The 46,047-nt window shown below is 69.1% G+C and carries 50 protein-coding genes and 1 pseudogene; 19 read left to right on the top strand and 32 right to left on the bottom strand.

Features of this window, described 5'->3' with window-relative positions; translation table 11 throughout:
- Nucleotides 1-144: 144 nt before the first annotated feature.
- Genes VGV06_05825 through VGV06_05810 form a run of 4 tightly spaced genes read left to right on the top strand, consistent with a single transcriptional unit; the run spans nucleotide 145 to nucleotide 2,141 of the window.
- Entirely contained in the window at nucleotides 145-333 is a 189-nt protein-coding gene (locus VGV06_05825) for a hypothetical protein (protein HEV2054678.1), read from the top strand.
- A 7-nt stretch (nucleotides 334-340) separates the two neighbouring features.
- The gene (locus VGV06_05820) at nucleotides 341-694 is read left to right on the top strand and encodes a hypothetical protein (GenBank protein ID HEV2054677.1); all 354 of its coding nucleotides are present in this window, start codon (nucleotides 341-343) and stop codon (nucleotides 692-694) included.
- Between the two features lie 59 nt (nucleotides 695-753).
- A complete protein-coding gene (locus tag VGV06_05815; GenBank protein HEV2054676.1) occupies nucleotides 754-963 on the top strand; it encodes a helix-turn-helix transcriptional regulator in 210 nt (69 codons plus the stop codon).
- Nucleotides 960-2,141, top strand: coding sequence for a site-specific integrase (locus tag VGV06_05810; protein HEV2054675.1), 1,182 nt, complete (start codon nucleotides 960-962; stop codon nucleotides 2,139-2,141). The genes VGV06_05815 and VGV06_05810 overlap by 4 nt, the downstream gene beginning before the upstream one ends.
- Here VGV06_05810 and VGV06_05805 read toward each other — a convergent pair.
- The 6 genes from VGV06_05805 to VGV06_05780 all read right to left on the bottom strand — a co-directional run bounded on the left by VGV06_05805 (nucleotide 2,119) and on the right by VGV06_05780 (nucleotide 7,836).
- A complete protein-coding gene (locus VGV06_05805; GenBank protein HEV2054674.1) occupies nucleotides 2,119-3,036 on the bottom strand; it encodes an SDR family NAD(P)-dependent oxidoreductase in 918 nt (305 codons plus the stop codon). The two genes, VGV06_05810 and VGV06_05805, sit on opposite strands and share 23 nt — an antisense overlap.
- Before the next feature lie 82 nt (nucleotides 3,037-3,118).
- On the bottom strand, nucleotides 3,119-4,318 hold the full coding sequence (locus VGV06_05800; protein HEV2054673.1) for a CoA transferase: 1,200 nt from the start codon (nucleotides 4,316-4,318) through the stop codon (nucleotides 3,119-3,121).
- Nucleotides 4,319-4,393: 75 nt separating this feature from the next.
- Nucleotides 4,394-5,197 carry a YihY/virulence factor BrkB family protein gene (locus VGV06_05795; protein ID HEV2054672.1) on the bottom strand — a complete coding sequence of 268 codons (804 nt, stop codon included), beginning with the start codon at nucleotides 5,195-5,197 and terminating at the stop codon, nucleotides 4,394-4,396.
- 8 nt (nucleotides 5,198-5,205) lie between these two features.
- Nucleotides 5,206-6,000, bottom strand: a complete 795-nt coding sequence (locus tag VGV06_05790) for an SDR family oxidoreductase (protein ID HEV2054671.1) — start codon at nucleotides 5,998-6,000, stop codon at nucleotides 5,206-5,208.
- Between the two features lie 12 nt (nucleotides 6,001-6,012).
- Entirely contained in the window at nucleotides 6,013-6,921 is a 909-nt protein-coding gene (locus tag VGV06_05785; protein ID HEV2054670.1) for a S1C family serine protease, read from the bottom strand.
- Between the two features lie 57 nt (nucleotides 6,922-6,978).
- On the bottom strand, nucleotides 6,979-7,836 hold the full coding sequence (locus tag VGV06_05780; GenBank protein HEV2054669.1) for a dienelactone hydrolase family protein: 858 nt from the start codon (nucleotides 7,834-7,836) through the stop codon (nucleotides 6,979-6,981).
- Nucleotides 7,837-7,980: 144 nt separating this feature from the next.
- Here VGV06_05780 and VGV06_05775 point away from each other — a divergent pair.
- The 3 genes and pseudogenes from VGV06_05775 to VGV06_05765 all read left to right on the top strand — a co-directional run bounded on the left by VGV06_05775 (nucleotide 7,981) and on the right by VGV06_05765 (nucleotide 11,308).
- Nucleotides 7,981-8,532, top strand: a pseudogene (locus tag VGV06_05775) (DsbA family protein).
- 10 nt (nucleotides 8,533-8,542) lie between these two features.
- Nucleotides 8,543-9,028 carry a tetratricopeptide repeat protein gene (locus VGV06_05770; GenBank protein ID HEV2054668.1) on the top strand — a complete coding sequence of 162 codons (486 nt, stop codon included), beginning with the start codon at nucleotides 8,543-8,545 and terminating at the stop codon, nucleotides 9,026-9,028.
- 15 nt (nucleotides 9,029-9,043) lie between these two features.
- Complete coding sequence (locus tag VGV06_05765; protein ID HEV2054667.1) at nucleotides 9,044-11,308, top strand: DNA polymerase domain-containing protein; 2,265 nt, start codon at nucleotides 9,044-9,046, stop codon at nucleotides 11,306-11,308.
- On the opposite strand, the gene VGV06_05760 is transcribed toward VGV06_05765, so the two are convergent.
- From VGV06_05760 to VGV06_05735, 6 genes are all read right to left on the bottom strand, one after another.
- Nucleotides 11,294-12,274, bottom strand: a complete 981-nt coding sequence (locus tag VGV06_05760; GenBank protein ID HEV2054666.1) for a radical SAM protein — start codon at nucleotides 12,272-12,274, stop codon at nucleotides 11,294-11,296. The two genes, VGV06_05765 and VGV06_05760, sit on opposite strands and share 15 nt — an antisense overlap.
- Before the next feature lie 73 nt (nucleotides 12,275-12,347).
- Complete coding sequence (locus tag VGV06_05755) at nucleotides 12,348-12,692, bottom strand: RNA-binding protein (protein HEV2054665.1); 345 nt, start codon at nucleotides 12,690-12,692, stop codon at nucleotides 12,348-12,350.
- Nucleotides 12,693-12,949: 257 nt separating this feature from the next.
- Nucleotides 12,950-13,744 carry a short-chain dehydrogenase/reductase gene (locus VGV06_05750; GenBank protein HEV2054664.1) on the bottom strand — a complete coding sequence of 265 codons (795 nt, stop codon included), beginning with the start codon at nucleotides 13,742-13,744 and terminating at the stop codon, nucleotides 12,950-12,952.
- A 27-nt stretch (nucleotides 13,745-13,771) separates the two neighbouring features.
- Nucleotides 13,772-14,317: a hypothetical protein gene (locus VGV06_05745; GenBank protein ID HEV2054663.1), complete on the bottom strand. Its 546-nt coding sequence runs from the start codon at nucleotides 14,315-14,317 to the stop codon at nucleotides 13,772-13,774.
- Between the two features lie 78 nt (nucleotides 14,318-14,395).
- Nucleotides 14,396-15,055: a DUF309 domain-containing protein gene (locus tag VGV06_05740; protein HEV2054662.1), complete on the bottom strand. Its 660-nt coding sequence runs from the start codon at nucleotides 15,053-15,055 to the stop codon at nucleotides 14,396-14,398.
- A gap of 25 nt (nucleotides 15,056-15,080) precedes the next feature.
- Nucleotides 15,081-15,653, bottom strand: coding sequence for an RDD family protein (locus VGV06_05735; GenBank protein ID HEV2054661.1), 573 nt, complete (start codon nucleotides 15,651-15,653; stop codon nucleotides 15,081-15,083).
- Nucleotides 15,654-15,737: 84 nt separating this feature from the next.
- Here VGV06_05735 and glp point away from each other — a divergent pair, with 84 nt between their 5' ends.
- From glp to VGV06_05715, 4 genes are all read left to right on the top strand, one after another.
- Nucleotides 15,738-16,940, top strand: a complete 1,203-nt coding sequence (glp, locus tag VGV06_05730) for a gephyrin-like molybdotransferase Glp (protein HEV2054660.1) — start codon at nucleotides 15,738-15,740, stop codon at nucleotides 16,938-16,940.
- Nucleotides 16,941-16,954: 14 nt separating this feature from the next.
- Nucleotides 16,955-18,526, top strand: a complete 1,572-nt coding sequence (locus tag VGV06_05725; protein HEV2054659.1) for a TldD/PmbA family protein — start codon at nucleotides 16,955-16,957, stop codon at nucleotides 18,524-18,526.
- Nucleotides 18,526-18,798 (top strand): rhodanese-like domain-containing protein, encoded by a 273-nt coding sequence (locus VGV06_05720; protein ID HEV2054658.1) that lies wholly within the window; start codon nucleotides 18,526-18,528, stop codon nucleotides 18,796-18,798. Before VGV06_05725 ends, VGV06_05720 begins: the two co-directional genes overlap by 1 nt.
- 143 nt (nucleotides 18,799-18,941) lie before the next feature.
- A complete protein-coding gene (locus tag VGV06_05715; protein ID HEV2054657.1) occupies nucleotides 18,942-20,501 on the top strand; it encodes a metallopeptidase TldD-related protein in 1,560 nt (519 codons plus the stop codon).
- 138 nt (nucleotides 20,502-20,639) lie between these two features.
- On the opposite strand, the gene VGV06_05710 is transcribed toward VGV06_05715, so the two are convergent.
- Genes VGV06_05710 through VGV06_05695 form a run of 4 tightly spaced genes read right to left on the bottom strand, consistent with a single transcriptional unit; the run spans nucleotide 20,640 to nucleotide 23,770 of the window.
- A complete protein-coding gene (locus VGV06_05710; protein HEV2054656.1) occupies nucleotides 20,640-21,338 on the bottom strand; it encodes a high-affinity nickel-transport family protein in 699 nt (232 codons plus the stop codon).
- A complete protein-coding gene (locus tag VGV06_05705) occupies nucleotides 21,339-22,010 on the bottom strand; it encodes an RraA family protein (protein HEV2054655.1) in 672 nt (223 codons plus the stop codon). It abuts the gene before it with no gap.
- A gap of 4 nt (nucleotides 22,011-22,014) precedes the next feature.
- Nucleotides 22,015-22,851, bottom strand: a complete 837-nt coding sequence (locus tag VGV06_05700) for an ABC transporter permease (GenBank protein HEV2054654.1) — start codon at nucleotides 22,849-22,851, stop codon at nucleotides 22,015-22,017.
- Complete coding sequence (locus tag VGV06_05695) at nucleotides 22,835-23,770, bottom strand: ABC transporter ATP-binding protein (GenBank protein HEV2054653.1); 936 nt, start codon at nucleotides 23,768-23,770, stop codon at nucleotides 22,835-22,837. The genes VGV06_05700 and VGV06_05695 overlap by 17 nt, the downstream gene beginning before the upstream one ends.
- Before the next feature lie 219 nt (nucleotides 23,771-23,989).
- Here VGV06_05695 and VGV06_05690 point away from each other — a divergent pair, with 219 nt between their 5' ends.
- Both VGV06_05690 and VGV06_05685 read left to right on the top strand, forming a co-directional pair.
- The gene (locus VGV06_05690) at nucleotides 23,990-24,349 is read left to right on the top strand and encodes a Rieske 2Fe-2S domain-containing protein (GenBank protein HEV2054652.1); all 360 of its coding nucleotides are present in this window, start codon (nucleotides 23,990-23,992) and stop codon (nucleotides 24,347-24,349) included.
- Entirely contained in the window at nucleotides 24,337-24,762 is a 426-nt protein-coding gene (locus tag VGV06_05685) for a nuclear transport factor 2 family protein (protein ID HEV2054651.1), read from the top strand. The genes VGV06_05690 and VGV06_05685 overlap by 13 nt, the downstream gene beginning before the upstream one ends.
- A 36-nt stretch (nucleotides 24,763-24,798) precedes the next feature.
- On the opposite strand, the gene VGV06_05680 is transcribed toward VGV06_05685, so the two are convergent.
- The 5 genes from VGV06_05680 to VGV06_05660 are packed head-to-tail and all read right to left on the bottom strand — an operon-like array spanning nucleotide 24,799 to nucleotide 29,108.
- The gene (locus tag VGV06_05680; GenBank protein ID HEV2054650.1) at nucleotides 24,799-26,352 is read right to left on the bottom strand and encodes a DUF2079 domain-containing protein; all 1,554 of its coding nucleotides are present in this window, start codon (nucleotides 26,350-26,352) and stop codon (nucleotides 24,799-24,801) included.
- Complete coding sequence (locus tag VGV06_05675) at nucleotides 26,349-27,146, bottom strand: glycosyltransferase family 2 protein (GenBank protein HEV2054649.1); 798 nt, start codon at nucleotides 27,144-27,146, stop codon at nucleotides 26,349-26,351. The genes VGV06_05680 and VGV06_05675 overlap by 4 nt, the downstream gene beginning before the upstream one ends.
- Nucleotides 27,143-27,835 (bottom strand): class I SAM-dependent methyltransferase, encoded by a 693-nt coding sequence (locus VGV06_05670; GenBank protein HEV2054648.1) that lies wholly within the window; start codon nucleotides 27,833-27,835, stop codon nucleotides 27,143-27,145. Before VGV06_05670 ends, VGV06_05675 begins: the two co-directional genes overlap by 4 nt.
- 10 nt (nucleotides 27,836-27,845) lie before the next feature.
- Nucleotides 27,846-28,316 carry a hypothetical protein gene (locus VGV06_05665; protein HEV2054647.1) on the bottom strand — a complete coding sequence of 157 codons (471 nt, stop codon included), beginning with the start codon at nucleotides 28,314-28,316 and terminating at the stop codon, nucleotides 27,846-27,848.
- Nucleotides 28,317-28,376: 60 nt separating this feature from the next.
- Nucleotides 28,377-29,108, bottom strand: a complete 732-nt coding sequence (locus VGV06_05660; protein HEV2054646.1) for a molybdopterin-binding protein — start codon at nucleotides 29,106-29,108, stop codon at nucleotides 28,377-28,379.
- A gap of 88 nt (nucleotides 29,109-29,196) precedes the next feature.
- Here VGV06_05660 and VGV06_05655 point away from each other — a divergent pair, with 88 nt between their 5' ends.
- The 4 genes from VGV06_05655 to VGV06_05640 are packed head-to-tail and all read left to right on the top strand — an operon-like array spanning nucleotide 29,197 to nucleotide 32,991.
- Nucleotides 29,197-30,015, top strand: a complete 819-nt coding sequence (locus VGV06_05655; GenBank protein HEV2054645.1) for an SDR family oxidoreductase — start codon at nucleotides 29,197-29,199, stop codon at nucleotides 30,013-30,015.
- 6 nt (nucleotides 30,016-30,021) lie between these two features.
- Nucleotides 30,022-30,810 carry an undecaprenyl-diphosphate phosphatase gene (locus tag VGV06_05650; protein HEV2054644.1) on the top strand — a complete coding sequence of 263 codons (789 nt, stop codon included), beginning with the start codon at nucleotides 30,022-30,024 and terminating at the stop codon, nucleotides 30,808-30,810.
- Between the two features lie 13 nt (nucleotides 30,811-30,823).
- Nucleotides 30,824-32,311, top strand: coding sequence for an FAD-dependent tricarballylate dehydrogenase TcuA (gene tcuA, locus VGV06_05645; protein ID HEV2054643.1), 1,488 nt, complete (start codon nucleotides 30,824-30,826; stop codon nucleotides 32,309-32,311).
- Nucleotides 32,312-32,313: 2 nt separating this feature from the next.
- On the top strand, nucleotides 32,314-32,991 hold the full coding sequence (locus VGV06_05640; protein HEV2054642.1) for a hypothetical protein: 678 nt from the start codon (nucleotides 32,314-32,316) through the stop codon (nucleotides 32,989-32,991).
- A 7-nt stretch (nucleotides 32,992-32,998) separates the two neighbouring features.
- On the opposite strand, the gene VGV06_05635 is transcribed toward VGV06_05640, so the two are convergent.
- The 8 genes from VGV06_05635 to VGV06_05600 form a co-directional block, all read right to left on the bottom strand.
- Entirely contained in the window at nucleotides 32,999-33,808 is an 810-nt protein-coding gene (locus VGV06_05635; GenBank protein ID HEV2054641.1) for an SDR family oxidoreductase, read from the bottom strand.
- Nucleotides 33,787-34,503, bottom strand: a complete 717-nt coding sequence (locus VGV06_05630; protein HEV2054640.1) for an alpha/beta fold hydrolase — start codon at nucleotides 34,501-34,503, stop codon at nucleotides 33,787-33,789. The genes VGV06_05635 and VGV06_05630 overlap by 22 nt, the downstream gene beginning before the upstream one ends.
- A 62-nt stretch (nucleotides 34,504-34,565) precedes the next feature.
- Nucleotides 34,566-35,714 carry a M20/M25/M40 family metallo-hydrolase gene (locus VGV06_05625; protein HEV2054639.1) on the bottom strand — a complete coding sequence of 383 codons (1,149 nt, stop codon included), beginning with the start codon at nucleotides 35,712-35,714 and terminating at the stop codon, nucleotides 34,566-34,568.
- The gene (locus VGV06_05620) at nucleotides 35,711-36,436 is read right to left on the bottom strand and encodes an alpha/beta fold hydrolase (GenBank protein ID HEV2054638.1); all 726 of its coding nucleotides are present in this window, start codon (nucleotides 36,434-36,436) and stop codon (nucleotides 35,711-35,713) included. The genes VGV06_05625 and VGV06_05620 overlap by 4 nt, the downstream gene beginning before the upstream one ends.
- A complete protein-coding gene (locus VGV06_05615; GenBank protein HEV2054637.1) occupies nucleotides 36,427-37,212 on the bottom strand; it encodes a TatD family hydrolase in 786 nt (261 codons plus the stop codon). The genes VGV06_05620 and VGV06_05615 overlap by 10 nt, the downstream gene beginning before the upstream one ends.
- Nucleotides 37,213-38,547, bottom strand: a complete 1,335-nt coding sequence (locus VGV06_05610; protein HEV2054636.1) for a TldD/PmbA family protein — start codon at nucleotides 38,545-38,547, stop codon at nucleotides 37,213-37,215.
- A 1-nt stretch (nucleotide 38,548) separates the two neighbouring features.
- The gene (gene tldD, locus VGV06_05605) at nucleotides 38,549-40,024 is read right to left on the bottom strand and encodes a metalloprotease TldD (GenBank protein ID HEV2054635.1); all 1,476 of its coding nucleotides are present in this window, start codon (nucleotides 40,022-40,024) and stop codon (nucleotides 38,549-38,551) included.
- A 157-nt stretch (nucleotides 40,025-40,181) separates the two neighbouring features.
- Complete coding sequence (locus tag VGV06_05600) at nucleotides 40,182-40,988, bottom strand: cobalamin-binding protein (GenBank protein HEV2054634.1); 807 nt, start codon at nucleotides 40,986-40,988, stop codon at nucleotides 40,182-40,184.
- Nucleotides 40,989-41,015: 27 nt separating this feature from the next.
- Between VGV06_05600 and VGV06_05595 the strand changes: the two genes are divergently transcribed.
- Both VGV06_05595 and VGV06_05590 read left to right on the top strand, forming a co-directional pair.
- Nucleotides 41,016-42,158: a glycosyl hydrolase gene (locus VGV06_05595; protein HEV2054633.1), complete on the top strand. Its 1,143-nt coding sequence runs from the start codon at nucleotides 41,016-41,018 to the stop codon at nucleotides 42,156-42,158.
- Nucleotides 42,158-42,451 carry a MoaD/ThiS family protein gene (locus tag VGV06_05590; GenBank protein ID HEV2054632.1) on the top strand — a complete coding sequence of 98 codons (294 nt, stop codon included), beginning with the start codon at nucleotides 42,158-42,160 and terminating at the stop codon, nucleotides 42,449-42,451. Before VGV06_05595 ends, VGV06_05590 begins: the two co-directional genes overlap by 1 nt.
- A 584-nt stretch (nucleotides 42,452-43,035) precedes the next feature.
- On the opposite strand, the gene VGV06_05585 is transcribed toward VGV06_05590, so the two are convergent.
- The 3 genes from VGV06_05585 to VGV06_05575 all read right to left on the bottom strand — a co-directional run.
- On the bottom strand, nucleotides 43,036-44,370 hold the full coding sequence (locus tag VGV06_05585; GenBank protein ID HEV2054631.1) for an amidohydrolase: 1,335 nt from the start codon (nucleotides 44,368-44,370) through the stop codon (nucleotides 43,036-43,038).
- Nucleotides 44,354-45,508 carry a glycine oxidase ThiO gene (gene thiO / locus VGV06_05580; GenBank protein HEV2054630.1) on the bottom strand — a complete coding sequence of 385 codons (1,155 nt, stop codon included), beginning with the start codon at nucleotides 45,506-45,508 and terminating at the stop codon, nucleotides 44,354-44,356. Before thiO ends, VGV06_05585 begins: the two co-directional genes overlap by 17 nt.
- A partial coding sequence (locus VGV06_05575; protein HEV2054629.1) for a thiamine phosphate synthase occupies nucleotides 45,508-46,047 on the bottom strand: 540 nt, incomplete at its 5' end. The genes VGV06_05575 and thiO, both read right to left, overlap by 1 nt.

Below are 46,047 nucleotides of genomic sequence, written 5' to 3'. Positions count from 1 at the left end.
ACCCCAGATACGCCCCGCTCCGAGCCGAAACAGGGGGACCTTGGGGACGTTGGGGGACCTTTTCCGGGCCCTAGCCGGGCTGGAGATGATGTCCACGGCACCGGCCCCGCGGGTGGCCATCGCCGCTCCGATGCCGAGTCCATCTTGAGCCTACTGACGAAGGCCGGCGTCCGGGTGACCGCCTCTGGGGGCAAGCTGCTGATCGAGGCCGATGGCACGTTTCCCGAAGCTCTCTTGGTGGCGGCGCGCCAGCACGAAGGGGAAATCCTTCGTCTGGTGATGTCTAGCCCCACCACCGACCCCGACGATCCGGCCAATGATCTTGAACCGTGAGCGAGACATGAGTGAGCCCGTGCGGGTCCCGACGCTCGACGATCTGGCCGATCAGCCGGAGATGGCGCGCACGCTCCCACGCGTCGTGCTCACCGACCTCGGGTTCCGGCTGCTCCGCGCCCAGGCGGCGGTCCAGACCGCGATGGCCGCGATGCCGGCGGAGCAGGCCTCGCCGACGGCGCAAGACGAGCCGCTCGAGGTCGAGGAGGCCGCTCGGCGCCTTGGCATCGCGCCAGCAACGCTCTATCGACAGGCGAGGAAGCGCTATCGGGGCCTCGTCGTCGAGACCGGCACCCGCAACCTCCGCTTCAGCGCGGCGGCGATCGAGGCCTACCGTCAGCGGGCGGCGCAACGGGCTTGACATGGCTTCCACTAATACGCTTTCATGCGTATCTACACTACCGAAGGAGGAGGCCATGAATGAAGCCGTTGAGCAAGGTGGATCTCGTGGAGCTGCTACGGCAACGGGCGAAGAGGGCGGGCTCACAGCAGGCCCTCGCCGAGACGCTGGGCGTAACGCCGGCGTATCTCTCGGACGTGCTGGCGGGGCGGAGAGAACCGGGGCCGAAGATCCTCGAGGCGCTCAGGCTCCGGCGCCAAGTCGTGTACGTGCGGCGGGGCGGAGGATGAGGGGCTTCGGCCGCGCGTACCAGCGGGCGAACGGCACCTGGGCGATCGCCTACTACGTCCACGGGCAGGAAGTCAGAGAATCGGTCGCCAAGCTCGTCGGGAAGCCGCCGCGGCAGGTCCTACCACGCGACGCCGAGCGGGCGCTCAGACAGCGGCTCGCCGAGGTCCAGCGCGGCACGTTCATTGAACCGACGGCGGCGAAGGCGACCGTGGACGAGATCCTCGACGCCTACCTCGCGCACTGCCGTCTCAAGGGCAGCAAGGCGGCGGGCGACATTCAGAGCGTGGTGAACCATCTCCGCCGGGCCTTCGGCTCCGACCGCGTGCTCGCGGTCACCGCCGCACGCCTCGAGGCGTGGGCGGCTGAGCAGCTCAGCACGGGGCGGGCACGGGGGACGGTGCAGCTCCGCCTCAGCTATCTCCGAGCCGCCTTGAACCTCGCTCGCCGCCAGGGGCGCCTGACAAGCGTGCCGCCGTTCCCAGCGATCGAGGTCCAGAATGCCCGCCAAGGCTTCCTCGAGCGAGTCGAGATCGAGCGGCTCCTGCGGCATCTGGACGCGGACCACGGGGATGTGGTGACTTTCGCCTACCTCACGGGATGGCGGCGGAGCGAGAGCCTGTCGCTGGCGTGGCCCGCGGTCGACCGGGCGCGGGGAACGTTGCGCCTCGGCGACTCCAAGAACGGCGAGGGGCGCCTGCTCCCGCTCCGGCGCCAGGACGGCGCGCTCAACAACCTCGGCGCGCTCATCGAGCGCCGATGGCGGACGCGCGCACAGAACGATCGCCTCATCCCCTGGGTCTTCCATCGCGCGGGCCGACCGATCAGCCGACACACGCTGTGGGCGGCGTGGACGAAGGCGACGAGAGCGGCGGGGCTGGCCGGCAAGCTCTTCCACGACCTCCGGCGGACCGCGGCGCGGGATCTCATCGCCGCGGGCAACGACTACAAGACGGCGATGGACATCACCGGCCACAAGACGATGGCCGTGTTCCACCGCTACCAGATCGGCGACCTCCAGCTCGCGCAGCGCGGGCTCGACCGCCTGGAGGCCTATCGGCGGGCCCCGGGCGCCGTCGTCGCGCTCAGGGAACACGGACAAAACACGGACAAACACGAACGAGATGCCGCGCAAGTCGCTGGAAACGCGGGCCATATCACACGAGCGGATCGTAGTTGAAGTACTGTCCGGAGGTCTCCAGCGGAACCAGATGGTGCTTGAGCGTGCCCGGGAACATCTCCGCCAGCCGCTCGGGCGTCCAGCCCTGGTCGTGGTGCATGTTCCGGATCGGCCGCATATGGTTGAACAGCATGATCTCCTTGCCGCGCACGCCGAAGACCTGCCCCGAGATCTCCTTGGCGGCATCGCTCGCGAGGAAGACCGCCACCGGGGCGATGTGCTCCGGCCCCATCTTCTTGATCTTCTCGACACGCGCTTTCTGCGCCTCGGTCTCCGTCGGGATGGTCCCGATCATCCGCGTCCACGCGAAGGGCGAGATGCAGTTGGCCGTGACGTTGTAGCGGGCCATGTCGAGGGCCGTCACCTTGGTCAGCCCCACGATGCCGAGCTTGGCTGCGGCGTAGTTGGCCTGCCCGACGTTGCCCACGAGCCCCGAGGTGGAGGTCATGTTGACCAAGCGCCCCCACTTCTTCTCCTTCATGTGCGGGACGGCGGCCCGCGTCACGGCGAACGCGCCCTTGAGGTGCGTGTTGATGACGCCGTCCCACTCCTCCTCCGTCATGTTGAAGATCATGCGGTCCCGGAGGATGCCGGCATTGTTGACGACGATGTCGATGCCCCCGAACCGGTCGAGCGCGGTCTGGATGATGGCCTGGCCGCCCGCCATGGTCGACACCGAGTCGTAGTTGGCCGCGGCCTGGCCGCCCTTGGCCTTGATCTCCTTGACCACCTCGTCGGCCGGACCTTGCTCGCCGCCTTTGCCGTCGGCGCTCCCGCCGTAGTCGTTCACGACCACCTTGGCGCCGTACTGGGCCATGAGGATCGCGATCTCACGCCCGATCCCGCGGGCCGCACCCGTCACCACCGCGACCTTGTCCCTGAGCATCGGAGTCATCGCCATCTGAGCTCTCTCCTCCTTGGGAACGTCTTAGATAATGTCTTGGGGGAACGTGTCAATGATGCCTTGGGGGAACGTGTCAGATGATGCCCTGGGCGGCCAGCGCGTCCAGCTCGGCCGGCGCCAGGCCCGCTTCTCCTAGGATCTCGCGCGAGTGTTCGCCCAGGGCCGGCGCCCCCGTCCGTATCGTGCCCGGGGTCTTCTCGAGCTTGACCGCCGGGGCCATGGTCGTGAAGCGCCCGGCCCGCGGGTGCTCCTGCTCGACGATCATTCGGGTCGCCCGCACCGCCGGGTGCCGCACCAGCTGAGCGTAGTCGTTGATCGGCGCGCAGAGCACGTCGATAGGCTCGAGCGCCGCCATCCACTCCTCGATCGTTCGCTCGGCGATGGCGATCTCGAGCAGCGCCGTCAGCTCCTTGCGGTTCGCGAGCCGGTCCGCGCGTGTCGCGAAGCGCGGGTCGTCGGCGAGCGCGGGCCGGCCGGCCACATCGCAGAAGGGCCGCCACGTGGCGTCCTTCCAGACCGCCAGGAAGATCCACCCGTCGCGCGCGCGGAAGGCCTGGTACGGTACGAGGTTCGGATGTCCGCTGCCGTAGCGGGGAATCGCCACCCCCGTTTCGTGGAAGACCGACAGCCTTGCTAAGTGCGAGAGCAGGACCCCGTCGAGCAGCGAGACGTCCACCCGCTGTCCCTCGCCCGTTCGCCCCCGGGCGATCAACGCCGTGAGGATGCCCTGCACCGCCAGCAGGCCTCCGATCGTGTCCACCACCGGAGCCCCGACGAGCGCCGGGCCGCCGTCCGCCTCGCCCGTCACCGCCATGAGCCCGCCGACCGCCTGGGCCAGCGCGTCGAGACCCGGCTTGCTGCGCCACGGCCCCTCGGGCCCGAAGGCAGACACGGAGCAATAGATGAGCCGCGGGTTCATCGGCCGGAGCGTGGCGTAGTCGATGCCGAGCTTCTCCGCCACCCCGTTGCGGTAGCCCTCGAGGACGACGTCCGCCGTCTTGACTACCCGGTAGAAGGCCTCGCGCCCCAGGGGCGTCCCCAGGTCGAGACAGAGGGCGCGCTTGTTGCGGTTCACCGTGAGATGCAGGATGCCTTCACCCGCCCGCGCGATCCCGTACACTGTCCTGGAGGCATCAGGTGACTCGCGCGACTCGACCTTGATGACGTCAGCGCCCATGTCCGCGAGGTACATGCCGCAGGTCGGGCCGGCGATCAGGTGAGCCAGCTCGAGGACGCGCACGCCCTCGAGCGCTTGGACGGGCGGGTCAGTCATGGCCGCCACAACCTACCACAGGCCCACGGCCCCGGCACGCCAACCGCAACGCAAAAAACCTTCGGCCGCGGCCTCCTACCCGCGGTCCTTCCGCGATCTAAGCGCCTCAGTGAACTCGGCGCCCAGAATGAACACGATGCCTGAGTAGTAGGCAAACATGCCCAGACCCACGAGCGCTCCCAGCGGGCCATAGATTCGGTCGTAGATGCCTACTCGCAGGATGTACCAGCGGAACCCTTGCTTCGCCGCCTCCCACAGGACCGCGGCCAGCAGCGCCCCCGCCAGCGCCGCGCCCGCCGATACCCTCTGGTGAGGGAAGTAGCGGTACATGATGAAGAACAGCATGGTGCTGAAGCCCAGCGCGAGCGCCATGAAGAGCGAGCGGATCCATTCGGACGGCATCTGCGCCGGCGCGATCAGCAGGAGCCGGATCCATCCGAAGAGATCGAAGACGACGATGCTTCCCAGGAACAGCACGCCCATCATGAAGAGGAGCACCAGGTCCTTCCCGATCTCGCGCAGGAGCCCCGGCCCCCGGCTGAAGCCGAAGATGTCGTTGAGCACGAGCCGCAGCGATGCGAAGAGCTGGCTCGCGAAGAGCAGGAGGACGGCCGTGCCCAAGAGACCCGAGAGGCTTCGCCGCCGGATGATCTCCGTAAGGGACGTGTGCAGCTCGTCCCTGTAGACCGGGATCAGCTCGGACAGCTGCTTGAGCACCATCTCCGACGCGGCCTTGCGGCTGAGGACGAAGCCCGCCAGCGAGACGATGAAGAAGAGGATGGGCACGAGACACGTCAGGAAGCTGAACGCGAGCCCCGCGGCGTGGAAGAATCCCCGGTGCGCACGGAAGCTCGCGATGGCGGTGCGCAGCGTCCTCATGACATCGACTACACCACGCTCTTGATCAACCCGCCGTCCACCTGCACGACGCATCCCGTGACGTACGAGGCTCGCTCGGAGCCGAGGAACACGACCATGTTGGCGAACTCCTCGGGAGTGCCGATCCGCCCCATCGGGATGTCCGGCGTCGAGCGCGTGGCGAGCCACTCCTCCAGGCTTTTCCCGGCGCGCGCGGCCAGGTCTTTCTGATGCCCGATGAAGCGGTCCGTCCGTATGCGCCCCGGCAGGACCATGTTGACCGTGATGCCGTCCTTCGCGAGCTCGTTGGCGAGCGTCTTGAACATCCCCGCAATCCCGGGCCGAATGCCGTTCGAGAGGATCAGGCCATCGACCGGCTGCTTGACCGAACTCGACTGGATGGCGAGGATTCGCCCCCACTTCTTTTTCTTCATGTCGGGTAGGACCAGCCGGATGAAGCGGACCGTCGAGAGGTGCACCTGCTCGAATGCGGCCTTCCACTGCTCGTCACTCAGCTGGTCGAACGGCCCGGGCGGCGGCCCGCCCACGTTGGCCACCAGCACGTCCACCCCGCCCCACGTCTCCCGCGCCTTGGCCACGACGCGCTCGATGTCCTCTGGCCGGCTGGCGTCCGCCGGGACCGCGATCACCTCCGCGCCCGTCTGCTTGCGCACGTCCTCGGCTGCCGCCTTGAGGTCGGCCTCGCCGCGCGCGCACATGGCCACGCGCGCGCCTTCAGCCCCGAAACCCATGGCCGAGGCCTTGCCCATACCCTTGCTCGCCGCCACCACGAGCGCCACCTTGCCTTTCAATCCCAGGTCCACTGTTCCCTCCGGTCAGGAGATCTGCTTGTAGAAGTCCGCACGGTCGCCGCCGGTCACGTCGAGCCGCTTGAGCTCGTTATCGCGCATCACCTCGAGCGCGATCCGCTCTCCCGGCCCTCGCCGCCAGAGGGACAGGTACAGGTCCTTCCGCGTCGGCACCTGGTGGGCGTCGAGCGAGAGGATGACGTCGCCCTCGCGAATGCCCGAGCGCGCGCCGGGCCCATTGGGCACCAGCCCCGCCACCACCACGCCCTCGTCGAGCGGATGGGCGAAGACGCCCAGCCACGCCCGCTGCGGTCGGCTGACCGCGCGCCCGTGGCGCAGGTACTCCTCGCGATTCGCCAGGTAGCACTCGCCGGGGATGGCCAGCGACACGCGCATGATCTCGCCCAGGTTGAGCGAGACCACGCCGACCATCCGCCCTGTGATCGTGAACAGCGGGCCGCCGCCAAAGCCGGGATTCGCCGCGCTCGACACCAGGCTCCGATCGAGGAGATATTCCCAGTACGCCTCGAACTCGCCGAGGTAGGTCAAGAGCCCGCCCGACACACGCCGCTCCCTGGGACCCGTGGCACCGAGCGCGAAGACGGGCTCACCGCGGTCCAGGTCATCCGAGGACGCGACAGGCACCGCCGGCAGGTTCGTCCGCTTGACCTTTAACAAGGCAAGCCCGAGCTCGAAGTCCTGGGCCACGATCTCCGCCCGCTGGGAGCGCCCCTTGCCGAAGCTCACCTGGATGGTCTCGCCGCCCATGACCACGTAGTTGACGGTCAGGATGAGCCCCGAGGGGTCCACGATGATGCCGGTACCCATGCGCTCGTCGCCGAGTATCCGCGCGGAGGGATGGGCCGCAGGCACCTCGGCGTGGATGTGCACCACCGAGGCCAGGAGCCGCTTGACGAGCTCGACCGACGCGTCCATGAATCAGTCGCCCACGCTAGCACGCCGCGCCGTGAGAGAGCAACGGCAGACGCGGCGTCAGCGCGGCCGCGCGCCCTTGAGGACCCGCGCCAGGAAGGCCTCGACCTGCCGCTGGGCGTCGGCCGCCGCCTCGGGATCGTACGCGACGGTCACGCCGTAGCTGCCCCGCGTGAACGGCTGCTCGATGTCCTTGAGCACCTCCTTCCGCTGGCCGACCACGTCGAAGTAGTGGTAGGCGCCCTTGTACTCGACGAGCGTCACGTCGGCGCCGCGCGCCCTCACGTTCGCCGCCATCTCGCGGCAGTATTGGGGCGGCGTCCAGTCGTCTGAGCCGCCGATTAGAAGGAGCAGGGGTCTCACGACCAGCTCCTTGGCGTAGTCGCGGCATCCGCCCGGGTACATGGCGATGCCGGCGGCAAATCCCACCGGCGGCAGCGGGACCCCCCGCGCGCGGGCGCGCTCGAGGGTCGGCCCGTTGATGACCGACATGGCGTACTGTCCCCCCTGTGACCAGCCGAACGACGCGACCCGATCCGGAACAACGAACGGCCGGGACTGCAGATACCGCAAGGCGCCGATCGCATCGTCGAAGCGCGCGGTGTTGGGCATGGCGCCGGGGCTCGGGTCGTCCTTGCAGTCCGCCGGCTCCTTGCGCGGCCCAAAGCTGTCTACAACGAAGGCGACGTAGCCCCGGTCGGCAAGCCAGCGCGCCCAGGCGTAGACCTGCGGGGAGACGCCGTGGCAGCCGTGAAGAAGGACGAGCGCGGGAAAAGGCCCGGACCCGCCCGGCTTGACGAGACGCCCCTCGACGCGCTCCGGCGTCTTCGGGGTCGCGTTCTCGAAGGAGATGGACCCGGCGCAGCCGCCGGCGACGGCGGCGCACAAAAGGACTCCGACGAGGGATCCTCGCGTCATGCGCGGGAGTATATCGCAACCGTCACGCGGTCCGCCTCGTGACCGCCCCTTGCGGTACAATCACACCCGGTACAATCACTCCGGGAGGCGACCATGCCTGTGCACATCGTGGAATACGCTGATTACCTCTGACCGTGGTGCTACCCGGCGGCCGTGCGCCTCCGGAGACTTAAAGATGAGATGGGTGACGACCTCGTCATCCAGTGGAAGGCCTTTCCGCTTCGCCCGGAGCCCGACCCGTCGGTCGTGTTCAAGGGCACGTACCGGGAAGAGGGGTGGCGCCGCTGCGGCGCCATGGCGGCGAGCGACGGCATCACGTACACGCCGTGGCCCCGCGATGACTACCCGAACTGGTCCCTGCCGGCGCTGGAGGCGGCCAAGTGCGTGGAGCTCCAGGGTGCTCAGGCGTTCGACCGTCTCCACCTGCTCCTCTACGCGGCCTTCTTCGGCCGGAGCATCAATATCGCCAAGCCGGACGAGCTGGTGGGTGTCGTCAAGGAAGCCGGCGCGGACATGACGCGCTTTCTCCGTGACTTGGAGAGCGGCGCGGCACGCGACGCCGTGACGCGTGACTACGAGGAAGCGGTGACCCGTGACCGGGTGCGCGCGATCCCGACCATCATCGTGGAGGGCGGCAGGCGGCTGACCGGCCTCGTGGACCTGCCCACCTACCGCAAGGCGATCGAAGACGCCTAGCGGGCGCGACATGGCCGAGCGCGAGTGGGCGGGGGAGGCGCGCGAGCACTTCGAGCGCGGCTACGAGGAGCAGATGGCCGGCCGGATCGACGCGGCGATCGAGTGCTACCACCGTTCGATCGCGATACAGCCGACCGCCGAAGCCCACACCTTCCTCGGCTGGGCGCTTTCCCACCAAGGCCGGCACGAGGACGCCATCGCGGAGTGCCGGACCGCCATCGCCGTGGACCCGACGTTCGGCAACCCGTACAACGACATCGGCGCGTACTTGATCGAGCTCGGCCGTGAAGACGAAGCGATGCCGTGGCTCGAGCGCGCCAAGGTCGCGCCGCGCTACGAGCCCCGGCACTTTCCCTACTTCAACCTCGCGCGCATCTATGTGCGCCGGCACAAGGTCCATGAAGCCATTCGCGAGCTCCAGGGCGCCATCGCCATCGAGCCGCGCTACACGGCGGCGCGCAGGGAGCTCCATCGCCTCATTGGTCTCCTGAATTGACGGGGGTCTCCTGAATTGACGCGCCTGCCCCTGCCCTTCTACGACAACCGCCTGCTCTTCGGTCGCGCAGGCACCTCCGGGCAGGTCGCCTTCGAGGCCGGCGAGGAGGCCGTGCGGATCTGGTCGCGCGACGGTGTCGCGCGCGTCACCGAGGAGCCCTTCCGGCCCTTCCTGCTCCTCGCGGACCCAAACTTGCTGACGGGCTTCAAAGGGGATGCGACCATCGTGCCCCTCGACGGCGATGCGGCGTACCGCTGGCTGGCCGAGTTCCCCGCCTGGAGCCACTGCCTCAAGGCGCGCGACCACGCCCAGCGCGTCTCCGGTCGCACCGCGGGAGTCCCGGACGCGCCCTATCTATTCCTCTCGGACCCCGTCCACCAGTTCCTGCTCCGCACGGGCCGGACGTCCTTCCTCGGGATGGCCTTCGAGGACGTGCACCGCATGGCCGTGGACATCGAAGTCACGACGGCGCCCGGCTTCGAGTTCCCCAACGCCGCCCGCGAGTCCGACCGCATCATTGCCATCGCGATCGCCGATTCGGCGGGCTTCACCACGGTGCTCTCCGGCGCCCTGATGAGCGAGGCCGAGCTGCTGGCGGAGTGCGGACGCCTGATCCGGGAGCGCGACCCCGACGTGCTCGAGGGCCACAACATCTTCCGCTTCGACCTCGAGTACATCGAGGCGCGCGCCCGGCGGCACAAGGTGCCGCTCGCCTGGGGGCGCGACGGCTCGGCGCTGACCGGCCGGCCTTCTCGCATGCAGGTGGCCGAGCGCACCATCGCCTACCGTCGCTACGCGGTCGCCGGCCGTCACATCGTGGACACGTGGATCCTCGTCCAGCTCTATGACATCGCCGCCCGCGACCTCGAGTCCTACGGCCTCAAGGACGTCGCGCGCCACTTCGGCATCGCGGCGCCGGAGCGCACGTACCTGCCGCCCGAAGACATCCCCCGCATCTTCCGGGAAGAACCCGAACGGCTCATGGCCTACGCGCGCGACGACGTGGTCGAGACGCTGGCGCTCTCGGGGCTGCTCTCGCCGCCGTACTTCGTCCAGGCCCAGGCGCTGCCGCTGTCCTACGAATCAGTGGTGCTCCGAGGCAACGCGACCAAGATCGACGGGCTCCTGATGCGCGAGTACCTGCACCAGCGTCGCGCCGTGCCCGCGCCGGCGGCGGGCAAGGCCGTGGCCGGAGGCTACACGACGGTGCTTCTCACGGGCGTGGCCCGGCCGGTGCTCCACGCCGACGTCACTTCGCTCTACCCGTCGCTCATGCTGACGCGGAAGATCGCGCCCGCCCGCGACACTCTGGGCGTCTTCCCGAAGCTGCTCGGCGATCTCCGCGAGTTCCGGCTGGCGGCCAAGCGGCTCGCGCGCGAGGCGCCGGCCGAGGCCGACCGAACGCTCCTCGGCGCCCTCCAGCAGACCTTCAAGATCCTGATCAACTCCTTCTACGGCTATCTCGCCTTCTCGCAGGGGCACTGGAACGACTACGACGCCGCCAACCGCGTCACCGGGGAAGGGCGCGCGCTGGTCATGTCGCTCGTGGAGCGTCTCGGCGAATTGGGCGCGTCGGTCATAGAGGTGGACACCGACGGCCTCTACTTCGTCCCGCCTGCCGGGAGGGACGAGGAGACCCTCATCGCCGAGCTCGAGCGCGTGCTGCCGCCCGGCATCCAGCTCGAGCTCGGGGGCCGCTACGAGGCCATGCTCTCCTACAAGATGAAGAACTACGTCCTGCTCGACCACCGCGGCAAGCTCCTGGTCAAGGGCTCGGGGCTGCGCTCACGCGGCATCGAGCTCTTCCAACGCCTGTGGCTGGAGGAGATGTTCCGGCTGCTGCTGACGGGGCGACGCGATGAGATCCCCGCCCTCGTCAAGCGCTGGCAGGAGGACTTTGAGGCCCACCGCGTGCCGGTCAAGCAGTTCATGAAAACGGAGACGCTCCAGGAGTCACCCGCCGGCTACCAGGACAAGCTCCGCGACAGAAAGCGCAACGTCTCGGCCGCCTACGAGCTGGCGCTTCGCTCGGAGCGGCCGTACCAGGCGGGCGACCAGGTTTCCTATTACGTCGCCGGCGAGGGAAAGCGCGTGAAAGTCAACGAGGCGGCCAAGCTCGCCGCCGAATGGAATCCCGCGGCTCCGGACGAGAACACCGCCTACTACCTCGCCAAGCTCGACGATCTCTACGAGAAATTCCGCCCGCTCATCGAGCAGGATGGCCTCGCCCCCGCGGGCGAGGGCCTACCCGAGGGCCCGGCCCAGCTACCACTCGAGTAGCAGCTGACGCGGCCGGGCGGGTCGCTCGGCGGCGATCCGGTCCGCCCGGCTCCGTCCCGGGAAGCCCGCCTCGAGGGCCACGCGCGCCGCCATCCCCTCCACGCGCTCACGGTAGCTGGCCTCCGCCGTGGCCCCGCCCGCGTACAGCGCGCGGTACCGCGGCAGGAGCCGGGGAAACTCGCGAGCGATGAAGTCGAGGAAGAACCCGTGGGTCTCGCCGCGGAGGAAGAGGACGTTCCAAATGGCCTCTCGCGCTCCGGCGGTGCGCGCCGCGGCGAAGAGCGCCCGCAGCGCGACCGCGCGGTCGGTCAGGAACGGCAGCACCGGCATGGCAAAGAGTCGGGCCGGGACGCCTGCCGCCGTCAGCGCCGCCATGGCCCCGAGACGGAGATCGGGACGCGGGGCGCGGGGTTCGATGCGACGGAGGAGGGCCGCGTCGAGCGAGGTGAGCGAGATATTGACCACGAGCTCTCCCGCCGCCGCGATCCGCCGGAGCAGGTCCATGTCGCGCGTGATGGCCGGAGACTTCGTGGTGATGCCGACCCGCAGGCCGGGCACCCGCTCGACGCTTTCGAGCACCCGCCGCGTGACCCCGAAGCGCGATTCGGCCGGCTGGTAGGGGTCCGTTGCCGCTCCTATGGCTACTTCCTCGCCGCTCTCCCGCGCGCGCTTCAAGCGCGAGCGGAGCTTCGCCTCGTCGGCCTGCTTCACGTAGATCCGCGTCTCGAACTCGGCAGGGTCGGTGTGACCCAGATAGCCGTGCGTCGGCCTGGCATAGCAGTATCGACAGCCGAACTCGCAGCCGCGGAAAGGGTTGACTGTCCAACCAAAGGGCAGCCGCGGATTGCTCAAACGGTTTACGAGCTCCGAGCTCTCAAGCGGCCGGAATTCCACGGCGCGCCGCTCGTCGATGACGGGGCCGATCCGCTTGATGAACCCCGGCGCGGGTACTCCGGGCTTGTTCACGACATCACCATATGATTAGCATAAGATCCCTTGAAAAAGGCCCCAGGACTCTCGCCCCGGGGCCTGGTCTTCGTTACCGGCGCCAGTTTCCCCCGCCGCCTCCCGGCCCAGCGCCGCGCGGCCCGCCACCGCCGCCGCCGCGCGGGCCGCCGCCACCAGCCCCACGCTGGGGCTGGGGCCGCGCCTCGTCCACGACGAGGTTGCGATCGCGGAAGAGCCGGCCGTTGAGCATCTCGACCGCCTTGGCGGCTTCCTCCTTGGTCGCCATCTCGACGAACCCGAAGCCTCGCGGACGCCCCGTGAACTGATCGGTGACGATGCGCACCGATTCGACCGTGCCGGCCTGCTGGAAGAGCTCCCGGAGGTCCTCTTCCGTGGCCTGGAAGGAGAGGTTCCCGACAAACAGCTTTGCGGGCATCGCTGGCCTCCTGCCGCGATCAGGACCGAAGGGGCACTCTCCCCGGCTCACCGGCGGCGCATGGGGATCGCTCCCCGTAAAACGCGTCCGCAACCATGGGCCGACGACCCAAGCCCATTTTACGTGGGCATACCCTACTGACGCGCCTACCGGGTGTCAAGAACAAGTTCGCATAGTTGAACAGGTGAATGTTCTTAGTTTCACGAGGCCTTTCCCGGTTGGATCGCGCAAATCCGGCTGGATTGGACGCCTTCGGCCTAGAGGTAGACCCCCCGGCTCATCCCGCCGTCGACCGTGATGGCGATGCCCGTGAGGAAGGACGCGCGGTCCGAGGCCAGGAAGCACACCAGGTCCGCGACCTCTTCGGGCAGCGCGATGCGCCCGAGCGGGAAGTTCCGGTTCTGCTCCTTCACGAAGGTCTCGAGGTCCTTGCCGGCGGCGGCGGCCTGCTGGCGCTGGAGGCTGTCCCAGCGATCCGTTTTGACGGGGCCCGGCGAAACCGCCGTCACGAGGATGTTGGACGGCGCGCCGAGATCGGCAAGGGCCTTGGTGAAGTTGATGAGCGCGGCGTTGGCGGCGCCGCCCATCATGTAGGTCGTCGCGGGGTTGCGCGCCGCCATGCCGACCACGTTGACGATGCGTCCCCCGCCCTGCGTCCGCATCTGCGGAAGGACCGTCCGCGCCATGCGGATATAGCCCAGGAGCTTGAGACTCCATCCCGTGATCCATTCGGCGTCAGGAATGGCGAGGAAATCACCGCCCTTGATCGCGCCCGCATTGTTGACGAGGACGTCGAGCCGTCCGAGACGCTGGATGGCCGCCGCGGCGGCGCTCTCGACGCCTTCGAGCCGGCTCAGATCGGCGGCGACGATTTCGACGGCCTGCCCGGTCTCGCGCCGGATGGCGCCGGCGGCCTCCTCGAGAGCGGGCGCGCTCCGCGAGCAGATCATGACGCGGGCGCCCTCAGCCGCCATCGCGCGCGCCGTCGCGCGGCCTATGCCCTTGCTGCCTCCGGTGACGAGAACGGTCTTGCCCTTGAGGCCGAGTTCCATGGCTATTCGATCGCCTCCGCTGTCTTGCTAGTGATGGGTCGCATAGCGCTCGATCATCTCTTCCCAGGTGGCCGCGGCGAGCCCCTCGGCCCACTGCCGACCCTCAGGATCATTGCCGAAGTACTCGGCCATGTAGACCAGCGCCTCCGCCCTCGACTGGAAGAGACGCCAGACGTGGGCGGCCTTGCCGCCGGGCCGTCTCAGGTAGAACACGGGGTCCACCGGCGACTTGGGCTCGTACTGCGCCCGCTCCCCGAAGCGGTCCATCGTGACCCACGCCACCGCGATGCCGCGTGCGGACAGCGCGCGTGTCTGCAGCGATTCCTCCGCGGGCAGCGACTCGACATCACAGAGCCGCGGGCCGTAATACACGGGTACGGACGCGGGATCGAGCTCGAGCTTCGCCTGCAGCCGCTCGCCCGTCGCGTCCAGGAGCGTCTTTGCGCCCTCTCCCATCCAGAACTCGCCCTTCGTGTGCAGATCGGGCCAGGCCTCGACCAGGCGCCCCGCCGCCACGAGCGGCCGCCGCCTCGCGATCTCCCCACCGTCGGCGACCAAGTAGAGCCTCCCCATGGCTACCTCCGTGACCCTGGGCGACGCCTGCCGGCCCGCTCCTCAGCCACCGCCCGCGTCTCAGCCACTGCCCGCGTCTCAGCCACTGGAGGTCCTGACGGGAAAGCGGGGCACGTCGTTCCAGTCGAAACCACGCGGCGCGTCTTCGCCGAGGGACAGCACGCGGTCGAGGGTGCGCTGGAGCGCCCGCCCGAACGGATCCAGCGGCACGCCGGCAAGCGTCCGCTCGAGGACGCGCCCGCAGCCATCGTGCAGCAGGGCGCGCGCACCGCTGACATTGCCGTTGGCCAAGTGTTGGAAGCCCACGGCCACCTGTATCAGGCCCTGAAGCGCCTCGCGGTCACCGCCCTCGGCGCGCAGCCAGTAGGGCTCGAGGAGCTCGTGGACCTCGAAGTAGAGATGCGCGTGGAAGAGCAGCGCCGCGGCGACCAGCGCGACTCCCAGCGGCGGGTCCTCGGCGTCGAAGGGCCGCAGGTGCAGCAGCCGCCGGGCGCGCTCGGCGCGCTCCGCGAACTCGCTCTCGTGGCCTTTGAAACCGCTCTTGAGCCGCCAGCCGCCGTCCCGGCGCTCGAAAATCTCCCGCGGGAACGGCTCGGGCAGCACGCCCGGTCCCTCGAGCGCTCCCGGGTCGGCGCAAACCGCCGCGACGGCCTCCAGCCCGCGGCGCGCGCCACTGTCATGGAGCGCATCCAGGATCAACCCGGCCAAGCAATTCCTGAGCGGCAGCGGCAGCGGCATGGGCACGATCCTGGAGCGAGAACGGCTAGATGTGTTCGACCCGGGTGCCGGCCAGCAGATCGTGCAGCGCCCGCTTGTCGGCGCGGACGCCGGCCATGATGAAGCCGATCCCGAGGATGAGGGCAGACAGGAAGGTCGCGAAATAACGGCCGACAGACTGGCCGAAAGACAGCGGTCCGCCGTTCATGCTGACCACCCGGATCTGGAGCGCCATCTTGCCGAGCGTCTGGCCCCACGTCCAGTGGAAGACGATGCTGTACCCCGCGCCGATGATCGAGCTGAAGAGGCTTGTCGTGCCCCTGACAAGCATCCCGGCGTTCATGCCACCGCCCAACATCATCCAGCCCGCGCCGAAGAGAATGCCCTGGGCGACGAGAAGGACGACGCCGTCGATCATGACCGCGACGAAGCGGATCCAGAAGCCGGCGGGCCGGGTCGCGGCGGTGACGGGCGCGAAACCCGGCGCGGGCGCTCTCCGAGGCGGCCGCGAAAACGACGCTGGCGGAGCGGCGGAGGGCGCGCCCAAGTCGGCGCCGCATCGCGCGCAGTAACGCGCCTCGTCGCCCTGCCAGCCGCAGCGCCCACACGTCACCGCCATGGCGGCGGTATCCTAGCACAAGTGGCGGGAGCCCCAGTTGTTGCCCCCACGCCAAGGTCGCTCCGCCCACGTTATAATGTCGCCATGATCTCGGTGCGGGACGCCCAGGCTCACATCCTGGATCGCATCCCCGCTGCGGCCCCGCCGGAGCTCCTGCCCCTGGCCGCGGCGCTCGGCCGCGTCCTGGCCGACGATATCCGCGCCGAGATGGACGTGCCGCCCACCGACAACTCGGCCGTCGACGGTTATGCCGTCGCGTCGACCGATATCCCCGGCACGGGCACACGCGGGCTCGAGGTCGTGGCTGAGCTCGCCGCGGGATCGGTTTTCGCCGGCACGCTCCGCACGGGCCAGGCCCTCCGCATCATGACGGGAGCGCCCATGCCCGCCGGCGCGGACACCGTCTATCCGCAGGAAGTCGTCGAGCGTCGCGGCGGCAGCGCGATCGTCGGCCCTCTCGCGGCCGGCGCGAACACCCGCCGTCGCGGCGAGGACGTGCAGGCGGGCACGGTGGTGCTGCCGGCAGGCGGCGTGCTCCGCCCGCAGGAGATCGGCATTGCCGCGTCCCTCGGCCTGGCCCAGCTCCTCGTGCGCAGGAAGCCGCGCGTGGCCATCCTCTCCACGGGAGACGAGGTCGCCGAGCCGGGGAGCGTCCGCAAGCCGGGGCAGATCTACGACTCGAACCGGTTCTCGCTTCGCGGCCTCGTCGAGGGCGCGGGCGCGACCGCGGTGGACGACGGCATCGTGCCCGACCAGTTCGACGAGCTCCACGCCCGCCTGCTCCGTGCGGCCGAGCACGCCGACGTGGTCCTGACCTCGGGGGGTGTCTCCGTCGGCGACTACGATCTCGTCAAGGCCGTGCTCCAGCAGGCGGGGGGGATCGACTTCTGGCAGGTCGCCATGCAGCCGGGGCGGCCGCTCGCCGTCGGCAGCATCGGAAGCGCGCACTTCTTCGGCCTGCCGGGCAATCCAGTCGCCTCCATGCTCACCTTCCACCTCTTCGTCCGCCCCGCGCTGTGGAAGCTCGCCGGGCGACGCGAGCTCTTTGTGCAGCCGTTCCGCGCCACGGCGGTCGAGCCCATGTCGAAGAAGACCGGCCGGCGCGAGTTCAAGCGCGGCATCCTGACGTATGCCCACGACCGCTGGGAGGTGCGCACCACGGGCCCCCAAGGCTCGGGTATCCTGAGCTCGATGACCGCCGCCAACTGCTTCGTCGTCATCGAGGAGGAGCGGGGCGACGTCTCCGCGGGCGAGCCGGTCTGGGTCGAGCCCTTCCAGCCCCTCTGAACCCGATCCCGCCCATGACCGCCTCGATCAGCATCGATCTCATCCAGCAGGTGGCGCCCATGGTGCGCGACATGGTCACCTCTCGCGCCCGGTCGCGCGCACACCTCCGCTACGCCGACATCCGTCTCGAAGCGATCCAGGGCAAATACGCGTCCGCGGAAAACGGCGATGCCAAGGCCGCCGGCGAGGACGCGACCCTGGGCTTCGGTGTCCGTGTGCTGGCGGGCGACGGCATGGCCGCGCCGGGCTACTTCGGGCGCGGACTCGGCGAGGCCGACATCCCGCGCCTCGAGCGAATCCTCGACGAGGGGCTCGACGCCGCCTACCGCCGGGCCATGGCCAATGCCGATTGGAAGACACAGGCGCGCGAAAAGTTCGGCGCGCTCGGCGAGTCCCTCACCGATACGCGCCTGCACCCGGTTCGCGTGTGCCAGGACGTGGTGCCGGCCGTATACCAGACAGATCCAAGGACCGTCGACCTGGGCGAGATGGTCCGGTTCACCCGGGAGATCTCGCGCCAGGTCAAGGCGACGCATGTGGCCCTCGGCTACAACTACATCTCCGCCATGACGCAGCTCGCGCGCGAGCTCTTCGCCTCCTCCGAGGGCGCGCTCATCGATCAGGCGATCGCGCTGACGCAGGGCATGTGCTACGTCATCGCCAACGGAGACGGCAACAGCCAGGCGATCTACGACGTCCTCGGCCACCAGCGCGGCTGGGAAATCCTATTGACCGGCGTGGACGACCCGCTGATGTCATTCCCGCCATTCTCCGACTTCGCCCTCGCCATCGCGCTCGAGGCGGTCGAGCTCTGCCGGGCGCCGGCCCTGCCCTCGCTCGACGCCGAGGTGACCGTGGTCACCGACCCCCACTACAACACCCTCGTGTCCCACGAGATCATCGGCCATCCCGTCGAGCTGGACCGGAGCCTCAAGATGGAAACCGCCTATGCCGGCCGCTCGTGGCTGCTGCGCGGGCTCGACGACACCCAGGTCGGCAAGCGAGTCGCCTCGCCGCTCGTCACCGCGTACTCGGACCCCGCCCTGCCGGGCTACGGCCACTACAAGTACGACGACGAGGGGACGCCGGCCAAGCGTGTGACCCACATCGACGAGGGCATCTTCCGGGGCTTCATGAACAGCCGCCAGACGGCCGCCATCTTCGGCGACGAGCCCAACGGGCACTGGAAGGCGACGGAGGCACCATTGATTCCGCTGATCCGCATGTCGACGACCGTCTTCGGCGGCGGCGACCGCGACCCGGCGGACATCATCAGCGAGGTCGACCACGGCTTCTACCTTGTCGGCCACAAGACGCCGTCGATCGCCGAGAGCCGGGAGAACTTCCGCATCTCGGCGCGCAAGGTCTACGAGATCGAACACGGCCGTCTCGGCCGGCTGTACCGGGACGGCGGCATCATGGCCGACAGCCGCGACTACCTCATGAAGGTGGACGCCGTCGGACGCGACTTCCGCCTCTACCCCATCCCCAATTGCGGCAAAGGACAGCCCATGCAAACCAAGAGGCTCGGCAACGGCGGCCCGACCATGCGGAGCCGCGCCGTCATCACAGGAGGGCAGGCCTGATGAGGCGTCTCGTTACCATTCTCCTTGTCGCATCCGCCATGGCGTGGGCCGCGCCGGCGCCGGCCGGGAACCCGGAAGTCCCCGAGAAGTTCATCTCGGTGGACGAGGCCAAGGCGCTCGTCGATAGGCGTGAGCGCATCACGTTCATCGACGTCCGCGAAAAGGCCCAGTACGACGACCTCCACATCAAGGGCGCGATCAACATCCCACTCGACACGATGCCCGCGCGCCTCGCCGAGATCTCGCGCACGGAGTTCATCGCTCTCTACTGAGCCTGCCCACACGCGCTGGCCCGGGGGGCCAACGAGATCCTGTACACAGCCGGCTACCGGAACATGCTGATCCTCGACGAGGGCCTCCCGGGCTGGCACAAGAAGAGGTACCCGACGGCCGTGACGGCGGTCCGGCAGCAGTAGTGCCCGATTCCACCCTACTCGCCCGCGCGGTACAGGACGCCCTCGCCTTCGTGCAGGCGCAGGCCGGCGTGAGGGAAGCCGAGGTCTTCGCCGCCGACAACCGCACGCTCCTGACGCGCCTCAACTACACCTCCCATATCCCCTGCAACGGCGTCGAGGAGCCCAAGAGCCGGGAGAGCTATGGCATCGGGATCCAGGTCGCCCTCGAGTCCCCCGAGGGAACCCTGCTCGGCTTCGGGTCGGAGCCCAGCGATCTCTCGCAGACCGGGGTCGAGCGCGCCCTCGCCAAGGCGCGCCAGGGGGCGGTGCGCGACCCCGAGTTCCGCTCTTTCCCGAAACCGGGCGCGGCGCGGCGCGAGCTCATGGACTACCACGACCCCGCCCTGCTGGACATCAGCGACGCGCAGCTGGTCGGCGCCGGATGGAAGGTGCTGCAGGGCGGACTGAGCGCCTTTCTCGCCTCATCGAAGCTCGCCGAGCTTGCCGGCAGTGAGGCGGGGCTGCGGGCTCTCGGGCTCATCCTGGGCGGCGACGTCACGATCGTCCAGGAGTCCATCGCCATCGCCTCGACGTCGATGCCCGAGCCGCAGACCGATGTCTCGACGCTGCTCACCAGCTTCGTCACGGGCATGGTCGAAGCGCAGGACGCCAAGGGCTCCGGGTGGTCCACCGCGACGCGCCTGGAGCATCTTACTGAAGAGTCCGGAGCAGACGCGGCGCACCGGGCCATCGACGCTATAGGCGGGGAGCGGGTGGCTTCTGGCGAGTACACGGTCGTCTTCGGCCGGCAACCGGTAGCCGATCTCATGAACAACCTCGTCGTGCCCTCGTGCCACGCGGGCGCGTTCTACTCGTCGAGCACGCCGTTCCTGGGCAAGCTCGGCAAGCCGGTCGCCTCCCCGCGCCTGAGCGTCTACGACCACGGCGCGGCCCCAGGGCTCCTGGGCTCCAAGGGCATCACCTGCGAGGGGCTCCCGACGGGACGCACCGAGCTGATCAAGGACGGCGTCCTCACGGGCGCGCTCACCAGCTGGTACGCGGCCCAGCGCCTGCTCCACGACCCCGCGATCAAGGAGAAGCTCGGCGTGGGGGCAGCCGCCGCCGCGCCGGCGCTCGTGGCCCGCAACGGGTTCCGATTTTCCGGAAGCGGCGGGCGCGCCTTCGCCGCCCAGGCCGAGACCGCCGCCTCCAACATCGTCGTCGAAGGCGCCGAGCCGGTCTCGATCGAAGAACTGATTCGCAGCGTGCGCCACGGCCTCTACGTCGGCCGCATCTGGTACACGTACCCAATCAACGGGCTCCGCGCGGGAGACTTCACGTGCACCGTGGTGGGCGACTCCTTCATCATCCGCGACGGCCGGCTCGCAGCGCCGCTCAAGGCCAACACCGTGCGCATCAACGACAACATCACGCGGCTGCTCGCGAGCGTCGCGGGCGTCACCAAGGATGTGAGAGGCACCGTCGTCTGGGGGGCCGACGAGGTAGTCTACACGCCGGAGATCGGTGTCACCGGCGTCCACGTGGACGCCATCGCCGGCTTCATGGAGGCACTGGGCTGACGGCCGCCGCCCGCAGGCCGCCGATAAGGGCCCATCTGCTTCGTTGGCGCCCTCGGCCGCACGCTCAACGTACAGGAGTACGCCTCGCGTGCGGCCCTTCGGGCGCCGCCTCGCATCTGGACACTTCTCGCCGGCCTGCTAGCGGCCGAGCAGGAGCCCGTCCACGAAGCCGATGTGGACGGCGAGGTAGAGCCCGAATCCGAGCGAGAGCAGGCCCGTCCCCAAGGCGAGCGCGCGGCGGAAGCGAAACAGGATGGGCAGGCGCGCCGTGAACGGCACCGAGAGGAGCGCGGTGATCGCGGTCATGCCGGCGATGGTCCCCAGCCCAAACACGAGCAGGTACACCACGGCCGCATAGGGGCTCCGCACCGTCGAGAGCACCAGCAGCGCGACAGCGGCGCTCCCCGCCAGGCCGTGGACGAGGCCCGTGAGAGTCGAGCGGGCTGCCTGCGCCGGCCCCAAGGTCCGGAGCACCAACCAGAACCCCGGCGCGCCGTGCCCGTGCCCGTCCGCCGACTGCCCCGGCCTCTCATCCCGGTCACGCATCAGCCTCACGATCCGGGCCACGCCCAGCGCCATCAACATGAAGGCCACAGCGAGCTCCATCGACAGCCCGGCCCTCGGGGTCACTGTCACGTTGAAGAGCACGATGGCCATCCCGGCCGCGGCGATGGTGACCGTGTGGCCGAGCCCCCAGAAGGCGCCGACGAGCGCGCCCGAGGCGAAGCGGCCCGTCCGGCTCACGATGCTCGCCACCGCCACGACGTGGTCGGCGTCGGTGGCGTGCTGAAGCCCGAAGACGAAGCCCAGCGCGATCGCGCCCAGGCTCGAGTCCATCTAGCCGAGATACCCCTTGGCCTTGAGCGTGGCGTCCACCTTGGCGCGATGGTTCTTCTCCCAGGCGTCGAGGCTCAGCTTGGAGTCGGCCTCGCCCTTGGCCTGCGCTTTCTTCAGCACCTCCGGCGCCCTGGCGAGCGGCACCACGACGATGCCTTCATCGTCGGCGACGACGATGTCGCCCGGATGGACCACAACCCCGCCGCAGCGAATCGGGTGGTTGATCTCGCCGGGCCCCTCCTTCGCGGCCGGAATGGGCGAGCGCCCACGGGCGAAGAGCGGGAAGCCGTTGGCGCGACTTTCCCCGATGTCGCGGATGACGCCGTCCACGATGAAGCCGGCGACGCCGCGCTTCTGCGCAATGGCGCAGACGTTCCCGCCGGCGACCGCCAGCGAATCGTCCCCCGCCTCCACCACGATCACGTCGCCCGGCTCCGCTCGGTAGATGGCCGCGTGGAGCATGAGGTTGTCATGGTGCGCCGTCCGTACCGTGAAGGCCGGCCCCGCGATGCGCGGCATGTCGGGCCAGAGCGGGTGGATGGCGTAGCGCATCACGCACCCGAGATCGATGATGTCCGAGATCGCCGTGGTCGCGAGCCCCTGGAAGCCCTTCACGATCTCGGAATCGGGGCGCGGGAACTCCAGTCGTATGGCCTGCGCGGGTTCGGTCATGGCGTCACTCCGAGAGTTTGAGGAGAAGCCCGGTGCGCCGCGCGCGGGTGATGGCCGAGGCCAGCGCCCAGTGCGCGAGCACGACGTAGAAGCCGGTCAGCAGAAAGCCCTTGAGCCAGGCATGGGTGAACTGCGCCTCGAAGCCGTAGCCCTGGCGGAAGGCGTCGAGGAAATAGGTCAGCGGTATGCCCGCGGCGACAGCCTGCGCCCAGACGGGCAGCACGGAGACCGGGTAGTAGATGCCCGAGAACATGACCGTGAAGTTCACCGCCGCCCAGGCCGAGGTCTCGGCGCGCGTCCCGAAGAGCAGGACCAGGCTACAGACGAAGAGTCCGATGATCAGCGAGCAGAGACAGCAGCCCAAGAGGAAGAGCGCGAGCGAGCCCGGCCCGGCGCCCACGAAGTCGAAGCCGAAGGCCCAGGAGCCGATCACGGCCATCAGCGCGAAGACCGTCACGCCGCGAGCCACGCCCACCAGCCACGACCCCACCGCCATGTGGCGGATGCCGATGGGCGCGAGGAACTGGTGCTTCATGGACTTGGACCAGATGTCGAAGAGGACCGCGTAGGCGACGTCGAGCTGGCAGACCTGCACGGTCGAGAGCGCCACCGTGCCGACGAGAATGAAGGCCGTCATCTTCGCGTCGAGCGCCAGGAAGCGCGTCAGGAGACCGTGTGAGAGCATGGCCACGCCAGGCCAGAACGTCAGCTCGAAGACGAAGAAGACGTTCCGCCTGGCCATGATGACGTTGCGGTGGGCGAAGGCCCAGGTCCGCACCACCTCGACGAACCAGGTCTCCGGCACGCGCTCCCTCACCACCACGTCAGCGGGCGAGCTCAACGAAGACCTCCTCGAGCTCGGGCTCGTGCACCTGGCAGTCGCGGACCAGCACCCCCTGCTCGTGGAGCCAGCGGAGGATCTCGGGCAGCCGCTTGTCCACGGCGTCCACCGTGCAGTCGATGTGCTCGCCACGCGGATGCACTTGCAGAATGCCCGGCAGGTTGCTCAACCCGCGCGGCGCCGCGGGATCGAGCCGCAGCGAGATGACGTCGCCGATGCGGATCTGGCGCTTGAGCTCGTCCGCCGTACCCTGCGCCAGGATGCGCCCCGCCTTGATGAATGCGATCTCGTCGCAGAGCTCTTCGGCCTCCCGCATGTAGTGGGTCGTCAGGATGATCGTCGTGCCCCGCTCGCGCCGGAGCGCGGCGATCTGGGCGCGCAAGCGGATCGAGACGTCAGGGTCGAGACCTAGCGTCGGCTCGTCGAGGAACAGCACCTCCGGATCGTTGAGCAGCGCCTTGGCCATCGCCAGCCGCTGTTTGAGCCCGGTCGAGAGCGCGTTGTACTCGGTCTTGGCATACGGTCCGAGCTCGCACTGCTCGATGAGCTGGTCGACCTTCATTCGCAGCCGGCGGCCCGAGAGACCGTAGAGGCCGCCGTAGAAGCTCAGGACCTCGGGCGGACGCAGGCTCCATACGAAGGAGGCGTTGCCGCTCGCCATGTTCAGCCGCCGGCGTATGGCGCCCGCCTCCCGGACCACGTCATGGCCGAGTATGGTCGCGGAACCCGAGTCCGGCAGGAGCAGGGTCGCCAGGATCGAGAGCAGCGTCGTCTTGCCCGCGCCGTTCGGCCCGAGCAGGCCAAAGATCGCCCCGCTCGGCACCTGGAGGCTCGCGCCGCGGAGCGCCTCCTTGCGCCGGCGCCCGAACCAGCCGCTCCGGAACGTCTTGGTAAGATCTTTTGCGTCTACGGCGAGCATAGGCCGATAATCGTACCATGCCGGCGGCGACCGGGAACGGGGGTACTGGGCCAATTTGCTTCCCCATACTTCGTTCTCGGTCGCCAGCGACGCTCAACGTACACCCACGTACGTTTCGCGTCACTGGCTCCCTCGGGCCTCGTCTGGCTCGCAACTTGGCCCAGTACCGGAACGGGGCCGCGCGTTGAAGAGCCGCGACTGTTCTGGTAGAACCGACCCGTGGAGTCCGCCGCCGAGGAGCCCAGCGCCTGGAGCTGCGCCGCCGACACTCTCGCCCCCGGGCAGACGGCGAAGTTCCGCCTGTTCCGGTGCGGCAAGCCCGTCGAGGCCTTCATCATTAATACGGGCGGCGTCTACCACGCCTACGTCAACCGCTGTCCCCACGCCGGCACGCCGCTCGACCTCTGGCCCAACGAGTTCCTCACCGAGGACGGTCGCCACCTCATCTGCTCGACACACGGCGCCATCTTCGAGCGCCATACCGGCCTCTGCGTCGAGGGCCCCTGCCCCGGCGCGAAGCTCGAGCGCCTGCCCGTGGAGGCGAACGGGTCCTCGCTGGTGGTGCGATGCCCGAGCTGACGCCTGAAGAAGAAGCGACCGAGATCGAGGAAACGAACGCGCGCTTCTACCGCGCCATCGAAAGCCGGGATCTCGACGCGATGGATGCGGTGTGGCTGCACGCCGACTACGTCCGCTGCGTCCATCCGGGCTGGGGCCTGCTCAGCGGCTGGGACACCGTGCGCCAATCCTGGGCCGCCATCTTCAAGGACAGCCGCGAGCTGCGCTTCACACTCTCCGACGTCCAGATCCAGGTCGAGGGCGGCCTCGCCTGGGTGACGGCCACCGAGAACATCCTCTCCCAGTCGCAGGGCAACATCTCGGTCACCGCCGTGCTGGCGACCAACGTCTACGAGCGGCGGGGCACCCGTTGGCGCATGGTGCTCCACCACGCCTCCCACATCCTCATGAGTGAGCCCGAGGGAGAGGGATGATAGGGAGAGGGACGACAGGGAGAGGGCTAAAGGCGCCTACAGACGCCGAAGGAGCAGGTGCGGGCCCTTCTCGACGGCCACGCTGTAGCGGTACGTGGGTCCTCCCGCGCCGTTCGTGATGGCCACCGTGTCCCCGTCCCGCTTCATCGTCACGCCGGGATTGCTCCGCCAGGGATAGCTCGACGCGTTGAGGAGGAGATGATCGGCCTTGTCCAGCCGCTCCGGGAATACGAAGACGAGAGGCCTCAGCGACAGGTGGGCGACATAGCGGTCCTGGGCCGACACCGCGGCGCTTGCCGGCACCTGCGCGATCACTTCCCACGCGTGACGGTGCTCGGGCTTCGGCCAGAAGCGGTCAACCGACAAGTTGTTCACGGTCCTCGACGACAGCACGAGGCTCGCCATCAGGGCGACGACCAGCACCCCCTTCGGCCACGGCCCCGGCCGTCTCAACGCCACGCGGTCGTAGCCGGCTATGGCCGCCGCGGAGAGAAACGGCAGCACGAAGGACTGGTACTGGGTGCGGTGGTCGAAAAGGATCGCGTCCTGTCCCAGGAGGTTCTCGAAGAGCGAAGGAGCCAGCCCGAGGAGCAGCCCTGGCGCCAGCAGAGGCAGAAAGGCCAGCGGAGCAAAGAGCGCCCCGAGATAGACGAGCCGCTTTCCGGTCACGAGCCCCGCCAGCGCGCGGAAGGGATGCAGCAGCAGCGCCGTCACGATCTCGGGCACGGTGGAGCCGAGATGGCTGTAGCGTCCGAGATGAGGGTACGGCGCCCCGCGGAAGTAGGGCATGAGCCACCGCGTGTCCACCAGCAGGAGCGCGAAGGCGCAGGCGGCGGTGGCGGCGCCCCAGAGCCGGCGGCGCTTCGACAGCGCGAGCCAGATCCCCAGGCCCACCACGGGAATCGCCGCATCCTCGCGGGTCGCCAGCGTGAGCAGCACGGAGGCCGCGAACAGCCACGGCCGCTCGGTCTCGGCGAAGTAGATGGCCGCCAAGAGCAGCGGGATCGCGAGGGCGGCGGTGTGGAAGTCGCGCACGTTGATGCTTTGAAGCGACGGGTTCAAGAGATAGAGAATGGCAAACACCGCCGCCGGTCGCTCGTCACCCAGCCGACGTGCCGCGATCCCGAACACGGCGAGCGCCCCTAACGCCAGCGCCGCCGACTGGAACACCAGGAGCGCGACCGCCCCGGGCGCCACGCGGAAGAGCGGCACCAGGAGGTACAGGATCGGCGAAAAGTGATCGCCCCACGCGTGCATCTCGGGCAGGCTGACGTAGGGGCCGGCGCCGAGCGCAAGGTTCCAGGTCAGCTGGACGTAGTAGCCGAGGTCGAGCGCATGAGTCTGGAGCGTCAGGTGCCGGCTGACGGTAATGAAGGAGAAGAGGGCCGCGTAGAGGACGATGCCGGCGGCGACCACCCGGCGGGGCCGAAGGGACAGCACCGGAACCGGCCCAACGACGAATCTGACGGCAAGCACGCCCAGCAACACGAGGAAGAGCTCCTCGGGGCGCCACCACCAGTAGACGAACGAGGAGAGGACGGCCAGGCCGCAGAGGACGGCGGCCGCGTCGAGAATACGGAGCAGTCTCAACTTCGAGGCGACGTCCCGGCCCCCGGACCGAGCCGGCTGTACCGCCCGCGCAAGGTCTGCAGCCGCCGTGAGCGCTTGAGCCCGAAGCGGTCCAGCAGGTAGCGCGTCACGACCCAGAGGATCTTGAGCCCGTAGCCGCAGGAGGCGAGGAAGCCGGCCGACGAGGCTTCCGGGAAGTAGCGCACGGGCACGACGATCTCCGCGATGCGGAAGCGCGCCGCCACGCACTGGGCGATGATCTCCTGGTCGAAGACAAACCCGTCCGAGTTCATCCGGAAGTTCACGGCCTCGAGCACCTCGCGGCTGAAGGCCCGGTAGCCCGTGTGGTACTCGGACAGCGCCAGTCCGAAAGAGACGTTCTCGACTTCCGTGAGGAAGCGGTTCGAGATGTACTTCCACCAGGGCATCCCCTGCGCGATGGCCGAGCCCCCGCCCTTGAGCCGCGAGCCCAGCACGAGGTCGGCGTCGCCCTTCACGATGGGCTCGATCATCTTGGGCACGAGCGTCGGGTCGTACTGGTAGTCGGGGTGGACCATGACGACGATGTCCGCCCCGGCCTTGAGCGCCTCCGTGTAGCAGGTCTTCTGGTTGGCGCCGTAGCCGTAGTTCCTGTCGTGGACGAAGATCTCGAGCCCGAGCTCGCGCGCGATCTCGAGCGTCTGGTCCTTGGAGCCGTCGTCCACCAGGATGACCAGATTGACCGACTCCTTGGGCAGCTCCTCGTAGGTCAGCTTGAGCGTGCGCCCCGCGTTGTACGCGGGCATGACCACCACGACCTTCGGCTGCATCGTCATCGCGCTTCCGGCGAGGCCCGCCGGCACACGGCGACGAGCTGGTAGGCGAGCCCGCCTTTCCAGGCCCGCGCGGCGCCGGCGGAGAGCGCGTGCACGGCGTCGAGGACCGGGCCGTGGAGCCGAGGCGGGACGACGAGCGGCAGGGGCACGGGCGTGGCGAGCATCTCCTCCACGCTGAGCCCGGCGTCGCGGAGAAACGCTCCGAAGCTCCGCCGGGTGAAGAAGCGCAGGTGCGTGCGGTCGAGGATGCCGCGGTCCGCGTAGTCCCAGCGCCCGAGCAGGAGCGACAGCCTGACCCAGAGGTGCGCCACGTTGGGCACCGACACGATCACCCGCCCGTCGGCCGCAAGCGCCCGGTTCAGCGCCACCAGGACGGGCAGCGGATCGTTCAGATGCTCCAGCACGTCCCCGTAGACGATCGCGTCGAAGGTGCCCTGGAGCCGCGGCGCCGCCTGGTCGAGGTCGGCCACGATCACCTCGTGGCATCTCCCGCGCGCCTTCGCAGCCTGGGCTGGGTCGCGCTCGAGGGCGCTGACTTGCCAGCCCTGACGCGTGAGGAGCTCGGAGAGAAAACCGTCGGCGGCCCCGACGTCGAGCGCCCGGCGTCCCCGCCCCTGACCCAGCCGGCGGAGGATGACGGCATGGCTCGAATACGGGTCCGACTTGAGCTGATAGGGCCATGCGGTCATCGCGCGGGCCTCACGACCCGGACGCGGGCTCCGCGGCCAACTCGCGCCAGCCATCGAGCCTCGGAAAGTAGACGGCCTGCAGCGCCAGCGAGAGCGCCAGGAGCGCGTAGAAATCTCCGCGGAGTCCCGACAGCATGAAGAGCACGAGGCCGAGAATCGCCGGCACCTCGGCCAACGCGGCGGTGACCACGGCGGTGGTGATGAGCCGGCGCGCCTGCGCCGCGGCGCCCTCGGACCGCGACCGGGCCAGGAGAGCCCGTCGCACGAGCCCGATCAGCCCCGCCTCGACCAGCGCCATCGTCCACAGCGCAGTCCGGAGGATCGAGGGCTGGGCGGAGGGGGCAAAGCCCGCGAACGGAGCCCGGGAAACGCTGATCACCGCCACGACCAGGGCGTAGAGCACGGTGCTCGCCGCCATGGCGCCGCAAATGATCGCCGCGATCCGGTATGCGGTCTCGAACCCGACCGAATCCTTGCCCATGACGACAGAATAGCACCGGCGCCGCGACCGCCCGGCATTCGATGTCTGCCTGCTCCGCCCCTACTTTTGGACCTTGACGACCGTGGATGGCGGCAGGCGTCCGAGGAGGTCGTCCAGCGCCCGCTCCATGTACGCGCGGTCCTTGGACTCGAGCGTGACCTTGACTCTGTACTCGGGGTTGGAGAACTCCGGATAGGACCCCAGCAGGAGCTCGGGGTGACGCTCGAGGAGACCGTTCAGGTGCTCGGCCAGCGAGCCCTCGCCCACGCTGACGAAGACGCTCGCCAGGTGGAAGGGCACGTCGCGGAAGCGCTCCTTGAGCCCATCGAACTTTTTCCTGAAGAGCTCGGGCACGCCGGGGAGCACGTACACGTTCTTCATGACCACAGCCGGAAAGACGAGGCCGTCCGCCGTCATGGGATCGGCGCCCTCGGGGATCTCCGCCATTCTCACCCGCGCGGGGTTGAGGTGGCCTCCGTAGAAGCCCTCGAGCGCTGCCACCATGCCAGGGTCGCGGACCACGGGCACCCCGAAGGCGCGCGCCACGCCTTCGATGGTGACGTCGTCGTGGGTCGGCCCCACCCCGCCCGAGGTGAAGACCACGTCGAAGCCGCGGCTGAACTCACTGACCTCGGCCGCGATCCGCTCGACTTCGTCAGGGATCACGACGATGCGCCGGACGTCGACGCCGAGCGCGCGGAGCTCGCGGCAGAGGTACACGGCGTTGGCGTCCGCCACCTTGCCCGAAAGAAGCTCGTTGCCGATGAGGATGATGCCGGCCGTCCGACCCATCGCCCGCCCATGGTAGCACGGGACCTCCGTCGCCTTTACCCGAGATGGTAGAATGCTCGCGCACCTCGACCCACAAGGAGACCGCACGATGACGGCAACCGCGGAACCGATCAGGCTGAGCGGCTGGGCGCTCGTGCTGGGCGCCTCCTCGGGCTTCGGCGCGGCGACGAGCCTGGCCCTGGCCCGGGCCGGCCTCAACATCTTCGGCGTGCACCTCGATCGCAAGTCGACCCTGCCCAACGCCGAGCGCCTCGCGGCCGACATCAAGACCCTCGGCCGCGAAGCGCACTTCTACAACGTCAACGCGGCCGACGAAGAGAAGCGCGCCGAGGTCGCGGGCGAGATGGAGCGCATCCTGCACGAGCGCGACGAGCTCGGGCAGGTCCGCGTGATGCTCCACTCGCTGGCTTTCGGCACGCTCAAGCTCTTTGTCGCGGACCCCATGAAGGATGCCGTCACCAAGGCGCAGATGGACATGACCCTCGACGTCATGGCCCACAGCCTGATCTACTGGGCCCAGGAGCTGGTGGGCCGCGGCCTCATGGGCCGGGGCGGCAGGATCTACGCCATGACCTCGGCGGGCGGCGCGCGGGTCCTCCCCTTCTACGGGCCGGTGTCGGCGGCGAAGGCCGCGCTCGAATCCAACATCAGGCAGCTGGCGGCCGAGCTTGCCCCGCGTGGCATCACGGCCAACTCGATCCGCGCGGGCGTCACGGACACGCCCGCGCTGCGGAAGATCCCGGGGAGCGACGCGATCAAGGAACATGCGGGACGCCGGAACCCGAGCGGGCGCCTCACCACGGTGGAAGACGTCGCCCGCGCCATCGTCATCTTCTCCCACTCCGACACGTACTGGATGACCGGCAACGTGATCGGCGTGGACGGCGGCGAAGAGATCGTCGGCTGACGCCCCGTGCCCGATTGGTTCGCAGTCATCATCCTGGGCGTCATCGAGGGCATCACCGAGTTTCTCCCCATCTCGTCGACGGGTCACCTGCTGCTGGTGGAGAACGCCCACTGGCTGCCCCAGCAGTCCGATCTCTTCAACATCACGATCCAGTCCGGCGCAGCCGTCGCGGTGCTGTTCGTCTTCTCTACCCGCGTCCGCCACCTCCTGCTCCTGCTGGACGACCCCATCAATCGAGACTACCTGCTCAAGCTCGTCCTGGCCTTCGTCATCACGGGCGCCGGTGGCCTCGTCGTCAAGAAGTTGGGCTTCAGGCTCCCCAAGGAGACGGCTCCGATCGCCTGGGCAACCCTCGTCGGCGGTGTCGTGATTCTACTTATCGAGCGGGCGCTGCGCGGCCGGCGGCTGGGCTCGCACATCACGTGGCTGATGGCAGTGGCGGTGGGGCTCGCCCAGCTCTTAGCAGCCATCTTCCCCGGCACGTCCCGCTCCGCAGCCACCATCCTGATTGCGCTCGCGTTAGGCCTGAGTCGCCCGGCCGCGACAGAGTTCTCCTTCCTGGTCGGCGTGCCCACACTCCTGGCCGCCGGCGCACTCGAGACCTACCAGGCGCTGAGACACCCAGGCGCGGCGGCCACCGACTGGGCCCTCTTGGCGCTTGGCACCCTCGTGTCGGCCGTCACCGCCTTCCTCGTCGTGCGCTGGCTCGTACGGTGGATCCAGACCCACAGCTTCGCGGTCTTCGGTTGGTACCGCATCGCCCTCGGCCTCGCGATGTTTACACGACCCGTCTGAAGGAGCCAGAGACATGACCCATGATCTCGTGGTCGCCGGGACCGGCAATGCCGCGCTCTGCGCGGCGCTCGCGGCGCGCGAAGCCGGCGCTTCGGTGCTCGTGCTCGAGAAGGCGCCCGAGTCCCAGCGCGGCGGCAACTCCTTCTTCACCGCCGGCGGCTTCCGCTTCGCCCACCAGGGCCTCGAGGACCTGCGGCGGGACGTCCTGCCGGAAATCTCGGAGGAAGAGGCGCGCGCCATCGTCGTGCCGCCTTACGCCGAGAACCAGTTCTACGACGACCTCATGCGGGTGACCGAGGGGCGCTCGGACATCGACATGGCGGAGTTCCTGGTCCAGCGCTCGCGCCCGACCATCGTCTGGATGCGCAGCCAGGGCATACGCTGGATCCTCATGTTCGCGCGGCAGTCCTACCAGGTCGAGGGCAAGCACCACTTCTGGGGTGGGCTCAACGTGGAGGCAGTCGGCGGCGGAGCCGGCCTCGTGGAAATGCTCCTCGAGCGGGCCGCCAAGGTCGGCATCGACGTGCGCTACGAGCACGGGGTGCGGAGCCTCCTCACCGACTCGGTGGGCGCCGTCACCGGCGTGGTCGTCCGCTCGCCTAAGGGCATCGCCGAGATCCCCGCGCGCGCCGTCATCCTCGGTTGCGGCGGCTTCGAGGCCAACCCCGAATGGCGGACGCGCTACCTCGGTCCCAACTGGGACCTGGCCCGCGTGCGCGGCACGCGTCACAACACGGGCGAAGGCATCAGGATGGCGCTCGACATCGGCGCCCAGGCCTATGGGCATTGGTCCTCCTGCCACGCCGTCCAGTGGGACCTCAACGCGCCGGCCTTCGGCGACCGCAAGGTCGGCGACCTGTTCCAGAAGCACTCCTACCCGCTGGGGATCATGGTCAACACGCTTGGCCAGCGCTTCGTGGACGAAGGGGCGGACTTCCGAAACTTCACCTACGTCAAGTACGGCCAGGCGGTCATCAGGGAGCCACAGCAGACGGCCTTCCAGATCTTCGACCAGAAGACCGTGCCCATCCTGCGCGAAGAATACCGCATCCGAGAAATGACCAAGGCCGAGGCCCCAACGATCGAAGAGCTGGCCCGGAAGCTCGAGATCGACCCGCAGGTGCTCGTCCGCACGGTGACGGAGTTCAACGCCGCGGTGGAAGACAAGCCGTTCAATCCCGCCATCCTCGACGGCAAGGGAACGCGCGGCATCACCCCGCCCAAGAGCAACTGGGCGCAGAAGCTCGACACGCCCCCGTACGTCGGCTTCAGCGTCACGTGCGGGATCACCTTCACCTTCGGGGGGCTGCGCGTGGATCTCCGCGGGCAGGTGCAGGACATCGAGGACCGGCCGATCCGCGGGCTCTACGCCGCGGGCGAGCTCGTCGGCGGGCTCTTCTACCACAACTACCCGGGCGGGGCCGGGCTCATGGCGGGCTCGGTCTTCGGCAAGACGGCGGGCGAGTCCGCGGCCGCCGACATGGGCGCGAAGGCCCGCTAGAGGTGGAGCGCTTCACCGACCTTCTCTTTCTGGCGCAGGTCGCCCTGCTCTTCGGCGCGCTCTCCTGGTGGCTGACTCCCGCGCGGCACCCCGGCCGCGCCATGCTCGTCATCACGGCGTGGGTCGCGCTGCTCGGCTACTTGAGCCTCGGGGGCTACTTCACCAACTTCCGCAGCCTGCCGCCCCGCATACTCCCGGCGCTGATCCTGCCGCTCGTGGCGGGCCTCCTCTTCCTCCATTCGGCGGGAGCGCGCGAGCTCCTGGCCCGCACGCCGCCCCAGTGGCCGATCTACGCGCAGTCCTTCCGCGTCGTGATGGAGCTGATCCTCTGGCTCCTCTACATCCAGCACCGGGCACCTGCGATCATGACCTTCGAGGGGCGCAACGTGGACATCCTGGTGGGGCTGACGGCGATCCCGGTCGGCTATCTCTGCTTCGTGCGCAGGACATGGTCGCCGCGGGTGGCGCTCTGGTGGAACGTGGCGGGGATCCTGATCCTGCTGAACGTCGTGGTCCACGCCCAGCTCTCCACGCCGTCCCCCCTCCGCGTCTTCGTTACCGACCCGCCGGTGACCTTCATCGCCTACTGGCCCTACATCCTGCTCCCCGGCTTCCTCGTGCCGCTGGCGTGGCTCGGCCACGCGGCGTCGATCATCCAGCTCAGCCACGCCCGCACGTAGCAGGCTGCTAGGTCAGGCCGCCGCCGTCGAGGATCAGCGCCTGGCCGGTGACGTAGTTGGAGGCGTCTGAGGCGAGGTAGACGACGGCTTCGCCGACGTCCTGCGGCTGTCCCATGCGGGCGACGGGAAAGTGGGCGACTTTGTATCTGAAGCCCTTGGTCATCGCCGATTCCACTCCGGCGGGGGCGACCGCGTTCACGTAGATCCCGTCGGCGCCGAGGTCCTTGGCGAGCCATTTGGTCAGCGCGATCACCCCGCCCTTGGCGGCGGCATAGGCCGGACCGGTTCTGCCGCCGCGCCTCGAGCCCGCCCGCGGGCGCTTCGACAGGACGCCGCCGATGAGACCGGAGAGCGACGAGATGTTGACGATCTTGCCGCCGCCCCGGCGGCGCATCACGGGCGCGGCGGCCTGGCAGCAGAGGAAGGTCCCCTTCAGGACCACGTCCACCACGCGGTCCCAGGTCTTCTCGCTCGTGCCCTCGAGGGAATCGCGGTGGGCGATGCCGGCATTGTTGACGAGGATGTCGAGGCCGCCAAGGCGGCGCGCCGTGTCGGCGACCATGCGCCGCGCGTGGGCCGCCCGGCCGATGTCCACCCGGAGCGCGATCGCCCGGCGGCCCAGGGCGCGGACGGCACGGGCCGTGTCCTCCGCCGGTAGGAGATCGGCGCAGGCGATGTCGGCGCCCTCACGCGCCAGCGCGAGCGCGATGGCGCGCCCGATGCCGCGCGCCGCGCCGGTGACGAGGGCGACCCGACCCGAGAGCGCGACGGGGCCGGAGGCTGGATGACGCCGTCTCAGGCGACGCGGGCGAGCCATGACAGGACCTCGCCGAACGGCCGCTCCCAGCCTTCCTCCAGCATCAGCATGTGGGCGTGTCCGGCCGCCTCGATGTACTCCGACCCGTAGCGCGCGGCGATCTTCCGCTCGACGGACGCCGGCGTGATGCGGTCATGCTCCGCGCCCAGCACAAGCGTCGGGCAGCGGATGCCGGCCGGGTCCACCGCGACGCCGCCCAGCGCCATCTCGCGCGCGGCGCGGCCCGACTCGGGCACCAGCTGCGGGTACGCCCACGCCTGTTGCTCCGGCGTCATGCGGTTGCCGAGGAGCGCGGCGGCGTCATCCGGGCCGATCGTGAAGGGCCGGCTCGTGAGGATGGGCACGGCGTAGCGCGGCATGCGCGACAAGAGTGGCCACGTCACGATGCGGATGCCCTTGGGCGCGGCGCTCGTCGCGAACACCGCGGCGCGCACCCTCCCTCCCTCCGCGGCCTTCTGCGTCACGAGGCCGCCCATGGAGTGGCCGATGACGACGGCCTCGCGCAGCGTCCGCAAGCAGTCGTGGACGTCTTCGACGTAGTCGAGTACGGAAACCCGGCCGAGATTCGGAACCGGCCGGCTGCCGTGATGGCCGCGGAGGTTGAGAGCCCAAGCGTCCCAGCCCGCGTGCGCGGCCGCGTAGAGCCACGAGCGCAGATACCAGCTGCCCCCGTGCATGCCGTGGACGAGGAGCAAGGGACACGGGCGCGGCGGCCCGGCGGGCGTCGCGTGCTCGAGGAGGAGGTCGCCGATCTGTTCTATGGCGAGACGGCGTTCAGGCGCACCGTCTCCAGCACGATGGAGGCGGTGGTGTGGAGGTCCTTGAGGTCAACCCACTCGTTCACGGTGTGGATGTCCCGCATGCCGCAGCCGAGGTTGGCGACCTCGATGCCGCGCGTCGCGTAGACGTTGGCATCAGAGGCGCCTCCCGTCGCGCGCGTCTTGAAGGCTCGCCCAAGGCCGCGCGCCGCGCCCGCGACCAGCATCACCACTGCCGCGCTATCCGCAATGTCGAGCCGCTCGTACTGTCGCTCCACCTTGATCTCCACGCGCGCCTGGTGTTCGTTCTGCTCAAGGCGGACCGAGTGGCGCGCGACGGCCTCCTCGAAGCGTCCCCGCATGTGCTGCGTCTGGGCTTCGAGCTTTGCGCCGTCGAGACTCCGCGCCTCGCCGTGGATGACGACCCGCGTCGGGACGATGTTGGTCGAGAGCCCGCCCTGAATCACGCCCAGGTTGGCCGTCGTCTCCTCGTCCACGCGCCCGAGCTTCATGCCGGCGATGGCCTCGCTCGCGATCTGGATGGCCGACATGCCGCGCTCGGGGCAGACGCCTGCGTGCGCCTCGAGCCCCGTCACCGTGAACGAGAGTCGATTGGCCGCCGGGGCCCGCGTGATCAGCTCGCACACGCCGTCCACGTCGAGCACCAGCCCGCGCTTCGCGCGGATCCGGCCCGTGTCGAAATGCTTGGCGCCCAGCAGTCCCGTCTCCTCGCAGATGCTCAGCACCACCTCGATGTCGCCGTGCGGGATGTTGCGCTCGCGCAAAACCCGAATGGCCTCGAAGATCGCGACGATGCCGGCCTTGTCGTCGCCTCCCAACACCGTGGTGTGGTCGGTGCGCACGATGTCACCCTCGACCACGAGGTGGATCTTCTCCGCCGGCCCCACGGTGTCCATGTGGGCCGAGAGGAGAAAGGGCGGCGCCCCAGCTTTGGTGCCGGTGAAGCGCGCCAGGAGATTGCCCGTCTCGCCGCCGATCTTCTCGCCCGCGTCGTCCACCTCGACCGAGGCGCCCATGCCCTTGAGAATGCTCTCGAGCCGGCGCGCGATAGCGCCCTCGCGGCGCGACAGGCTGGAGATCCCAGCTAACGCGAGGAACTCGTCCTTCATTCGCGCCGGGTCGATCATGCGGGCTCCCCATGAAGGTGGCGCGTGAACCAGTCGCGGCTGCGCTTGACGGCGTCGAGCCGGTGGAGCGGATCGGAGAAGCGGTGGTCCGCGCCAGGCAGGAGGCACAGCTCCCGCGGCTCTCTCGCGCGCTCGAAGAGGATCTCCGCGTGGCCGGGAGGTACCACGTCGTCGGCCTGACCCTGCACCACCAGGACATGACTCGGCCCGGCCGGCGCGTCCACGTGGCGACCCGCGCGAACCTCGGCGACCAGCGCCGCCCCCGGCGACGTGACGTCGGCGCACGGAGATGCCGCCAGTGAGGCGAGGTTCGCGGGAGCATTCCAGGTCACGACGGGCATGACGCGGCGGTGGCGCGAGGCGACCCAGAGAGAGACGAAGCCGCCCAGGCTCGAGCCCAGCAGCCCGAAGCGCCCGTCGAGGGCCGGTTCCCGCGCCAGATGCTCGAGCACGGCCTCGAGGTCGGCGATTCGCGAAGCGATGGTCGCGTCACGGTAGAGACCGCCCGAGTCGCCACTGCCGCGGAAATCGAAGCGCGCGAGCGCCAGGCCCGCCTCAGGGAAGTCGCGGCCCAGCAGCAGGTACTTGTCGCTGTCCTTGGAGGCGCCCATGCCGTGACAGGCGACGACGCAGGGAGCCGGGCCGGACGGCGGCAGGTGCAGCACACCGACCACGTCGACGCCGCCGACTTTCAAGCTGAAGCGCTCGACGGTCAGGAGCATACGAGGTCGAAGAGTTGACAAGTGTTGGCCGAAATCTGGTACGTGACCTCGTCGACCGGCAGGCCTTTGATCTTGGCGACCTCTTCGGCCACCCGCGAGACGAGCCAGGGCCCGGACGGCACCCCCGCGAACTCGCCCTCGTAGGGCCACGGCCCGTCGCTTTCGACGAGGAGCGATTCGAGGGGCACGGCCTCGACCAGCGCACGGTCCCGCTCGCGATAGACCACCTCGGGCGTCACAGACACGAAATACCCGGCATCCACGATGTCGCGGGTCACGTCGGCCGGCGCCTTGTGCCAGTGGAAGACGGCGCGCTCGATGCCCCGGGCCTTGAGCGCCGCGAGCGCGCCCACTGCGGCGCCGTGAGGAGCGTGCACGATGACCGGCAGGTCGTAACGCTCGGCAAGCGCGAGGAGCCGGTTGAGCCGCTGACGGCCGCGCGTCATGAACCCCGCGGCGTCCGTCGCGCCCTCGAGGCAGTACCACGGCAGCCCGACCTCGCCGAGCGCGACCAGGCGCGAGTGGTCCGCCACCACCTGCGCCTCGACCTGCTCGAGGTCCTGGTCGCCCAACTGGACCCAGTCCGGGTGGAAGCCCATCGCGGGCCAGACGGTCTTGGCGTTCCCGATCGCGGCCTCGATGGTGCGCGCGTTCGTCTGCTTGTCGCAGCCGACCGCGACGGCGCCCCAGACGCCGTGCTCCGCCGCGCGGGCGAGCGCGCCGCGAAGGTCTTCGAACGCAGGGTCGTGCAGGTGGCAGTGGCTGTCGATGATCATCTATGCTCCCGCCACCGTCATGCGCCCGACCAGCACGGTGGGCGCAGCTGTGCGGTCGCGGAAGACGAGGTCGTTGCCCACGCCTTCGATGGCGCGGAGCATGTCGAGCAGGTTGCCCGCGATCGTGATCTCCTCGACCGGGTACGCCAGCTCGCCGTTGTCGATCCACATGCCGACGGCGCCGCGCGAGTAGTCCCCGGTGACGCCGTTGACGCCGAAGCCGATCAGCTCCGTGACGTAGAGACCCTGCTTGACGCTCCCGATGAGGTCCTTCGGGTCGGCCGCGCCCTTCGCGAGGTAGAGGTTCGTCGTGCCGACGGTGACGCCGCTGCCGTCCCGCGCGGCGTGATGCGTCGAGGCCATGCCAAGCTTGCGGCCGCTGTACGTGTCGAGGAGGTACGAAGTCAGCACTCCCTTGTCGACGACGACCGTGCGCAGCACCGGGAGCCCCTCGCCGTCGAAGGGCCGCGAGCCGAGGCCTCCGGAAATGGTCCCGTCGTCGATGATCGTGACGCCGGGCGCGGCGATCTGCTGGCCAAGCTTGTCGAGGAGGAAGGAGGCGCCGCGGTAGAGCGACGGGCCCGCGACGGCGCCGGCGACATGCCGCACGAGGCTCGCCGCCATCTCCGGATCGAAAACGACGGGCACCCGGGCGGTCTTGACCTGCCGGGCGCCCAAGCGCCGCAGCGCGCGGCGGGCTGCCGTCTTGCCGATCTCCTCGGGCGAGTCGAGGCGGGCGCGCTTGCGCGTGACGTGATACCAGCCGTCGCGCTGCATGTGCCCGTTCTCCGAGGCGACGGGCGAGGCCGAGAGGCTGAAGGACGACGTCCCGTACTCGGCTGCGAAGCCGTGGCTCGCGGCGTAGGCGTAGCGGGCGCGGCGATCAGCGAAATCACCGCCCTCGGAGTTCGTGATGCGCGGATCGGCCCCGAGCGCCGCGGCCTCGCAGCGCCGGGCGAGATCGATCTTCTCCTCAGGCGAGAGATCGTGGCCCGTGGGGTCGTCGAGGTCGAGGGCCGGAATCTCCCGCGCGAGCCCGCTCGCCTCGGGCAACCCGCTCAGCTCGTCGGGAGCCGTGATCCGCGAGAGCGACACCGCTTCGTCCACCAGGCGCTCGACGGAAGTCCGTGAGAAGTCCGACGTCGAGGCGGCGGCGGCGGATTTGCCGGAAAAGACGCGAAGCGAGAGGTGCTGCTCCCGGGCGTGCTTGACCGTGTCCACCCGCCCGAGCCTGACCTGGGCCGAGAACGCCCTGTCTTCCACCAGGAACGCGTCGGCCGCCGTCGCTCCTCGCTCCCGCGCCCGCTTCAGGACATCGCCGAGGAGATCGAGCATTCTAGACCTGGGTGCCGCCCACCGTGATGCCGTCGATCCTGATCGTCGGCAGCCCGACACCCACCGGCACCGACTGGCCGTCCTTGCCGCAGGTGCCGACACCCTCGTCGAGCTTGAGATCGTGGCCGACGCGGCTCACGCGCGTGAGCGCCTCGGGCCCGCTGCCGATGAGCGTCGCGCCCTTGACCGGCCGTGTCACCTTGCCGTCTTCGATCAGGTAGGCCTCGCTGGCCGAGAAGACGAACTTGCCGTTGGTGATGTCCACCTGTCCCCCGCCGAAGTTGACGGCGTAGAGGCCGTGGGGCACCGAGCGGATGATGTCGGCGGGGTCGTCCTGGCCTGCCAGCATGAAGGTGTTCGTCATGCGCGGCATCGGCTGGTGCGCGTAGGACTCGCGCCGGCCGTTGCCCGTGGGCTCCCCGCCCATGAGGCGGGCGTTGAGCCTGTCCTGCATGTAGCCGACGAGGACGCCCTTCTCGATGAGGACGTTTCGCCGCGTCGGGATACCCTCGTCGTCCACGTTGAGCGAGCCGCGCCGGTTGGCGATGGTGCCGTCGTCGATCACCGTGACGAGCTCAGACGCGACCTTCTGGCCCATGCGCCCCGAGAAGGCCGAAGTCTGCTTGCGATTGAAGTCTCCCTCGAGCCCATGCCCCACGGCCTCGTGGAGGAGAATCCCCGGCCAGCCCGGGCCGAGCACCACGGTCATCTCGCCCGCCGGCGCCTCGACGGCGTGGAGCTTGATCGTGGCCTGCCTGACCGCCTCGGAGGTGTAACGGCGCCAGCGGTCCGCTTCCCCGCGGTCCGCTTCCCCGCGGTCCGCTTCAAGGAAGAAATCAAACGGCACGCGCCCGCCGCCGCCATAGGTGCCGATCTCGCGCTTGCCGTTCTCCTCCACGATCACGGTGACGTTCAGCCGTGTCAGCGGGCGCACATCGCCCACCGTCCAGCCGGAGGGTGTCGCGATCAAGACGACCACGTCCTCGCTGCCGAGGCTCGCGATGACCTGCTTGACGCGCGGGTCGAGGGCGCGGGCCGCCGCGTCCATCTTGAGGAGCAGAGCGACCTTCCGGTCCAGCGCGGCGTTGACGGGCGGCTCGGCAAGCGTGTAGAGGTCGTGCGGGCGGCCGGGCCCGATGGCCACGGCGGTCGACGCGGACGTCTGATCCGCGATGGCGCGCGCCTGCCGGGCGGCTTCTTCGAGATTGGGAAGCGCGAGGTCGTCGGTGTGGGCGTAGCCAGTGCGCTCGCCCGATTGGGCGCGGATGCCGGCGCCCTGGCTGACGTGGCGCGAAGCCTTCTTGACCGCGCCCTCTTCGAGGGTCAGCTCCTCGCTGACGCGGTACTCGAGGAAGAGGTCTGCGTGGTCGACGCGGCCGGCCAGGTGAGATCCCAAGAGCCGTTCGAGGGCCGAGGACGTGAGACCGAACCTGTCCTCGAAGAACCGCTCCGGCCGCGCGAGCTTATTAGTGGTCATGGGGTACGCGAAGGGTTCTCATCCTAGCATCGGCCTCCAAGGGGCCTTCCATGTTTAATGACACCATTGCCACGTCACCAAATTCACTATCAGGATGTGAACCGGAGCTACAGTTCCAGCTACTTAGGCCGTGGGAGCGAAGGCTACAGTTGAGGAGCTACGCTACTCCCCCCAGCCCATGCTGGATGATCTCGTGGATAAGCCTGAGCCCCGCCAGCACCGATGGCCCTGGAGATAGGATATCAGCCCCGTCCACCTCATGGATACGGCCTTCCTTGACGGCGCTCACCGCCTCCCACCCGGGGCGTTTCCGGATCGCCTCCAGGTCCACCGGCTTGCCGCACCATGAGGCGAGGATGATCTGGGGGTTCCGGCGGGCGACCTCGCCGGGATCCACCACCCGGTCCTTGGCCGAGGCCTTGTCCCGCAGCTCGGAGAAGATGTCGCGCCCGCCGGCGATCTCGATGACCTCCGAGACCCACCGGATCCCCGCGATCAGCGGGTCGTGCCACTCCTCGAAGTAGACGCGGGGCCTGTCGGGCCAGACGGCGGAGAACTCCCGCACCTGCCGGATCTCGTCCTGCATGTCCTGGACGAGATCGCGCGCGGGCTTCTCGAGCCCCAGCAGCCCGCCCACCATGATGATGGTGGCGAGGATCTCGTCCATCGAGCGCGGGTTGGAGCAGAAGACGGGCAGCCCGGCGCGGATCAACTCGGCGCTGATGTCCGCCTGGAGGTCCGAGAAGGCCAGCACGACGTCGGGCTCGAGCTCCAGGATCTTGTCGGCGCGGAAGCTCGTGAAGCCGCCGATCTTCGGCTTCTCCCGCGCCTCGGGAGGCCTGTGCGCCGTGCCGGGCACGCCGACGACGCGCTCCCCTGCACCAAGCGCGTAGCAGATCTCCACGTGCTCGGAGGAGAGACACACGATGCGCTGAGGGAAGCCGGCCGACCCCTTGCCGTACATGGCAACTTAAGATATCAAAGAAGGCCTATGGCTGGGCTCAAGCGTTCCAAGCGCCGCACACTGCTGATGATCGGCACCCGCAAGGGCGCCTTCCTCTTCCACGGCGATCCGTCGCGCCGGACGTGGCGGCTGAATGGGCCGCACCTCCTCGGCTGCATCGTCCACCACCTGGTGCTGGATCCCCGCGACAACCACACGATGCTGATGGCCACCCGCACGGGCCATCTTGGTCCGGTGATCATGCGCTCGACCGACCGCGGCCGCACGTGGACGGAAGCATCGCTGCCGCCGGCCTTCGCCAAGGCTCCAGAGGGTCAACGCGGGCGGGCCGTGGATCACACCTTCTGGCTCTCGCCCGGGCTTCCCTCCCAGCCGGGACTTTGGTGGGCCGGGACGTCACCGCACGGGCTCTTCCGCTCCCAGGACGGCGGCGTCACGTGGAGCGGCATCGAGGGCTTCAACCGCGATCTGGTGGCGCGCATCGGCACGATCGGACAGGACACGCCGGACGGCGCGGTGACGCACTCGATCCTGGTGGACCCGCGCGACCCGGCCCATCTCTATGTCGGCCTCTCCGGGGGCGGCTCCTTCGAGAGCCTCGACGGCGGGGCGTCGTGGCGCGCGCTCAACAGCGGGGTCGCCGCCACCTTCCTACCAGACAAAGACCCCGAGATCGGCCACGACCCGCACATCATGGCCCTTCACCCGCTCAAGCCGGACCGGCTCTACCAGCAGAACCACTGCGGCATCTACCGCCTCGACCGGCCCGGCGACGTCTGGACGCGCATCGGTATGAACATGCCGAAGACGGTGGGCGATATCGGATTCCCGCTCGTGCTGCATCCCCGCGATCCCGACACGCTCTGGGTCATCCCGATGGACGGGACGACGGTGTGGCCGCGGACGAGCCCCGGAGGCAAGCCCGCCGTCTACCGCTCGCGGAACGCGGGCAAGAGCTGGGAGCGCCAGGACGCCGGCCTGCCGATGCGCGACGCCTGGCTCACCATCAAGCGCCAGGCCTTCGACGACGACGGTGGCGAGCCGCTCGGGCTCTACTTCGGGACTACGAGCGGCGAGATCTGGATGAGCACGGACGAAGGGAAGCGCTGGCGCTGCTTGGCCCGCCACCTGCCCGAGATCTACACCGTCCAGGCCGCCTCGCTCGGCTGATGCGCGTCTTTATCGCCTCGCCCCTTTACTCCTACACGGGCGGGCGCGGCGAGGTCGAGGGCACAGGCGCCACCGTCGCCGAGATGCTGGCCGATCTGGACCGCCGTTTTCCCGGCATCCGCCGCCGCATCGTGGACGAGCAGGACCGCGTCCGCCCTCACATGCGCATCTACGTCGGCACCGAAGCGGCCCCGGACCTCGACCAGCCGGTGCGCCCAAGCCAGGAGGTCCACATCCTCCAGTCGCTCAGCGGCGGACGGCGCCGGTCCCCTGAAGCGGCTTGTTCGGCGTGACTCGCCGCTTCACGATGAATCGTCGATCTCCGGCGGCCTCGACCTCGAACCGCGGCGGAGCTCCGCGGGGCCACGGGGCATATCCGGAGCCGCGCAGCCACCGGCCAATCTTCTCGTCGATCAGCTCGCGGCACTCGGCACCCCAAAACGAGTCCTTGGCGACGTTCACCTCAACCGCCAAGACACCCCTACCCTCCTGCACCTCCACCGTTACGGTGTGCCAATCCCGCCTGAAGTAACGGTCGCGGTCCTCCGCAGGTACCTTGAAGCCGTAGCCAGCGCCTGACCTCCGGTGGATTCCGTTATTCCAAGCCGTCCAGATCATGCTCGCCCCCTCAAGAGTCATTACAGCCGAACGCTAGTTGGACAGAACCATGGAGAGGCGGTCACCCAGCGCGTGCTGAGGTATAAGAGCCACAGGGCATGTGGGTTTTCCGACGGAAATGGCCTCCACATACCGACACCGAGACCACGCCGGTGAGTAGGCGAGGACCGTGTTATGCGGAACCGCGCAGTCAGGGGGTCAGGGACAGCATGGTTGCCCACGGGGCCGCGTGTCATTCGGCGAAGATCCGGTCCATTCCCTACTTCGCGCCGTCGAAGAGCTCGGTCTTGGCGATGCCGCGCTGGAAGGTCAGGTAGGCCTCCTTGGTCATGCGCGGCTTGAACTCGCGGATGATCTCCTTGGCCGCCTTGGCGTCGTCCCACAGCATGTCCACGGCCATGAGGGCGAGCTGCTTCGCTGGCTCGATGTAGGCGAGCTTCGGATCCGCGATCGCGAAGTCGGCGCCGTGACCGCTGCCGGAGGCGCCACCCATGTATGGATGCAGCGTCGGTATCACGTGCGAGATGTCGCCCATGTCGGTGGAGCCACTGCGGTGCCCCGTCTCGGTCACCTGATCGGCGCCCAGGAGCGCCGCCGCATTGGTCTTGAAGTGTTGCGCCATCCCGGCGTGGTTGAAGAGCGGGAGATATCCGGGCAAGGTCTCGATCTCGACCTGGGCGCCCAGCGCGAGCGCGCCCGCCTTGAGCGCGCGGTCCACGCGCACGTTGGCGTCCAGGATCGCCTCGACGGTCTTGCCGCGCACGTACGTCTCGATGCGCACGTCGGCCGGAATCACGTTCACCTGGCTGCCGCCGTGGATGATGATCGGATGGACGCGGATCGAGTCCTCGTCTCTGAAGGTCTCGCGGATCGCGTTGATGGCCGCGAGGCCGATCTGCGCGGCGTAGAGCGCGTTGATCCCGAGGTGGGGCGCACCGCCGGCGTGAGAGGCGCGGCCGATATAGCGCACGGTCTTGACGATGCAGCCGTTGTTCGAGGCGGCGATGCCGGCCTTCTTGACCTCCTTCACCGGCGTTGTGTGGATCATCATGGCCATGTCCACGTCGTCGAAGTGGCCGAGCCGCAGCAGCTCCGGCTTGCCTCCCAGGAACTCGAGCTTCCCCGCCCTCGCTTGCTCGACGCGCCACGCGACGTCGCCATACTCCTCGGCGGGCACGGCGAAGAAGACCACGCGTCCCGCCAGATGCTCGAAGGCCTTCGCCCCGATGAGCCCCATCGCGGCTCCCAGCAGCCCGGCGATTTGCGCGTTGTGACCGCACGCATGGGCCGCGCCCGTCTGTGGATCGGCGACCGGGTGTCCTGCCACGACGAGCCCGTCCAGCTCGCCCAGCAGGGCAAAGGTCGGCCAGTCCGTCTTGCCGCGCGCCACGGCACGCACGCCGGTGAGGGCGAGCCCACCCTTGGGCTCGAGCCCGATCTCGCGCATGGTCTCCTCGACCAGCCGCGCGGTCTTGAACTCCTTGAAGCCCAGCTCCGGGCTCTTCCTGATCGTCTCGCCGACCTTGACGATCTTCTCGCTCTGGCGGTCGATGGTCTCGCAGACGGCGCGCTTGACGTCATCGCGTGTGGGCATGAGGGCTCCTGTCGAGTAGTCGGTCTGGCCCGTCGAGTAGTCGGTCTGGAAGGAAGGGCTTGATCAAGTCTGAGATGCCGCCGCCCAGGATCGCCTGCGTCATGAGCGCGGCGGTGGCCGGCGCCAGCAGGATGCCATTTCGGTAGTGCCCGCTCGCGATGAAGAGGCCCTCGACGCCCGGCCAGGGGCCCAACACCGGCATGTCGTCGGGTGTGCCGGGCCTGAAGCCGCACCAGGTGCGCGTGACGGGCCGGCGCCGCAGCTCCGGCAGCACCGCGATGGCGCCATTGACCAGATGCGCCAGGCCCTCGGGCGTCATGGCGCGCTCGAAGCCGACGTGCTCCACCGTGGCGCCGATCAGCAGCTCGCCGGAAGGCCGCGGCGTGAGATACCCCTGGTGGCCGTGAACGGCGTGACGGAGGAGCGGCGGAACGTTGCTGACCGCCATCATCTGGCCGCGCACGGGCACGATAGGCAGATGAAGGCCGAGAGACGCGGCGAGAGGGCCCGACCAGGCGCCGGCCGCCAGAAGGACGCGCTCGGCCTCGACACGCTCCCCTGCCGCGACCACGCCGGTCACGCGGCTGCCCTCGGCGGTGAGCTGGGTCACTTCGACGCCGGTGCGGATCTCGACTCCCCGGCCGGCCGCCGCTGTGGCATACGCCGTGACGAGGCGCTGGTTGTTCACCCAGTGGTCGCCGCGCACAAAGAGCGCCGCGGGAATCTCCGGCGAGAGCCACGGCTCCATGTCGCGGAGCTCCGTGCCCTCGACGACCCGCATCCCCATCTCCTTGGCGAGCGGGAAGCGCGTCTGCTCGTGCGCCTCCACCAGCCCCTCGCGGCCGAAGATGGGGTAGAGCGTGCCCGTCGTCATGTGCTCGACGTCCACGCCCGTGACGTCGCGCAGCTCGCGCGCGATGTCGGGGTAGCGCGCCCAGCTGTCCAGCGCGAGCTTCTGGAAAGGGCCGGAGCGTTTGGTCTCGCCGACGGGAGCGAGCAGGCCGGCAGCGGCGCTCGAGGCCTCGGCGCCCGGCGTGGCGCGCTCGAAGAGCGTCACCCGACAGCCGGCCTTGGCGAGATCGTAGGCCGTCGCGCAGCCGATGATCCCGCCGCCGACGACGATAACGGATGGCGGCATCAGGCTCGTCCCAGCGCGTCGAGGAACGCCTTGACGGCATCGGCGGGGCGCGCGGTCCCGAGGATGGCCGCGATGACGGCGACGCCCGAGGCGCCGGCCCGGACCACCTCGGCAACGCGCGCGGGTGTCACTCCGCCCACGGCGAAGACAGGCAGGCGCACGCCGGAGGCAACGCGTTCGAGGGCTGACAGCCCCTGCGGCGGCCCGTACTCACGCTTGGAGGGCGTGTCGTACACGGGCCCGAAGAGGAGAAAGTCGGCGCCTTCGGGCTCTGCCGCCCGCGCCTCGGCCACCGAGTGGACGGACGCGCCGATGAGAAAGCCGGGGGGGCCGATGGGGGGGCAGATAGCGCGGAGCGCGGACACGGGGAGCGAGGTGCCCGCGCGCTGGACGCCGTCGGCGCCCACGGCGAGCGCGACATCGGCCCGATCATTGACGAAGAGCCGGGCCCCGTGACGCCGGGTCGACTCTCGCAGCCCGCTCGCCACCGAGAGTAGATCCCGTGCGGCCAAATCCTTCTCCCGCAGCTGGACTGCCTT

This window comes from Candidatus Methylomirabilota bacterium, from assembly GCA_035936835.1.
Lineage (GTDB): Bacteria > Methylomirabilota > Methylomirabilia > Rokubacteriales > CSP1-6 > AR37.
Note: the sequence above shows the minus strand (reverse complement) of the source record. Positions and strands in the feature narration are given on the sequence as shown.

Excerpts from the sequence above, each read along its gene's own strand:
- VGV06_05820 (HEV2054677.1), top strand. The coding sequence starts at position 341 with ATGAGTGAGCCCGTGCGGGTCCCGACGCTCGACGATCTGGCCGATCAG.
- VGV06_05815 (HEV2054676.1), top strand. The coding sequence starts at position 754 with ATGAAGCCGTTGAGCAAGGTGGATCTCGTGGAGCTGCTACGGCAACGG.
- VGV06_05810 (HEV2054675.1), top strand. The coding sequence starts at position 960 with ATGAGGGGCTTCGGCCGCGCGTACCAGCGGGCGAACGGCACCTGGGCG.
- VGV06_05805 (HEV2054674.1), bottom strand. The coding sequence starts at position 3,036 with ATGACTCCGATGCTCAGGGACAAGGTCGCGGTGGTGACGGGTGCGGCC.
- VGV06_05800 (HEV2054673.1), bottom strand. The coding sequence starts at position 4,318 with ATGACTGACCCGCCCGTCCAAGCGCTCGAGGGCGTGCGCGTCCTCGAG.
- VGV06_05795 (HEV2054672.1), bottom strand. The coding sequence starts at position 5,197 with ATGAGGACGCTGCGCACCGCCATCGCGAGCTTCCGTGCGCACCGGGGA.
- VGV06_05785 (HEV2054670.1), bottom strand. The coding sequence starts at position 6,921 with ATGGACGCGTCGGTCGAGCTCGTCAAGCGGCTCCTGGCCTCGGTGGTG.
- VGV06_05780 (HEV2054669.1), bottom strand. The coding sequence starts at position 7,836 with ATGACGCGAGGATCCCTCGTCGGAGTCCTTTTGTGCGCCGCCGTCGCC.
- VGV06_05770 (HEV2054668.1), top strand. The coding sequence starts at position 8,543 with ATGGCCGAGCGCGAGTGGGCGGGGGAGGCGCGCGAGCACTTCGAGCGC.
- VGV06_05755 (HEV2054665.1), bottom strand. The coding sequence starts at position 12,692 with ATGCCCGCAAAGCTGTTTGTCGGGAACCTCTCCTTCCAGGCCACGGAA.
- VGV06_05750 (HEV2054664.1), bottom strand. The coding sequence starts at position 13,744 with ATGGAACTCGGCCTCAAGGGCAAGACCGTTCTCGTCACCGGAGGCAGC.
- VGV06_05745 (HEV2054663.1), bottom strand. The coding sequence starts at position 14,317 with ATGGGGAGGCTCTACTTGGTCGCCGACGGTGGGGAGATCGCGAGGCGG.
- VGV06_05740 (HEV2054662.1), bottom strand. The coding sequence starts at position 15,055 with ATGCCGCTGCCGCTGCCGCTCAGGAATTGCTTGGCCGGGTTGATCCTG.
- VGV06_05735 (HEV2054661.1), bottom strand. The coding sequence starts at position 15,653 with ATGGCGGTGACGTGTGGGCGCTGCGGCTGGCAGGGCGACGAGGCGCGT.
- glp (HEV2054660.1), top strand. The coding sequence starts at position 15,738 with ATGATCTCGGTGCGGGACGCCCAGGCTCACATCCTGGATCGCATCCCC.
- VGV06_05725 (HEV2054659.1), top strand. The coding sequence starts at position 16,955 with ATGACCGCCTCGATCAGCATCGATCTCATCCAGCAGGTGGCGCCCATG.
- VGV06_05720 (HEV2054658.1), top strand. The coding sequence starts at position 18,526 with ATGAGGCGTCTCGTTACCATTCTCCTTGTCGCATCCGCCATGGCGTGG.
- VGV06_05710 (HEV2054656.1), bottom strand. The coding sequence starts at position 21,338 with ATGGACTCGAGCCTGGGCGCGATCGCGCTGGGCTTCGTCTTCGGGCTT.
- VGV06_05705 (HEV2054655.1), bottom strand. The coding sequence starts at position 22,010 with ATGACCGAACCCGCGCAGGCCATACGACTGGAGTTCCCGCGCCCCGAT.
- VGV06_05695 (HEV2054653.1), bottom strand. The coding sequence starts at position 23,770 with ATGCTCGCCGTAGACGCAAAAGATCTTACCAAGACGTTCCGGAGCGGC.
- VGV06_05685 (HEV2054651.1), top strand. The coding sequence starts at position 24,337 with ATGCCCGAGCTGACGCCTGAAGAAGAAGCGACCGAGATCGAGGAAACG.
- VGV06_05675 (HEV2054649.1), bottom strand. The coding sequence starts at position 27,146 with ATGACGATGCAGCCGAAGGTCGTGGTGGTCATGCCCGCGTACAACGCG.
- VGV06_05670 (HEV2054648.1), bottom strand. The coding sequence starts at position 27,835 with ATGACCGCATGGCCCTATCAGCTCAAGTCGGACCCGTATTCGAGCCAT.
- VGV06_05665 (HEV2054647.1), bottom strand. The coding sequence starts at position 28,316 with ATGGGCAAGGATTCGGTCGGGTTCGAGACCGCATACCGGATCGCGGCG.
- VGV06_05660 (HEV2054646.1), bottom strand. The coding sequence starts at position 29,108 with ATGGGTCGGACGGCCGGCATCATCCTCATCGGCAACGAGCTTCTTTCG.
- VGV06_05655 (HEV2054645.1), top strand. The coding sequence starts at position 29,197 with ATGACGGCAACCGCGGAACCGATCAGGCTGAGCGGCTGGGCGCTCGTG.
- tcuA (HEV2054643.1), top strand. The coding sequence starts at position 30,824 with ATGACCCATGATCTCGTGGTCGCCGGGACCGGCAATGCCGCGCTCTGC.
- VGV06_05635 (HEV2054641.1), bottom strand. The coding sequence starts at position 33,808 with ATGGCTCGCCCGCGTCGCCTGAGACGGCGTCATCCAGCCTCCGGCCCC.
- VGV06_05625 (HEV2054639.1), bottom strand. The coding sequence starts at position 35,714 with ATGATCGACCCGGCGCGAATGAAGGACGAGTTCCTCGCGTTAGCTGGG.
- VGV06_05620 (HEV2054638.1), bottom strand. The coding sequence starts at position 36,436 with ATGCTCCTGACCGTCGAGCGCTTCAGCTTGAAAGTCGGCGGCGTCGAC.
- VGV06_05615 (HEV2054637.1), bottom strand. The coding sequence starts at position 37,212 with ATGATCATCGACAGCCACTGCCACCTGCACGACCCTGCGTTCGAAGAC.
- VGV06_05610 (HEV2054636.1), bottom strand. The coding sequence starts at position 38,547 with ATGCTCGATCTCCTCGGCGATGTCCTGAAGCGGGCGCGGGAGCGAGGA.
- tldD (HEV2054635.1), bottom strand. The coding sequence starts at position 40,024 with ATGACCACTAATAAGCTCGCGCGGCCGGAGCGGTTCTTCGAGGACAGG.
- VGV06_05600 (HEV2054634.1), bottom strand. The coding sequence starts at position 40,988 with ATGTACGGCAAGGGGTCGGCCGGCTTCCCTCAGCGCATCGTGTGTCTC.
- VGV06_05595 (HEV2054633.1), top strand. The coding sequence starts at position 41,016 with ATGGCTGGGCTCAAGCGTTCCAAGCGCCGCACACTGCTGATGATCGGC.
- VGV06_05590 (HEV2054632.1), top strand. The coding sequence starts at position 42,158 with ATGCGCGTCTTTATCGCCTCGCCCCTTTACTCCTACACGGGCGGGCGC.
- VGV06_05585 (HEV2054631.1), bottom strand. The coding sequence starts at position 44,370 with ATGCCCACACGCGATGACGTCAAGCGCGCCGTCTGCGAGACCATCGAC.
- thiO (HEV2054630.1), bottom strand. The coding sequence starts at position 45,508 with ATGCCGCCATCCGTTATCGTCGTCGGCGGCGGGATCATCGGCTGCGCG.